General features: G+C 61.1%; 48 protein-coding genes and 9 pseudogenes (1 of these 57 running past the window's edge). 23 read left to right on the plus strand and 34 right to left on the minus strand.

Translation table 11 applies throughout. The features are described from left to right. Positions 1–367 precede the first annotated feature (367 nt). From P0D89_RS20170 to P0D89_RS20190, 5 genes are all read right to left on the minus strand, one after another. On the minus strand, positions 368–649 hold the full coding sequence (locus P0D89_RS20170; RefSeq protein ID WP_408367565.1) for a DUF4148 domain-containing protein: 282 nt from the start codon (positions 647–649) through the stop codon (positions 368–370). 209 nt (positions 650–858) lie between these two features. Beyond that, complete coding sequence (locus P0D89_RS20175; protein ID WP_408377006.1) at positions 859–1,086, minus strand: hypothetical protein; 228 nt, start codon at positions 1,084–1,086, stop codon at positions 859–861. Between the two features lie 63 nt (positions 1,087–1,149). Further along, on the minus strand, positions 1,150–1,485 hold the full coding sequence (locus P0D89_RS20180; protein WP_408377008.1) for a TolC family protein: 336 nt from the start codon (positions 1,483–1,485) through the stop codon (positions 1,150–1,152). Between the two features lie 5 nt (positions 1,486–1,490). Then, a complete protein-coding gene (locus tag P0D89_RS20185; RefSeq protein ID WP_408367563.1) occupies positions 1,491–2,165 on the minus strand; it encodes a response regulator transcription factor in 675 nt (224 codons plus the stop codon). 211 nt (positions 2,166–2,376) lie between these two features. Then, positions 2,377–2,694, minus strand: coding sequence for a DUF4148 domain-containing protein (locus P0D89_RS20190; protein ID WP_408367561.1), 318 nt, complete (start codon positions 2,692–2,694; stop codon positions 2,377–2,379). Between the two features lie 306 nt (positions 2,695–3,000). Between P0D89_RS20190 and P0D89_RS20195 the strand changes: the two genes are divergently transcribed. Further along, entirely contained in the window at positions 3,001–3,279 is a 279-nt protein-coding gene (locus tag P0D89_RS20195; protein ID WP_408367559.1) for a DUF4148 domain-containing protein, read from the plus strand. Between the two features lie 57 nt (positions 3,280–3,336). Here the strand turns inward: P0D89_RS20195 and P0D89_RS20200 are convergent, their stop codons facing one another. The 10 genes and pseudogenes from P0D89_RS20200 to P0D89_RS20245 all read right to left on the minus strand — a co-directional run bounded on the left by P0D89_RS20200 (position 3,337) and on the right by P0D89_RS20245 (position 13,674). Then, positions 3,337–4,263: a LysR family transcriptional regulator gene (locus tag P0D89_RS20200; RefSeq protein ID WP_408367557.1), complete on the minus strand. Its 927-nt coding sequence runs from the start codon at positions 4,261–4,263 to the stop codon at positions 3,337–3,339. Positions 4,264–4,626: 363 nt separating this feature from the next. Beyond that, positions 4,627–4,899 (minus strand): DUF4148 domain-containing protein, encoded by a 273-nt coding sequence (locus P0D89_RS20205; protein ID WP_408367555.1) that lies wholly within the window; start codon positions 4,897–4,899, stop codon positions 4,627–4,629. A gap of 71 nt (positions 4,900–4,970) precedes the next feature. Next, positions 4,971–5,264, minus strand: a complete 294-nt coding sequence (locus P0D89_RS20210) for a hypothetical protein (protein ID WP_408377010.1) — start codon at positions 5,262–5,264, stop codon at positions 4,971–4,973. A 155-nt stretch (positions 5,265–5,419) separates the two neighbouring features. Next, positions 5,420–5,563, minus strand: coding sequence for a helix-turn-helix domain-containing protein (locus P0D89_RS20215; protein WP_408367553.1), 144 nt, complete (start codon positions 5,561–5,563; stop codon positions 5,420–5,422). 155 nt (positions 5,564–5,718) lie between these two features. After that, the gene (locus tag P0D89_RS20220; protein WP_408367551.1) at positions 5,719–6,093 is read right to left on the minus strand and encodes a hypothetical protein; all 375 of its coding nucleotides are present in this window, start codon (positions 6,091–6,093) and stop codon (positions 5,719–5,721) included. 256 nt (positions 6,094–6,349) lie between these two features. Next, positions 6,350–7,105: pseudogene (locus P0D89_RS20225) on the minus strand (IS6 family transposase). A 39-nt stretch (positions 7,106–7,144) separates the two neighbouring features. Then, positions 7,145–7,570 (minus strand): annotated as a pseudogene (locus P0D89_RS20230) (cupin); the annotation flags it as partial. Between the two features lie 148 nt (positions 7,571–7,718). After that, positions 7,719–9,236: an efflux transporter outer membrane subunit gene (locus tag P0D89_RS20235; protein WP_408367549.1), complete on the minus strand. Its 1,518-nt coding sequence runs from the start codon at positions 9,234–9,236 to the stop codon at positions 7,719–7,721. Further along, entirely contained in the window at positions 9,233–10,510 is a 1,278-nt protein-coding gene (locus P0D89_RS20240) for an efflux RND transporter periplasmic adaptor subunit (RefSeq protein WP_408367547.1), read from the minus strand. The genes P0D89_RS20235 and P0D89_RS20240 overlap by 4 nt, the downstream gene beginning before the upstream one ends. Beyond that, a complete protein-coding gene (locus tag P0D89_RS20245; RefSeq protein WP_408367545.1) occupies positions 10,507–13,674 on the minus strand; it encodes an efflux RND transporter permease subunit in 3,168 nt (1,055 codons plus the stop codon). The genes P0D89_RS20240 and P0D89_RS20245 overlap by 4 nt, the downstream gene beginning before the upstream one ends. Positions 13,675–13,910: 236 nt before the next feature. On the opposite strand from P0D89_RS20245, the pseudogene P0D89_RS20250 reads away from it, so the two are divergent. From P0D89_RS20250 to P0D89_RS20255, 3 genes and pseudogenes are all read left to right on the plus strand, one after another. Then, positions 13,911–13,994, plus strand: a pseudogene (locus tag P0D89_RS20250) (transposase); the annotation flags it as partial. 1 nt (position 13,995) lies between these two features. After that, positions 13,996–14,169, plus strand: a pseudogene (locus tag P0D89_RS54665) (IS110 family transposase); the annotation flags it as partial. A gap of 915 nt (positions 14,170–15,084) precedes the next feature. After that, complete coding sequence (locus P0D89_RS20255) at positions 15,085–16,263, plus strand: porin (RefSeq protein ID WP_408367543.1); 1,179 nt, start codon at positions 15,085–15,087, stop codon at positions 16,261–16,263. A gap of 343 nt (positions 16,264–16,606) precedes the next feature. On the opposite strand, the pseudogene P0D89_RS20260 reads toward P0D89_RS20255, so the two are convergent. The 4 genes and pseudogenes from P0D89_RS20260 to P0D89_RS20275 form a co-directional block, all read right to left on the minus strand. Then, positions 16,607–17,152: pseudogene (locus P0D89_RS20260) on the minus strand (IS6 family transposase); the annotation flags it as partial. A gap of 71 nt (positions 17,153–17,223) precedes the next feature. Then, complete coding sequence (locus tag P0D89_RS20265; protein WP_408367541.1) at positions 17,224–19,464, minus strand: xanthine dehydrogenase family protein molybdopterin-binding subunit; 2,241 nt, start codon at positions 19,462–19,464, stop codon at positions 17,224–17,226. A 26-nt stretch (positions 19,465–19,490) separates the two neighbouring features. Next, a complete protein-coding gene (locus tag P0D89_RS20270; RefSeq protein WP_408367538.1) occupies positions 19,491–20,498 on the minus strand; it encodes an FAD binding domain-containing protein in 1,008 nt (335 codons plus the stop codon). A 13-nt stretch (positions 20,499–20,511) separates the two neighbouring features. Next, the gene (locus P0D89_RS20275; RefSeq protein WP_408367536.1) at positions 20,512–21,180 is read right to left on the minus strand and encodes a (2Fe-2S)-binding protein; all 669 of its coding nucleotides are present in this window, start codon (positions 21,178–21,180) and stop codon (positions 20,512–20,514) included. Positions 21,181–21,435: 255 nt separating this feature from the next. Here P0D89_RS20275 and P0D89_RS20280 point away from each other — a divergent pair, with 255 nt between their 5' ends. The 3 genes from P0D89_RS20280 to P0D89_RS20290 all read left to right on the plus strand — a co-directional run bounded on the left by P0D89_RS20280 (position 21,436) and on the right by P0D89_RS20290 (position 22,338). Continuing rightward, positions 21,436–21,705, plus strand: a complete 270-nt coding sequence (locus P0D89_RS20280; protein WP_408377012.1) for a FadR/GntR family transcriptional regulator — start codon at positions 21,436–21,438, stop codon at positions 21,703–21,705. A 118-nt stretch (positions 21,706–21,823) separates the two neighbouring features. Further along, positions 21,824–22,141 carry an FCD domain-containing protein gene (locus P0D89_RS20285; protein WP_408367532.1) on the plus strand — a complete coding sequence of 106 codons (318 nt, stop codon included), beginning with the start codon at positions 21,824–21,826 and terminating at the stop codon, positions 22,139–22,141. After that, positions 22,138–22,338 carry a hypothetical protein gene (locus P0D89_RS20290; RefSeq protein ID WP_408367531.1) on the plus strand — a complete coding sequence of 67 codons (201 nt, stop codon included), beginning with the start codon at positions 22,138–22,140 and terminating at the stop codon, positions 22,336–22,338. Before P0D89_RS20285 ends, P0D89_RS20290 begins: the two co-directional genes overlap by 4 nt. 269 nt (positions 22,339–22,607) lie before the next feature. On the opposite strand, the gene P0D89_RS20295 is transcribed toward P0D89_RS20290, so the two are convergent. The 4 genes and pseudogenes from P0D89_RS20295 to P0D89_RS20310 form a co-directional block, all read right to left on the minus strand. Then, entirely contained in the window at positions 22,608–23,786 is a 1,179-nt protein-coding gene (locus P0D89_RS20295) for a porin (protein WP_408377014.1), read from the minus strand. A gap of 406 nt (positions 23,787–24,192) precedes the next feature. Then, positions 24,193–25,335: a TQO small subunit DoxD gene (locus tag P0D89_RS20300; protein ID WP_408361708.1), complete on the minus strand. Its 1,143-nt coding sequence runs from the start codon at positions 25,333–25,335 to the stop codon at positions 24,193–24,195. A 121-nt stretch (positions 25,336–25,456) separates the two neighbouring features. Then, on the minus strand, positions 25,457–26,053 hold the full coding sequence (locus P0D89_RS20305; protein WP_408361707.1) for a DsrE family protein: 597 nt from the start codon (positions 26,051–26,053) through the stop codon (positions 25,457–25,459). Between the two features lie 509 nt (positions 26,054–26,562). Then, a pseudogene (locus P0D89_RS20310) lies at positions 26,563–27,602 on the minus strand (IS110 family RNA-guided transposase). Between the two features lie 224 nt (positions 27,603–27,826). Here P0D89_RS20310 and P0D89_RS20315 point away from each other — a divergent pair. Both P0D89_RS20315 and P0D89_RS20320 read left to right on the plus strand, forming a co-directional pair. Further along, positions 27,827–27,982, plus strand: a complete 156-nt coding sequence (locus P0D89_RS20315) for a hypothetical protein (RefSeq protein WP_408361706.1) — start codon at positions 27,827–27,829, stop codon at positions 27,980–27,982. Between the two features lie 39 nt (positions 27,983–28,021). After that, positions 28,022–28,417: a DUF4280 domain-containing protein gene (locus P0D89_RS20320; RefSeq protein WP_408361705.1), complete on the plus strand. Its 396-nt coding sequence runs from the start codon at positions 28,022–28,024 to the stop codon at positions 28,415–28,417. Between the two features lie 4 nt (positions 28,418–28,421). Here the strand turns inward: P0D89_RS20320 and P0D89_RS20325 are convergent, their stop codons facing one another. The 9 genes from P0D89_RS20325 to tssB form a co-directional block, all read right to left on the minus strand. Then, a complete protein-coding gene (locus P0D89_RS20325; protein WP_408361704.1) occupies positions 28,422–28,976 on the minus strand; it encodes a toxin-antitoxin system YwqK family antitoxin in 555 nt (184 codons plus the stop codon). Positions 28,977–28,983: 7 nt separating this feature from the next. Beyond that, positions 28,984–30,972 (minus strand): type VI secretion system Vgr family protein, encoded by a 1,989-nt coding sequence (locus P0D89_RS20330; RefSeq protein WP_408377015.1) that lies wholly within the window; start codon positions 30,970–30,972, stop codon positions 28,984–28,986. Positions 30,973–31,036: 64 nt separating this feature from the next. Next, on the minus strand, positions 31,037–33,625 hold the full coding sequence (gene tssH / locus P0D89_RS20335) for a type VI secretion system ATPase TssH (protein WP_408377017.1): 2,589 nt from the start codon (positions 33,623–33,625) through the stop codon (positions 31,037–31,039). Continuing rightward, positions 33,622–34,719, minus strand: a complete 1,098-nt coding sequence (tssG, locus tag P0D89_RS20340; protein ID WP_408361701.1) for a type VI secretion system baseplate subunit TssG — start codon at positions 34,717–34,719, stop codon at positions 33,622–33,624. The genes tssH and tssG overlap by 4 nt, the downstream gene beginning before the upstream one ends. Next, positions 34,683–36,470, minus strand: coding sequence for a type VI secretion system baseplate subunit TssF (gene tssF / locus P0D89_RS20345; protein WP_408361700.1), 1,788 nt, complete (start codon positions 36,468–36,470; stop codon positions 34,683–34,685). Before tssF ends, tssG begins: the two co-directional genes overlap by 37 nt. Continuing rightward, positions 36,454–36,897, minus strand: coding sequence for a type VI secretion system baseplate subunit TssE (gene tssE, locus P0D89_RS20350; protein ID WP_408361699.1), 444 nt, complete (start codon positions 36,895–36,897; stop codon positions 36,454–36,456). Before tssE ends, tssF begins: the two co-directional genes overlap by 17 nt. A 74-nt stretch (positions 36,898–36,971) precedes the next feature. After that, positions 36,972–37,478, minus strand: coding sequence for an Hcp family type VI secretion system effector (locus tag P0D89_RS20355; protein WP_408361698.1), 507 nt, complete (start codon positions 37,476–37,478; stop codon positions 36,972–36,974). 91 nt (positions 37,479–37,569) lie between these two features. Next, the gene (tssC, locus tag P0D89_RS20360; protein ID WP_408361697.1) at positions 37,570–39,048 is read right to left on the minus strand and encodes a type VI secretion system contractile sheath large subunit; all 1,479 of its coding nucleotides are present in this window, start codon (positions 39,046–39,048) and stop codon (positions 37,570–37,572) included. Between the two features lie 26 nt (positions 39,049–39,074). Further along, positions 39,075–39,641 carry a type VI secretion system contractile sheath small subunit gene (tssB, locus tag P0D89_RS20365; RefSeq protein ID WP_408361696.1) on the minus strand — a complete coding sequence of 189 codons (567 nt, stop codon included), beginning with the start codon at positions 39,639–39,641 and terminating at the stop codon, positions 39,075–39,077. Positions 39,642–40,249: 608 nt separating this feature from the next. Here tssB and P0D89_RS20370 point away from each other — a divergent pair. The 6 genes from P0D89_RS20370 (at position 40,250) to P0D89_RS20395 (ending at position 49,207) form a co-directional block, all read left to right on the plus strand. Beyond that, positions 40,250–40,756 carry a hypothetical protein gene (locus tag P0D89_RS20370; protein ID WP_408361695.1) on the plus strand — a complete coding sequence of 169 codons (507 nt, stop codon included), beginning with the start codon at positions 40,250–40,252 and terminating at the stop codon, positions 40,754–40,756. Positions 40,757–40,893: 137 nt separating this feature from the next. Continuing rightward, the gene (gene tssK, locus P0D89_RS20375) at positions 40,894–42,267 is read left to right on the plus strand and encodes a type VI secretion system baseplate subunit TssK (protein ID WP_408377020.1); all 1,374 of its coding nucleotides are present in this window, start codon (positions 40,894–40,896) and stop codon (positions 42,265–42,267) included. Continuing rightward, a complete protein-coding gene (locus tag P0D89_RS20380) occupies positions 42,260–43,246 on the plus strand; it encodes a DotU family type IV/VI secretion system protein (RefSeq protein WP_408361693.1) in 987 nt (328 codons plus the stop codon). Before tssK ends, P0D89_RS20380 begins: the two co-directional genes overlap by 8 nt. After that, positions 43,243–47,127: a type VI secretion protein IcmF/TssM N-terminal domain-containing protein gene (locus P0D89_RS20385; protein WP_408361692.1), complete on the plus strand. Its 3,885-nt coding sequence runs from the start codon at positions 43,243–43,245 to the stop codon at positions 47,125–47,127. Before P0D89_RS20380 ends, P0D89_RS20385 begins: the two co-directional genes overlap by 4 nt. Continuing rightward, a complete protein-coding gene (tssA, locus tag P0D89_RS20390) occupies positions 47,124–48,212 on the plus strand; it encodes a type VI secretion system protein TssA (protein WP_408377022.1) in 1,089 nt (362 codons plus the stop codon). The genes P0D89_RS20385 and tssA overlap by 4 nt, the downstream gene beginning before the upstream one ends. Before the next feature lie 83 nt (positions 48,213–48,295). Next, on the plus strand, positions 48,296–49,207 hold the full coding sequence (locus P0D89_RS20395; RefSeq protein ID WP_408361690.1) for a hypothetical protein: 912 nt from the start codon (positions 48,296–48,298) through the stop codon (positions 49,205–49,207). A 145-nt stretch (positions 49,208–49,352) separates the two neighbouring features. On the opposite strand, the pseudogene P0D89_RS20400 reads toward P0D89_RS20395, so the two are convergent. Then, positions 49,353–49,697, minus strand: a pseudogene (locus P0D89_RS20400) (Tn3 family transposase); the annotation flags it as partial. Positions 49,698–49,760: 63 nt separating this feature from the next. Between P0D89_RS20400 and P0D89_RS20405 the strand changes: the two are divergent. Next, positions 49,761–50,066 (plus strand): annotated as a pseudogene (locus P0D89_RS20405) (IS6 family transposase); the annotation flags it as partial. A gap of 49 nt (positions 50,067–50,115) precedes the next feature. On the opposite strand, the gene P0D89_RS20410 reads toward P0D89_RS20405, so the two are convergent. Continuing rightward, entirely contained in the window at positions 50,116–50,925 is an 810-nt protein-coding gene (locus tag P0D89_RS20410) for an IclR family transcriptional regulator (RefSeq protein WP_408361689.1), read from the minus strand. Between the two features lie 235 nt (positions 50,926–51,160). On the opposite strand from P0D89_RS20410, the gene P0D89_RS20415 reads away from it, so the two are divergent. From P0D89_RS20415 to P0D89_RS20445, 7 genes and pseudogenes are all read left to right on the plus strand, one after another. Further along, complete coding sequence (locus tag P0D89_RS20415; protein ID WP_408361688.1) at positions 51,161–52,222, plus strand: ABC transporter ATP-binding protein; 1,062 nt, start codon at positions 51,161–51,163, stop codon at positions 52,220–52,222. Between the two features lie 38 nt (positions 52,223–52,260). Next, positions 52,261–53,610 carry an ABC transporter substrate-binding protein gene (locus P0D89_RS20420; protein ID WP_408377025.1) on the plus strand — a complete coding sequence of 450 codons (1,350 nt, stop codon included), beginning with the start codon at positions 52,261–52,263 and terminating at the stop codon, positions 53,608–53,610. Positions 53,611–53,642: 32 nt separating this feature from the next. Further along, a complete protein-coding gene (locus tag P0D89_RS20425; protein ID WP_408361712.1) occupies positions 53,643–54,584 on the plus strand; it encodes a carbohydrate ABC transporter permease in 942 nt (313 codons plus the stop codon). A 100-nt stretch (positions 54,585–54,684) separates the two neighbouring features. Next, positions 54,685–55,476 carry a carbohydrate ABC transporter permease gene (locus P0D89_RS20430; RefSeq protein WP_408361711.1) on the plus strand — a complete coding sequence of 264 codons (792 nt, stop codon included), beginning with the start codon at positions 54,685–54,687 and terminating at the stop codon, positions 55,474–55,476. A 35-nt stretch (positions 55,477–55,511) separates the two neighbouring features. Continuing rightward, a complete protein-coding gene (locus P0D89_RS20435; RefSeq protein ID WP_408361686.1) occupies positions 55,512–56,630 on the plus strand; it encodes a mandelate racemase/muconate lactonizing enzyme family protein in 1,119 nt (372 codons plus the stop codon). Continuing rightward, entirely contained in the window at positions 56,627–57,007 is a 381-nt protein-coding gene (locus P0D89_RS20440) for an L-rhamnose mutarotase (protein WP_408361685.1), read from the plus strand. Before P0D89_RS20435 ends, P0D89_RS20440 begins: the two co-directional genes overlap by 4 nt. A 138-nt stretch (positions 57,008–57,145) precedes the next feature. Next, positions 57,146–57,671, plus strand: a pseudogene (locus tag P0D89_RS20445) (transposase) (its annotated part continues 134 nt past the right edge of the window); the annotation flags it as partial.

Below are 57,671 nucleotides of genomic sequence, written 5' to 3' on the forward strand. Positions count from 1 at the left end.
GCGCAACGATTTCCCCATGTTCAGATTGAAACGGTAAGCCGCTTCGGTTATCAGATCTCTGGCGCGCGCTAGCCTGTCTGACTGCGGTCGGGGCGCTCGTGCTGCAGGCGCGGGCTCGCGTTGTTTCATTGCCGGATAGCAGAATGCCCACGCAAGCGGGCATTCTGTCTTCAACGGCTCACGATCCGAAGTATACGTTGCAAAAGCTTGGAGGTCCGACGCAAGCGCCGGCGTCCTGTGTGTTTTGCGCCGCGCAGCCCGACAGCAGCACGGTGACGACGAGTGCGAGGCGCGCTGCATGCCGGTATAGCGCGCGAGGCTGACGAGGCTTGATCATCGCGTTCATAAAGGCTCCGTGCTGCGACGCTCAGCCGCCGGCGTAGATAGTCGAATTCAGGTAGGCGAGTTGTCCGTCCTTCTCGGCCTGAACGAGTTCCTGATAGACCTGGGCACGCGTCTTGGGTTGAACTGCTTCATCATACGGCGGCACCCACTGTCCCACCTGAGCAGGCACTGCAGCCTGCGCGACCTGTGGCGCAGGCGTGGCAGTGGCGCCCCCGCTACTGAGATTGCTGGGGCTGCTCTGTGCAAATGCCGGAGCGCAGAGGATCAGACCCAATGCGGCCACGGTAGAAGTGAGTTTATGCATATTAGTTCTCCATATTAAGCGACTAGGTGGCCGCTGCAGCGTTATTGCATCGGACAGACATCAGGATAGACAGGTGGGACTAGCGCTTTGGCGATACCAGCGTGAAAAGATATTCATGTGTCGATCATGTCGTGCGCGATGTAGTACGCCAGAGGCTGTGATGGAAGCCGCATTTTGATGTAGGGCGGTTCATCCTTGCTCGACGCGAATCACAAGGCATCAGGTGCTTCGAAGACTACTGTGTCGTTCGGTGACCATCGACTGCCCTGTGCCTGCGCGAGCCGCACGGCGGCCGTCAAACGGCCCGTGTAGACCGCGGACGTACGGATTTCAGTGTCAAGCTCCGTCGTCTGCGCGGTCACGACATTGAGATAGTTCACCACGCCGTCGCGATAGCGGGACAAGGCCAGCGCCAGCGTGCGCTGCGCAGAGGCCAATGCATACTGCTCCTGCGTCGATTCGTCGCCGAGATGGTGCAATAGCGCGAGGTTGTCTTCGACCTACTGGAATGCGCTCAGCACGATGGACCTGTACTTCGCGCCGTTTTCGGCAAGTTGTGCTTCGGCGGCGTGCGTGATGGGCGTGCGCCGGCCGCCGTCGAACAGAGTGAACAGCGGCGTTGGACCGATCCACCAGATTTCTTGGGAGCGATCAGCCACGGAGACAGCACGTCTGTCTGAACCGCCGTCCAGCCCGAGCGAAAGATCGGGAAAGAAAGCCGCTTTGGTGACGCCGGTCTTCGCATTGGCGGCGGCGACCGTGCGCTCTGCGGACGCAATGTCGGGACGCCGCTGAAGCAGTTCGGCCGGGATTCGATAGCGGCGCCCGGAGGACAAGTGCATCATCCGAGGACATAGCCCGAACCGCGAATCGTACGAATGACCGGACGCTCGTCGAACGCATTGAACTTGCGGCGCAGACGGCCCACATGCACGTCGATCAGATTCGTACCCGGGGCGAAGCGGCAATCCCACACAGCCTCGAAGATCATCGTGCGAGTGAGTACCTGGCCCGCGTGACGCATCATGAATTCGAGCAGACGCAGCTCGGTGGGCTGCAGCGAGACTTCTTGTCCGCGATACGCAACGTAGCGGCGCACCAGATCGAATTCCAGTGGTCCGACTCGCAACACGGTTTCTTCCTTGACGCCGCGCTGACGGCGTCGCATCAGTACTTCGACACGAGCAGACATCTCTTCGGGGGAGAAGGGCTTGGTCAGGTAGTCGTCGCCACCGGCACGCAGTCCTTCAATGCGCTGATCTACATTGGACAGCGCGCTCATGACCAGTACGGGCGTTTCGATCCCGAGGCCACGCATTGTGGAGAGGATCTTGAGTCCGTCGAGGTCAGGTAGCACACGATCAATCGTGATTACATCGTAATCGCCGGACATGGCCTTGGCCATGCCCTCGCGGCCCGTGCGGGCAACGTCGACATTGAAGCCACTCGCGATCAATGTTTGACACACGTCTTCGACGACTAGTTCGTCGTCTTCAATAGTGAGGATTTTCGGCATCTGCTTCGCCCGTGTCGGCGGCCCGTATGAAGACCCGTGTGTGAAAGATGCTGGTCATCATCGGGCAGCTCGACTAACAGGTTGCAGCTACGACGGTGAAGGATTCTTCATGTTGGTGCGATGTTCATGAAATAGCGGCGGTAATTCGTCGGCATCTGTCGCGGGCAGGCATTGCGGTTTCCTGCCGGCCTGACCCGCGTCGAGAGATCCGCTATTGCGTGACATTGGCTTGTGCCGACATGCTGGATTGCGCGGCGCCTGCGCAGTCGGCTTCGTACTTGAGATGCAGCCTCTGCTCGGCCTGTTCGAGGGGAGCCGGATAATCGGCATCGTCACCGGCCGACGGCTGATAGCCGACGGATTCCAATTCGCTCAGCTCGTTCATCAATTGCGCGTGTGTGACGGATCCTTTGAGCGGCGTGAAAGGATAGTCTTGACACTGTTGAGGCGTCAGTTTTCCGGCGGCGAATGCAGAAGTTGTGACGGCAAGCAGTGCGGTGCAGACGAGGGCCTTGAATGTGCGATCCATGATGATCATCTCCAGAAAGAAAGGGAAGGCACACGCGGCGATGGCGGTGTGCTTCGGCGCAGACCGTGTGGAACACGGACGGTCGCTATGCAGGGTAGAGGGGTGGAACTCGCAGAACGGCCTTAGAGAGATGAAGGTTCTTTTAGACGACGTCGTGCATGCGGACGGAAACCGCTAGACGGCCGGATGACTTTTTTTTCATGTTCGGTTGGCCGGGGTGTTAACACGGTGCTCGTATCGTTGGTTCAGGCGAGACGTACTCGCCGCCACCAATTCGCAATGCGGTCCATCGTCTGGAGAGGCTTTATGAAAAGACAACTAATCTTCTTTATCACCGCGTCCACGATCGTCCTGTCGTCCGGTACCGTGCTCGCACAGTCGCAACCGTCCACGCCTGAGCAACCATCATTGCCTACCAATACAGGCATGACACTGCAGTCGGGTGCGAGCGAGGCGCTACCATGGGTCTCGCCGGACGACAACCGGCAGGGAAAGACCCGCGCACAGGTCGAGCAGGAACTGATTCAGGCGCAGCAGGATGGCCAGCTCGCCAATCTGAACAAGACAATCTATGCACATCACTGATGCGTGACAGGCAACGGGTGTTCTGCCTGTTGCCCGCACTGCGTTGCGCAGCCTGGCTTAGGCCGCTGCGCGTAGTGGGACGGAGCGATTCCTGGCGCGGAAGAAGTCGACTGAGAAGTCGATGAAGGTGCGCACTTTTGCAGTCAATTGAGTGCGGCCGGAGTAGACGATCGACACGGTACGCAAGCCGTCATTGAGAGGATATTGCTCGAGAACGCGCACTAGTGTGCCTCGTTCGAGATCGTTGCGGATGAGTGGCATCGGCAACAAGGCAACGCCCAGATGGTTGACGGCGGCTGCATGCGCCACCGCATGACTGGGCGTGCGCAGTGCATTGCGCAGCGCCTGAACGCGGTAGATTTCCGTGCCGTCCGTCAATTCCCAAGTGCGGGGGACCCCGTCGGAAACGATGAGCAGGCTGTGTGAGCCGAGCGCGGCTGGTTCGGCCGGTGCGCCGCGCCGTACCAGATAGGTGTGCGACGCCACGAGAATTTCCTCGAATTTGACGAGTTCCCGGCTCACCATCGACGAGTTCGGTTGACGGCGCGTATCCGTGAACCCGACATCGAATCCGCCTTCGATCATATCGATGTGCGAGTCGAAAGTGGATATGTCGAAGTCGACGAGCGGCTGCGTCTGGTGATAGGCAGCGAGTAGCCCGCAAAGCTGCGATGCCGCGAACGTCGCGGAAGTGCCTATCCTTAACGTTCCGTGCGGGGAGCGTGTGGTTTTGATGAGACTCGATTCGACTTCGTCGAACGTGTCGATGACCCTCCGGCATCCCTGGAGATACTCGGCACCCGCTTCCGTCAATGAGAGGGAACGCGTCGAACGATTGATCAGACGCAAGTTCAGATGCGCTTCGAGCATGTTGATACTGCGGGTCACTGCAGCGGCGGACATACCCAACTGACGCGCGGCGAGCGCGAAGCTGTTCAGGTCAACCACGCGCATGAACACGCGCATTCCCTGAATCTGGTCCATTTGAAAGGCTCCAAGTCGGCGATGCTTTGCATCATCGGGTATACCGTCTAACTTTCACCCGGCATGTTCGTGAAGAAATGTTTAGACACGGAGCGTGATGTGAGCGGTGGGCGAGACGGGGCACGAGTACTGTCGCGTGCTTGCAACGAGGTGGTCACCGCGTCGATAAGGTCGCATGCGGTCGGCACCTTTGGGGGCCGTTCACTTCAATTTCCCGGAATACGCGTTGCGTCGGCAGCGCAGCCTGACACCATCGCACCGGCCGCGGCCAGCACAAGTTGCAGTCGAGCTGCGCCGATACGTCGCGCTTTTGGGCCGACCGGTCTTGATCGTGTGCATCTTTTCGTCGCGATCCGGATGCGGTTAGCCGTGCGAGTAGAGCTCCGCGTTCAGGTACTGCTCCTGGCCGTCTTGCTCTGCCTGAATCAGCTCCTGATAGACCTCTGCGCGCGTCTTGCCGGCCACCGGCTCACCATACGGCGCCGACCATTGGCCGGCTTGCGCTGCGGGGGAGGGCGGGTTGGCCGGCGCGGACAGGGTGCCGGCTGGGGTGTTCGCGGGCGCGGCGGTCTGCGCGAAGGCGGAGCCGCAGAACGCGGCGCAGGCAAGGGCGAGGGGGATCAGCGGGAGTTTCATTTGAGATTCCTTTAGCGTCAGAAGAGGTTGGCCACCGCGCGCCAATGTCAGGGCTTTGCAACGGCCAGAGTTCAGTGTAAGCAGAGGTCCATAGCGGTTCGGCCGCACGACTGTGAAATCTTTTTCATCCGGCGGTGTGCGCGTGGAGCGTTTTCGATGCCGGCCGGAATGATCGGGTCTTGTTGCGCCAGCGCGGTCGCCACGTCCTGTGGCGACAGGTGCTTCTGCTGCAGCGTGAGCGGATCGAGGTCGATATGCACTGCGCGGAGCTTGCCGCCGTGGGGCGTCGGAATCGCGACGCCCGGCATGCTCAGCAATTGCAGGCGGATGAAGTTGGTCGAGTAGCAGGCGAGCGCCGCCAGCATGATGACCGTGCAAGGGCGGGTCTACGCGAGGCGGACGATCTTCAGCATCGGGCAAGGGGGCCGTAGTCGAGGTTCGACAGGCAAGCGCAGCCAATGCGGCAGCATGTACCGCCGCACCTATCCGAGCACCTGGCCGGAGCCGCGAGTCGTGCGAATCAGCGGCGGCTCGCCGGCCGTTTTGAGCTTCTGCGCAGGCGGCTGACGCGCACGTCGATCAGGTTCGTGCCCGGGTCGAAGCCGCCGCCCCATACGCCTTCGAAAATCGTCGTGCGCGTCGGTACACGGCCCGCGTGGCTCATGACCGGTGCATGCGGTCGAGTTCGAACGGCCCGACTCGCAGCACGGTGGACTCCGGCGTGCCGTTGCGCGGGCGCCTGCGCAGCAGCACATCGACGCGTGCGGAAATCAGCGGATCGCTCCGAATGCGAAGGATTCCTTATAGTAGACGCATCGCTCAGTTCGGCATGCCGTTCGTTTCCAGCGATGCTTCCACCTGCGCCGTCAACGCATCAATCAGTCTGACGAGACTGTCCTTGGGCACGGCAAAGCCGGTCCAGTTGAAGCCCGTATGTCGGAAGAACACGACCGCGCCTTCAAACAGGGGATGCTTTTCCGTGTACCAGCACGGATCGACTTCGACCACGTAGCGATGCCGGTGCGAAACTTCCTTTGACACCTCGGGGCGCATCCGGGCGCGCAACAGCGCAAGGTGTTCGATCAATGCGTCGAGGTCGGGTACGTCGAGCAGCGCGGCGCTGCGGTCGATCGTTACGCGCAGCGCTTGATCGCCGAATTCGTTGACGAGTTCCACTTGCATCGGATGAGACATATCCACTCCTGCCACTGGCTAACCGGCAGAAGTATGCGCGTTGGGCGCTCACGATAAATGGAAGAGGGACTCGAAAATGATGAAACTTGTTTCATCGAATCTGCGCGACGCAGTCTAAAAAACGTTCATCCGTTTCACTTCGGTTCGATGCACAGCGCGGCGCATCCTGGCACCGTCGATTCAGCCCGCGAGGAGTGGATGGCATTGTCACGTTGACGTGTTGACGACGCAATAGCCAATAGAACAAACCGCTGGCTCAGAAATCGGACGGATGTTGGGTGAGCCCAGTGAAGCGATGCCACGTGGCCAAGCGTACGGCAAGCTGTTTGCGATAGAGTGATGCGCGCAGTACATGTCGCTTGAGCGCGAAGTGCTGGCGGACCAGTCCGAAGCTCGACAAGAGAGCTTGTGTGCGATCAGGATCAAGGAAGCCACGCACGCCCCGGAGGAAGTCCCCTTGGGGGATCCGGCGTTCGCGTTCAAACGTAGGCTGATGGCTAGTTTCGGCGGAGTTGTTCACCCCTCCACTGGCTTTGACGAGAACGTGTTTGACATTTATCAGTTCGGAGATCTCGGCTTTCGCAGCCGGGTAACTGCGCAACTGATCGGTGACTTCCGGCGCGGTGCGTCGGGACAGGCCGCGAGCACTCGTTTCAAGAAGCGCTTTGCTGCGGCCTTATCGCGAGGTTTCTGCAGCAGGAGGTCGAGTTCGGCGACATGCTGGTCGACTGCCATAGCAGGCAAGGTGCACCGCGCAACGTAACGAACACTTCGTCAAGATGCCATGTGCTGCCAGGTGTGCGACGAGCAGCCTTCATGCGATGAGCAGAACCCGCGCCGAATTTGTCGCACCAGCGGCGGATCGTCTCGTAACTGACGACGACACCGCGCTCGAACAGCAGTCTTCAATATCACGCAGGCCGAGCTGGAGCCGGAAGTACTCCCGAACCGCGTGGCTGATGACCGTCGCCGGGAACCGGTGGCCGTGATAAAGCGATTTTGTTTTCTCCATCGCGCAATCTTACGTATCACTTCGCGAACGTGACAGAGCCTTTCCGTCCACCATGATCGCCCACTTGGCCTGCTGGTGCCAGTGCATCTCGCGCACGCCGTTGGCCGCGAGACACATGCTGACGCCCGAGATGTCTTCGGAAATCGCAAAGTCGTCCTGCGTCACTTCACCCGCCCATCCGCCGTTCTGATAGCGTCTGTGCGCGTTGTTGAAGGAGGTCCAGCAGAGCGGCATGCCATTGACATTGGTGGCCGGCGGATTCTGGAATGATGGGAACTGGCTCGCGAGCGTCGCGCTTGGCGGGCCCGGGTCGTTCAGGCTGGTAGGGCTCTTCGTGTTGATCCGGTTTTTGGGCGGCCGCTCCAGGTTGCCGGACGATGCTACTTTGGCGCTGGCGGCCACGCCGAGGGAGGCCGCCGATGCGGCAGCGTCTGCCAGAACCTTGTGTCTAGACAGATCAGTCATCGTGATTCCTTTTTTACGTGTGATTAAAGGGCGTTCGATAAGTTGATTCGAGTCACTGCGTAGTGTCTATAGATAATCAAGATGCCTAATCTCCATTGTTTGGGCGCGCGGTTTTTACTGACCGGTCAAAGCCGGTCCGATCGCATCCTCAATTCGGTTCGCGAACGTCACCTGGCGCGTGGTGAAGCGCGACCGGATTGAAGGGAATCGTCTGTTTCGAGGTCGGCAGATCCGCCGTGCTCCAGCCGCCGCCGACCGCGCCAATCAGCCCTGCAGCTGCCTGTAGTTGGCGGGTCTGCACCTGAACCGTTGCCAGCTCCGCGCTCAGCGCGGCGACCTGCGCAACCGTCACACTGAGGTAGTTGTCCAGACCGTTGGTATAGAGGCGCAGCGCGAGGTCCTGCACCTTGAGCGCAGCCTTGAGCGCATCTTGCTGCTGGGTGTTCTCCGAGATGAGACTGTTCGTCAGCAAGAGCTGATCTTCGACCTCGCGAAACGCCTGCAGCACAGTCGCGCGGTAATTGTCTGCGGCCTGCGTGAACGCCGACTTACTCTGCTGTTCCTCCGCTCTGCGCAGCCCGCCCTCGAACAGGGGCAACGCGGCCGATGCGCCGATCGACCAGAGGCTGTTGGGCAGGGAAGCGAGCCCACCGAACGCGTCATCCTGGAATCCCGCATTGGCGCTCAACTGAATGTTCGGATAGAACGCCGCGCGCGCCACGCCGATCGCCGCGTTTTCTGCCGCCATTTGTCGCTCGGATTGTGCGATATCGGGGCGCCGTTGCAGCAGGGCGGAGGGCACGCCCACCGGAATCCTGGGAATCGCCAGGGATGCCAGTCCTTCGGCGGGCAGGCTGAAGGTCGACGGGTTTTCGCCTGCGAGCACGGCGATCGCGTGTTCGAGCACGCCGCGCTGCGCCTGGATGTCGGTATCGGCCGCCTGTGCCGAGGAGAGCTGGTTCTGAGCCCGCTCGACGTCGAGACCTGCGGCAATCTTTCCCGCAAAGCGCAGCTTCGTGATCTTGAGCGCTTCGCCGTAATAGGCGAGCGTTTTCGTATAGACCGCATGCTCCGAGTCGAGCCCTCGCAGCGCCATATAGTCATTGGCCAGTTCGATTTCGAGGCTCAACCGTGCTGATGCAACCATCGCGGCAGTGGCCTGGGCATTGGCCTTCGCATAGTTGGTCCGATTCCGAATCTCGCCCCAGAAATCGGGCTCCCACGACAGGGCCGCCCCGTAGCCGAGCGAACCTTCCTCACTCGGCCCGGCTCCGGCGGCGCGGAAAAGTCGGTGCTCGGATTGGCGGTTCTTCGATCCATACGCTTGGGCGCTCAGCTGCGGAAACAATTGCGAGCGGGCCTCGCCCACGATATCCCGCGCCTGGGTGTAGGTTTCCTCCGCTGCCTGAAGATTGGGGTTGGCGGCATTCAGGCTTGCTTCCAGATGATTGAGTTGTTCGTCGCCGAACATGGTCCACCAGTCACCCTGCGCGAGCTGCGCTTCCGGATTCGCGAGCGCGAAGGGCCCCGTTCCTTTGTAACTGGCGGGCAGCGCCATTTGCGGCGGCGTATAGGGCGGCGCAAGACTGCATCCGGCAAGCGGACCGAGCAGCATCAGGATCGTGGCGACGGCAAGACGGCAACGAGGATTGAAGTAACGCATCATTTCGGCTCGCTCGTGGCAGCTGCGACGTTGCCTTGCTGATTCCCGCTTGAATGCGCCGGCTCGGATGCCGCGGTTCGGACCTCCGCTTCCGGCGCGACGCCCGGTACCCCGCTTACGATTTGCACTTTCTCGCCTTCGAGGGTGCCCGCAGAAGGATTGGCGATGAAGCGGTCGGTGGGTTTCAGGCCTGAGAGCACTTGAACGTTCTGGCCAAGATTCAGCCCGAGCTTGACGTTCTGGAGGTGCACCCTGTCATCCGAATCGATGACCGCCAGCTGCATGCCCTGGTCGCGGAACAGCAGCGCCTGTTCGGGCACGACGAGCACGCTCCGGTTGGTGGGCACGACAAACCGAACCGTCGCATAAGTTCCCGGCCAGATCAGATGGTCCGGGTTTTGAGCCACCAATTCTGTGATGACGGTTCGCGTCTGCGGGTTGAACGCGTTCGCGGTCGTCAGGAGCGTCGCCTTGAACTGGCGGCCCGGATACTGAGGCAGGGTGAAGGTCGCCTCGAGGCCCGGCTTCAGCATGTCCGCGTAGTCCTGCGGCACGGAAACGAAAAGCCGCATCTTGTGTATATCCGCTACTGAGAACAGCTCATCCGCCGTTCCCCGGGAACTGACGTCACCGCCCGCGGCGTTCACATAGTTGCCTACGTCCGTGTCGCGCGAGGTGACTACGCCGTCGAAAGGCGCCACGATATTCTTGAACCCCTCCAGCGCGTGGTAGCGCGCGAGGTCATGCTGGGCTGCCAGCACTTGAGCCTGCTTCGCCGCGGCATCGGCGACTTTAACGTCCACCTCCTCCTGCGCGACGGCTTCCGTGCCCGCAAGTGCCTTCCAGCGCTGCGCCGTCACATTGGCAAGCGTGCCGTTGGTTTTCGCCACGTCGAGATTCGCTACCGCCGTCTGGTACTGCTCGTCGACGGTAGGCGCGTCAATCGTGGCGAGTAATGTACCGGCCTTGACGAACGCGCCGTAATCCACGTACCACTTGTGCACGTAGCCGGAAACCTGCGCATAGATCGGGGCGGTGTACCAGGCCTTGATGTTGCCGGGCAGCGTGACCGCTCGCGTTGCGGGTCCTGACATAGGCGACATAACCTGAACCTGCGGTACGGACTCCTCGTCGGCGACCGATTTAAGGTCGGTGACATTGTCGTGGCGGTCGACGATGCCGTAGACAACAAGGCCGGCAAGAACAAGCGCGGCGATCGCGGCGGACCATTTGGGTCGGAATCGGATCGGGGCCGCAACTTCGCGATTTACGTTCATACATGGGACTCCGTAGCATTTTTGTCGTTGCGATGCATCATCGCGAATACGCAGGGAACAAAGAGCAAAGTGGCGAACGTCGCGACGAGAAGTCCACCAATGACCGCGCGTCCGAGCGGTGCGTTTTGAGTATTGCTCATTGACATCGGCAGCATCCCGATGATCATCGCGAGGGCGGTCATCAGAACCGGGCGGATACGGGCGTATCCGGCTTCGATGGCCGCGGCGATCGCATCACCGTGTTCCGCGAGGCGCTCGCGGGCATACGACACGACAAGGATCGAGTTGGCCGTCGCCGTGCCCATGCACATGATTGCGCCCGTGAGCGCAGGCACTGAACCGTTCGTATGTGTGAGGAAGAGGCTCCAGACAATGCCGGCGAGCGCCCCTGGCAATGCCGTGATGATGATGAATGGGTCAAGCCATGACTGGAAATTGACGACGATCACCAGATAAACCAGCAGCACGGAAAGCGCCAGTCCCCCCAGAAGCTGCACGTACGCGCTGTTCATCGTCGTAGCCTGGCCGCGCAGATGCACGGTCGCGCCATGCGGCACCTGCGAATTCATCTCCTTCACGACCTGTTCGACTTGATCGTAGACAGCTCCGAGGTCGCGCCCCTGGTTACTGACGTAGATATCGATCGAGGGCAGGATGCTGTAGTGAGACACCAGCAAAGGCGTGCCCGTTTGCGTTACGGTGCCGAGTGCGCCCAGCAACTGCGACTGCTGTCCACCTGGATTGCCGTTGCCTTGATTGATCGGAATCGTCTCGAGGTCGTTCATCGACGCGAGCTGGTCTTGCGGCGTCTGCATGTTGACGAGGTGCGAGACACCGTTCGTCGTGTCGAGCCAATACGTTGGCGCCGTCTGCCCGCTGCCGGACAGCGTCGCAAGGGCGTTATTCGCGATGTTGGCTTCGGTCAGGTTCATACCGGAGGCAAGCGAGCGGTCCGCGGCAATCCTGAGCGTCGGTTCATTGAACGCCTGTTGAATGTGGACGTCGGCGCTGCCCGGAATCTTGCGGATGCGTGCAGCAAGCGCCTGCGCGAAGGCCATGTTCTGGGCTTGTCCGCGGCCCGAGATCTGCACATCGATTGGCGCGGGCAGGCCGAAATTCAGGATCTTGGCCGTGATGTCGCCGGGCAGGAAGGAAAACTCCGTGCCGGGAAACAGCTTTGGCAGTTCGCGGCGCAGCTTGAACCGGTAGTCGTCCACAGGCGACTGTCCATTCTTCAGACTGATCGTAATGTCGCAGTCCTGCGGACCGATCGTGCCGTCAGAGGTATAGGCCAAGTTGAGGCTGCTGGAGGGCAGGCCGCAGTTATCGACCAGATTGGTGACTTGGCCCGGCAGAATCTTCCGGATTTCGCCATTGACGAGCACCGCGATCTTCGATGCATCTTCAAGCCGCGTACCGATCGGTGCGCGCATGTGCAAATCAACTTCGCCCGACTTGATGTTTGGGAAAAAGTCACGGCCGAGGAAAGCGAGCAGACTCATCGACGCGACCGCAAAGGCAACGAAGCCTATGATGAAGCGCTTGCGATGAACCACGGCGGCGGTCAGCACGTCCCGGTATTGATCGCGAAAGTGCAGGAAACCCTGCTCGAAGCGTTGCTGAAACCGGGTGAAAAAGCCAGCATTGCCTTCGTGCTCGTGCTCGTGCCCGTGCGCTTTCACCTGGCCGCGCAGCAGCCATGCGGCCATCGTCGGCAGCAGCGTGCGCGAGAGGATGAACGAGGCGAGCATCGCAAAGATGATGGCTTCGGCAAGCGGACGGAACAGATACCCCGAGATGCCGCCCAACTGGAACAACGGCAGCCAGACAATACAGATGCACAGCGTCGCGACGAGCGTCGGCACAACGATCTGGTTTGCCGCCGCAATGATTCCCTCCTCCAGATCGGCGCCCCCTTCGAGGTGGGAATCGATGTTTTCGATCATGACGGTCGCGTCGTCGACCAGAATACCGACCGCGAGCGCCAATCCGCCAAGCGTCATGACATTGATCGTCTGCCCGGTGTAGTGCAGTACCAGCAGCGAAGACAGGATCGCGAGCGGAATCGATGTCGCAACGATCAACGTCGAACGCCAACTGCCGAGAAAGAGCAGCACGGTCAGCCCTGTCAAGATCGCTGCAGTGATCATCTCCTGAACCACCTCTGCCACCGAATCGCGCACGAACCCCGAGGCATCGTTGAGCGGCGTGATCTTCACGCCCGGTGGCAGCGTCCGGATAATACCTGGCAGCGCCTGCTTGATGCCTGCCACCACGGCGAGGGTCGAAGCGTTGCCGCTCTTGAAAATCTGGATCAGCACCGACTGCTTGCCTTTCACCAGGACCGCGTTCGTCTGCGGTGGCGCCCCGCGATGCACGTAGGCGACGTCGCGCAGATAGACCGTCGCGCCGTTTACCGTCTTGATCGGCATGTCGTTGAATGTCGGCACATTGAGCGGCGTCGAATTCGTTTCAACCATGAAGTCGAGGCCGCCGATCTTCTGGTCGCCCGCAGGAAGCACCACGTTCTGCGACCTGAGCGCCGCCGCTACATCTGCGGCCGAGAGGCCATGCGCTAGCAGCTTCGTCTGGTCCAGATCGATTTCGACGTTCAATGAAGCGCCCCCATACGGATTCGGAATCGAGACACCCGGCACGGCCACCAGTTGCGGGCGGACCAGGTTAGACGCCATGTCGTACACCTGCGCGGCGGTCATGTTCGGGGCAGAGACTTGAAGGTCCAGCACCGGGACCGAGGACGCGTTGTACACCAGCACTTGAGGCGGCGTGATGCCCGCCGGCATTTGCTTCAGCACGGTCTGCGAGATGGATGCAACCTGGGCCTGGGCTGCGGAGATGTCGGTGCCCGGTTGAAAGAAGATCTTCACGATGCCGGCACCGTACAGGGACTGGCTCTCGATATGCTCGATGTCGGCCACCGTCGCGGTTAAGGCGCGCTCGTAGTAGTAGACCACGCGGCCGGACATATCCTGCGGGGACAGTCCGTTGTAGTTCCACACGACCGCGATCACCGGGATACGGATGGCGGGAAAGATGTCCGTCGGCGTCTTCAATACAGCCATCGCGCCGAACAGGATAATGAGGATGCTCATCACCACGAAGGTGAGGGGGCGGCGCAAGGCAACCAGGACAATGGCGTTCATGTAAAGGTGTCTGTGTCGGATGAGCATTGCGTCGGCGCCCTGGTCCTGCGGGAACCGACGAGGTATATAAACAGAGGCCATGATCGGGGGCGCGGCATAAGCGAACATCGCCACTCAGATTAAGTTTTATTTAGTTAGCGTTTTGCGGAGTGCTGTTGCATTCGATCAGACGCCAAACTGGCGTCACGCGACGGAGCGGCTCCCTGAATCTCCAGGCACTAAAACAACGGGCAGGCATACCGGAGCGCCGGCGGCGGTGGTCAGCGCAAGAGAAGCAGGCGATAGTGCGAGAGAGTTTCGAGGCGGGCAAGTCGGTCTCGAGCACGCTCAGTGATGTGTCACGCGAAAATACCAACTGCATGGCAGAAAGGGCTGCAGGCGCGACGCCCTGCGAAAGTGGTGGCAGTCGTATTAGCGAACAAGACGGCGAGAATTGCGTGGGCAGTCCTGGCCCACGACAGTACTTGCGAAGTCGGCCATGTGAGTGGGAGGCCTGCATATCGGAAGGCCTGCATATCGGAAGGCGGCATCCTCAACACCGACGCCAATCCGCGTCAGATCTAGACGGCGTGATACCCGACGGCGCGCAGTTCAAGCCAGTCTGAGTCTGCAAGGGGTACCTCACTGAACTGGCGCATGGTAGCTATCGCTCGCAGCCGGTGCGGCGCGTCTACATACCAAAAGGCAAAGGACATCGCCCGCTCGGTATACCCGCCGTAAAAGACCCGAACGCCTTCTTCGCTAATCTTGGGCTGTTCACGAACTCCGAGGCCCTTCGATTGGCGTGCCGATCTCGACGTGGAAACAACTGACTCGAGAGCCCGTCGCGGGAAAACTGCACACCGGGCCCGGAGGGAGGGGAGGGCGATCGCTGTTTCCTACCCCTGTTCTCCGGCCATGAACGGTCCTTCGCAGTCGCATGGCGAACGTCTGCTGATGAGCGACGAGTCGCCATTTGGCGAAGCAACGGCCACCGACGACTCGTAGGACGGGAGCCAGCTTCAATCTCAAGCGCTGACAGAGGTGGCTCAGATTTCGATGGCCATTCTGGCCGATGACGCCTTCCGCTGGAACAAGCAAAATGTTACGAATAACTTGCTAATCATTTTCTGTTTTCAGGCGCATTTATCCCTTTGTAGTCGTAGATCTATTTGCAAATGTGGCGGACACGCGACAGCAGACGTGCGATGCAGCGCCGCACCTTCTGCGCCTCGTTGTGCCCACCTGCGTCCGCCCTCGCTTCTCAATCGTTTGCTAAATATTCATGACACTTTGTTCACGTTTCTGAAATCGTGTCTTTCACTACTTCCAGTCGCGACGCACCGACGAAAACTTATACTCCGCACGCTGTTGCATTGGCGATCAGGAGTCGCCTGTTAGGAAACGACATACGTTATCGGGGAACTTGAAATGAAGTTGAGGAATCTGGCGATTGCGTCAGCCATGCTTTTGACTGGGGCAGCACATGCACAAAGCAGCGTGACGCTCTACGGCACCATCGACACGAGCATGGTCTATGTGAACAACGCTAAAACTAGCACCGGCCAAGGTGCCAGCCAATTTCTGCTGACCTCTGGAAGCCTAAGTACCTCGCGCTGGGGCTTGCGCGGCAATGAGGATCTCGGCGGCGGTCTGCACGCCGTGTTCGACCTGGAGAGCGGCTTCGCGGTGAACAATGGCGCGCTCAAAAATTCAACAGCCGCGCAAACGGACCTGTTCGGCCGCCAGGCGTGGGTTGGTCTCAGTTCCGACCAGTACGGGGCGCTTACGCTGGGTCGTCAATACGATTTCATTGTCGACTATGTCGCACCGAATAGCGGGACGGGATCGGGTTTCGGCGGCAATCTTGCGTCCCACCCGTACGACAATGACAATTTGGACAACGACTTGCGTCTGAACAATTCGGTCAAGTTCAGCAGCGTCTCGTATGGCGGCTTCAAGGCCGGCGCGATGTATGCGTTCTCCAACATGGCCGGCGCAGGCGGGAACAACAACGCATACAGCTTGGGCGCCAGCTATTCCAACGGTCCGATCAATATTGGGGCCGCGTATCTTCAACTCAACCGTGACGCGGCATTGCCGAACGCGGCAGGCGCATCGAGCATCAACGACGGCGACCAGCTGGCGGGGGGCGGCGACCAACAAATCTGGGGCGCCAGTGCTCAGTACAGATTCGGCGAGAAGTCTGCCGTCGGCCTCGTATACACCCATTCTGTTACCTACAACATCAACTCGCTTTTCGGCGCCACCAACACCATCTCGGGCCAGTCGATGAAATTCGACAACTTCGAGATCAACGGTCGCTATTTCGTGCGGCCCGATTTTAGCCTCGGTGCGTCCTACACGTACACCATGGGTGCGTTTTCGGGCGGATCAACCGGACCGGCGGCCGACCCGCATTGGAACAATTTTGTAGTTCAGGCCGATTATCAGTTTTCGGCTCGCACGGAAGTGTACGCGCAAGCGGTCTATCAGCTCGTCGGCGGCGGCAATGGCAACTCTATATTTAACGCTGGCGTCTACGGCATGACGCAGTCTTCGACTAACAAGCAGCTTGTCACGGCGATCGGCTTGCGTCACCGGTTCTAAATGCTGATTTCGAGCTGTAACTCGTAGCACTCCAGACGACATGAAGGACGCCGCCAGGCGTCTTTCAAATTACGGTGATAAGCGCGAGTGGGCTTACTGTCCCGTATAGCCGATCGGTGCGGTGACGTTGACCCTGAACACGGACACACCAGAAACCACGCAATGGGTCCCGCATGGGCAGGCCGCGTAAATTCCCGGATCGAACAACCTCAAACGTTCGGGTCGCGGCGAGTACCGCACCGCTGCACTTGTCGCAGCTGGCGCGCACAAAAGCTTTTCGGTGATAGCCTTCAGGCAACAGTCCCAGACGCAGCAGCTGTGCCAGATAGGCGGCATCCCCGCTGATGTTGCGATGATCCTGCTCGATCAGGTTGTTCAAACACTTCGACGATCGCAATGTCGTGTCCGCGGGCAGAAACTGGTCCGCCTTCATTTCACGCACCGCGCGGTGAGACGCAGTGTAACCGTCCAGCGTGATTGTCTTCGGAGCGAGCCCTTGACTCCTGATCGCTTTCGCGAAGAAGGCCTTCGCCGCAGCGACATCGGGCCTGGCGCTGTGCCGGAAGTCGACCGCCTTTCCTGCGCGGTCAACTGCACGGTAAAGATAGACCCATTGGCCACGGACTTTCACATGCGTCTCGTCGACTCCCCATGAAAGACCCGCAGATTTTGCAAACCGATCCCAGCGCTTGACGAACTGCGGCGGGAAGCGTTTGACCCAGCGCATGATCGTAGTGTGCGCCAGCGACAGCCGGCTCTCGGCCACTATGTCAACGAGGTCTCGAAAGCTGAGCTTGTAGCGCAGATATCAACGCACACACGGGACGATGACGTCACGGTCGAAGTGGCGCCCGTTGAACAGCCTGTCGATGTCTACCAGCTTACTCACAGGCTGCTCGCGCTCGCCAAAACCCGACCTTAACCTTCCGGCTCCTCCGATTTGCACCGGAGCCATTCGGGTTACACGGGGGCCTGCGTAGCTAGCAGGTCCTCGATCCGAACTGGAAGATTTCGCACCCGCACACCCGTTGCGTGATACACGGCGTTTGTAATGGCGGGGGCAATGCCGGCCATGCCGATTTCGCCGACCCCACGCGCACCGAGCGGATTTAACGCAAGGTCCGGGTAGTCGAGGAAAGTCACGTCAATCTTCGGAGCATCAGCATGCGTCGTCATCACATAGTCGGCGAGGTTACGATTGATCGGCGCTCCGGTGCGCGCGTCGTAGTGCGTTTCTTCAAACAGCGCCATGCCGACGCCCATCACCACAGCCCCTTCGATCTGATTTAGGGCTGTGCGCGCGTTGATGATCTTACCGCCGTCAATCACGCTCACTACGCGGTTGACTCGCAGTCGTGCTGTCTGAGGCTGCCAGGTCACCTCGATGAAATGCGCGCAGTACGAATGGATCGACACTTTGGCTGCGTCGCGATCGTCCTGGCTCGCGCCAGACCTGCCTCTTCCGACCACCATATTGATCTGTGCCGGTGCGAGAATCCGCTCGAACGGTACGCCCGCGCCCGGTGCGGTCCCTTTTCGGTAGACCATGCCGCGGTCGAACGCAAGCTCAGTGGTCGGCTGCCCCTTAAACGGCGAATTGTCCGCCTCGGCCGCGGCGACCAGAAGTTGCTGGACCGCTGCTTGCGCCGCCTGCGTCGCTGCCGGAACCAGCGATGCGGTCGCCATTGAGCCTCCGGACATCGGTCCGGGTGGCAAGCGTGTGTCACCGAGCACCACGGAAATCCGTTCGAGCGGAATGCCGGTCACATTGGCTACCATTTGAGCTAGCACCGTGTAAGTTCCCGTGCCGATATCCTGGGTCGCTGTCGACACGCGCGCTGTCGCATCGGCGTGAAGCTCGACGATGATTTCAGCCGCTAGGCGCCTCGCGGCCCACGACCCCGCTGCGACGCCCCAGCCTACCACCATGCCGTCGCGACGCATCGACCCGACCGCCGCCGTGCGTTGTGCCCAGCCGAATTTCTCGGCGCCGAGGGTGAGGCACTCCTTGAGATGCCGGGAGGAAAACGGCACATTCAAACCTTCGTCAATCGCGGGCTCGTTGATCAGGCGTAAGCGGACCGGATCGATATTGAGCTTGATGGCCAGTTCGTCGACAGCCGATTCTATGGCGAACAGGCCGGGAACGGCACCCGGGCCCCGCATCGACGTACTCGGTGCGATATCCCGGCGCGCATAGGCCGCGGTCGCGCGCAGGTTAGGCGAGCTATACAGATATCCCGTTGTCTCGCCACAGTTTTCCTTACGCATTTCCTTGCGTGCGGTCTGGTAGACGTAGTCTTGCTGGAGCGATGTGAGACGTCCCTCGGGCGTCGCCGACAGGCGCATGCGCTGTTGCGTGTTGGTACGGTGTCCGACGTTGTGGAACATCATCTCGCGGGTCACCACCAGCTTGACGGGCCGCATCAGATTGCGGGCCGCGGCGCCGGCGAGTAACGAGTGCGACCACGGAAACAGCTTGCCGCCGAATCCGGACCCCAGGTATTTCATGATCACGCGCACCTGGTCCTGCGACACGCCGAGCATCTGCGCCGTGACGAGGCGCTGGTTGACGATCGACTGAGACGTTTCGTAGAAGGTGTAGCTCGTACCATCGAACACGGCCACCGTCGCATGCAGTTCGATAGGGTTGTGCGTTTCAATTGGTGTCGTGTAGGTCTGGTCCAGCTTCTGCCCATCGGGGGCAGCCGCGAACGCGGTATCCACGTCGCCTCGCTGCGTGTCGACGCTCGGTGTCTGCTCTGCCGACATTTCGATGCGGACATCGGGTCGGCTCGACGAATACGCCACCTTCACCGCTCGCGACGCCGCAGTTGCCTGTTCGAACGTATCGGCTACCACCAGGGCGATGTATTGGCCATAGTAGTAGATGTTGTCATCGTCGAACGGCGGGCGTTTCTCGTCGATTTTCGTGTCGGTCGCAAAGCCGACGCGATAGAACTTGCCGATGTTCTCGCGTGTGAAGACGGCCCGTACCCCCGCCATGCCTGCGGCCGCGGCGGTGTCCAGATGGGTGATGCGCCCCTTGGCGATCGTCGCGCAAACGGGAACGGCGTAGAGCGTTCCGGGCAAATTGACATCCGAGGTATAGGTTGCCGTGCCACTGACTTTAAGCGGCCCGTCGATTCGAGTAAAGTCGCCGCCAATTATCGGTTGCGTTTTGTTGCTAGCTAATTGCATATTCTCTCCGCGTCACGACCGTTGCATCAGGCAGTTTGCGTGGCAAGTGTGAGTGTGTGCTGGATGCAGCGCTTTGCGAGTTCAACCTTGAAGCCGTTTTGGCTTTGTACATGCGCCGACTGCAACGCTGCTTCGGCCGCCGCCCGGAAAGCCGTGGCGTCCGGGGTCCGTCCGAGCAGTTGGGCTTCTGCCTCTTTGGAGCGCCACGGCTTGACGCCGACGCCGCCTAGTGCGATCCGAATGTAATCGATCCTGCCCGATGAGACTCTCATGACGACCGCTGCGGAGGCCAATGCGAATTCATACGACGCGCGGTCGCGTAGCTTGAGATAGACGCTGCGATTGCCGGGCACCGGCGCGGGGAGCGTCACGTGGGTAATGAGCTCGCCGGAGTGCAGCGTGGTTTCACGTTCGGGGGTGCTCCCGGGCAACAGGAAGAAATCGTCAATGGCGATGGCCCGCTTGCCACGCGTGCTTTCGACGTGGATCGTGGCCTCGAGCGCGGCCATCGCGACGCTCATGTCCGACGGATTGGTCGCAATGCAGTGCTCGCTGGTGCCCAGGATGGCGAGGTTCCGGTTGTATCCATCAATCGCGGAACAGCCCGTGCCAGGTTCGCGTTTGTTACATGGCATGACGGTGTCGCGGAAGTAGACACAGCGCGTACGTTGCAAGAGATTGCCCCCGGTTGTCGCCATATTGCGTAATTGGGCCGACGCGCCGGACAGCAACGCTTGAGACAGAACCGGATAGTGCATCTTGATCAGCGGGTGATTCGCAAGGTCTGCATTGCGTGCCGTTGCGCCTATCGTCACGCCACCACCGTCGATTGCCTCAACCTGATTGAGCGGAAGGCGATGGATGTCGATCACCTGAGTCGGACGCTCGACGTCAAGCTTCATGAGATCGAGCAGCGTCGTCCCTCCCGCGAGGAAGCGGATCGACGCGCCATCTCGTTGGCTGTTAGCGGCAGTCTGCGCCAGTCCGATGGCCTGACCAACACTGGCGACGCGTTTTAGTTGAAAGGGTTGCATGCGTGCGCTCCGATTAAACTTTGCGGCGAATTTGCTGGATGGCGGAGACGATGTTCGAATAGGCACCGCAACGGCAGATATTCCCGCTCATGGCTTCCTTGACATCGTCGTCGCTGTGACCGTAGGGCTCGTTGAGAAGCGCGACAGCGGACATGATCTGCCCTGACGTGCAGTACCCGCACTGAAAGCCGTCATGTTCGACGAAGGCTGCCTGCATCGGATGGAGCGCGCCGGGCTTGCCGATACCTTCAATGGTTGTGATCGCTTCTCCCTCATGGGTGGCGGCAAGACTCAGGCACGAATTCACTCGCCTGCCATCGACATGAACCGTACATGCGCCGCACTGGCCGTGATCGCAGCCCTTCTTGGTTCCGGTCAGATGCAGATGCTCGCGCACGCAGTCGAGCAGGGTTGTTCGACTATCGATATTCAAGTTGTAGTTCGTACCGTTGACATTCAATCGGACATGCATATTGGCACTGTCCGCCGTCTCGTTCGCCGCTGCTGAGTGTTCGAGATGAGTGTCACCAGAATCTGCGAGTGCAACTGAGTGAAGTTGGCCGGCACCGATGGCTACCCCGGCCGCACCCACGCGAGTCAGGAAAGATCGACGCGTTGGGCGTTCAGGCACCGCCGCTGGGTCGTCTTCGCCGCCGTCCAGTTGTTGAAACTCTTTGCTCATGAATCTGTTTCTCCGCTGAACCATGGATCGATGGAATGCGGATGCCGTTTGCTGTTCGGCACTCGCTAGGCTGATCATACAAAGCTAGAGTGGCGCCAAGATGGCGGGGAGCTGACGGCTAGATGAAACATCGCGTTTGTGGGGTATTTATGCGCTCTTTTCGACCGCTCGCGTCGCTTTGACGCAGCCCGAATCGATCTCGGAGGGGTAGTCGGGTTCGGTTATAACTCATCGAATGATTCAATCAATCTATCTGTGAAATATTATTTCTGCGATTTGACCAGACCTGCCGCACGCGTCTCACTCGTCGATTCGGTCGCCGATATCTTGCGTGAGCGTATTCGTAGCGGTTTGTGGAGGGTACGCGACAAACTGCCAATTGAACCCGAATTGGCAGTCCTTCTCGGGGTCAGTCGTGGAACGGTGCGCGTGGCCGTGCGCAGCCTTGTCGTCGCGGGATTGCTGGACGTGCGACAGGGGGTGGTACCTTTTTGGCATCAGCCACGGAGCGTTCAGCAGAAGTAAAGCGGTTACGGCGTATGTGCCTGCGGAGTCAATTCGAGGTACACCGCGCACTTGAAGTGGAGGCCATGCGCCTTGCGGCTGTGCGGGCGACGCCCGCGACCTCAAGCAATTGCGCTCGTTGCTTCAGAAGCGCGATCACTGGCTTGGCGTCGAAAGTGGCAATGCGAGATTTGTTGCCGATGACTATCAGTTCCACCTGGCTATCTTGAAGGCGGCACACAATCCCGCACTTCTTGAAACTTATGAATTCCACTCGATTGCAGTGAATGAAACCATCGCATCGACGCTCGAAGTCGACATTCCTGAACCTGATTACGATGCGCATCGCTCCTTGATCGACGCCATCGAGTCCCGCTCTCCCGATATAGCGGAAAAGGCAATCCGCGACTTCATGAATTTCATCCTTGTCGCGGTGCCAGAGGTGTCCCGCTCATGAACCCGGAAATTTCCGATTCGTCATTGCTCTCCGATCAGAAGCACGCCGGCTCTGGAGAATTGCAGCCTGCCGTGGACATAACGCTTGCAGATGAGCGGCTGATCGATGCACAGGTTGATTTCGAGCCGCCGACCAAGGCGGAAGCACTCACCATGGATCTGTCAAGTTGGCCGGAGCAGAGTGCCTGTCTATCCTAAGTAGGTATCCTTATCAGGTAACATTTCCTATTGCGCCAGTAGTAGTCCAACCATGCGATGTGGCAAAGCGACCTTTGAGTACGGCGCGATGACATACCGCGTTCATCTGATGTCTTGCCGCGCGTTGGTAGGAGACGTCTCGACCGGCTTACCTATTCGCACCAGAGCCGTGCTCCGAATGCTGCGCGAGATTTCTTCTCGCTCAGCAAGCGTCAGCGCCCAGGACAAGCGCTTCCTTAAAGGCGACGACCGGGCGTCCGTCCGCAATGTCAGAAGTGATGCCGCATCCCCATGACGAATAACAACTGCCGATTGTTTGCAGAGGGCGGCACGTTGAACATCGATGCATTAAATAGCGCCATGCTGCCACCCCCAGTAACTACCTGGTAGAGGCTTTCCAGATAGACATCGGTGCGTCGGCTAAAGGAATAGTCGGCCTGAGCGATGGCCTCGTGCCATTTTGGGCTGAGATGCGTGGCCCCTGAATCGAAATGCCCATCGGTGAGCGTGTACGACGCTGCAAGACTCAACGCATGGGTCACAAAGTACCGGCCATTAATTTCGAAGTTGTCGAACCGAAGATTGTTGTCATCACCACTGGGAAAAGCACCACCCTCGCCGTACGCGCTGGTGACATTGTTGAAGGCCGAATGCGTCCATACGAATCCCACAGACGAGGCCCCAAAACTGTATTTTCCTCCGACACCCCAGATTTGTTCCCGACCGCCATTAATAACAGAATCGTCGCTGCTTTCGGCGCCGTTCGTGTTCAGGTCGGCAGAGCTGGCAGACCGATCGACTTGCTCGAAGGCAGCCGCCAGCGACACCGGGCCATTCGAGTATCGGGTACCCAAGCTATAGGCCCGATTGTTAGAGAATTGGCCTGCTTCGTTGGAGAAGCCGTACATCCCGCCCGCTTGAAAACCGTTGTAATTGACGCTGTCGAATCTTATCGAATTGTTGACGCTCTGATGCCGAATCATATCGTCGTTATCGAACGGGTGATCGGCCAGATTACCTCCCCATCCAATCCCCTCGGCGCTCAGCGGCGACACCCATTCGGACATGAATGCGTAGCGCCGCCCGAGGGTGACGGTCCCATATTGCGTCGAACTCAAGCCGACGTACACCTGCCGCCCGAAGAGGTCGCCCGTATTACTGAGCTTGCCATTGGCGCTGGAAAAGCCGTCCTCGAGATCGAAAATAGCAGCGAGTCCACCGCCAAGATCCTCCGTTCCGCGAAAGCCAAATCGCGACCCACTGATGCCACCGCTGTTCATCTCGATACCGCTGCGGCCCACGCCGTTCCCTGTATTCTCGTTGTTCCCATAAATCACCGCAGTATCGATGATGCCGTAAAGCGTCACGCTGCTTTGTGCATAACTTGCTCCTGCCCAGAGAAATAAAGCAGCCGCCGAAAAAAATGGCTTAATTACTTTCGCTTTCAAGATTCGAGTCCAATGCATATACAATTATCGTTATATATAAATATATATAGCGATAACAGAAAAAAAGGCGCTTGCCGCCTGCGCGCCCTCAATAATCTAACCGTCAAAATCGTAGCAGATATGTTGACTTGAGCGAGGTAACAGTTCGCCGTCAATACCGAGATCACAGTACAAACTTTTGCATCGACGATTGGAGGCGGTCAGCCTGTCTGAGACCTTTCGTTATCTACATCGCCGACATTACAATCTCCGGCCTTCATAAATTCGTGAGATCCTGCCTGGCGTGGCGATACAGTTGGTTGGCGGGCACTCGGACCATTGGGGCGTAACTCACGATGTATCGCGACGGGTTTCACCAAAGATATCGTAAGCGCGGGCTGGGCCTGAAAAATTCAGTGCCAAATGCTCAACGAAAACTTTCCAATTGGGTAGTGAACGATCGGCCATCGACGTCGGTCAGCCGCAAAGTGACGTGCGTCTCACCCGACACGTTGCTGTGAGGAGCAGGTGGCAGCGTGATCGTTGCGGCTGCCCCCATCGATGCGCGAATGCCGTATGGACCTGCGGCAAACTGGTTGTAGGCGAAATCATTGGAGAACGCGCCCTTAGGCAACTTCGACAGAGCGGGAGCATCCCAGCGCTCGATGACCGTCCGATCCGGGCCCAGCAATGCCGCTTCGACGACGTGAACCGGCGCTTCGGGCGTGCCCGCGTCCAGATACACGTGGAATCTGACCTGACCGTCCGCCAGCAATTTCCCATCTCGCATCGTCAGGTGGTGAACGGTCGGGCTAACCGGGCCGCCGTGAAAGGGCGTCACCACGGAACCGCGGAAGTAACTGTAGGTGCCAATGTTGTACGCCGCGACAAAGGCGAACAACGCCAACGCGAGGGTGCGAAACGCGCGATCGCTCTGCGGTAGCGGCAGACTGCCTCCCATCCATTGAAACCACGCCTTGCCCGAAAGCGCCGGCCTGATCCGAAGCAGTACGTTGTCTATCGAATACGCGCTGCCGCCAGCCAGCAACAAGGTCGTGCCCATTGCAAGATTGCAGGCGGCCATGGTCCACTCATCGATGCAGGTCGCTCCCTGCCAGCCGAACAGTGCCATCAGCACCACAGACAGCAACATGGAAACCAGTGCCCCCAGACGCGTGAGTAGCCCAACCATCAACATAAGGCCGAACACCAGCTCTACCGCGCTGAAAACTATTACGCCCACGTAAAGCACGTAGAAATGCCGGAGCATAAATGCGATCAGATGGTCGAGCCCGAACAGTGCACCTGGCATCGCCGTCTGAAACTTGTAGGCCATCCAGTGCGGTGCGTGCGGATCCAGTTTGCTTGGCCCATAGATGAAGCGTCGTGAGCCACCGCCCCAATAGATGAACCCTTGTATGAAGCGTGTGACAGCCAGAGCGACACCGGCCAGGCGCCAGCTCCGAAGTGCGTCGTTACGCTGGGCACCGACAGTCGTCGCGTCTAATGGGAGGGTTGCCATGTCAATGCATTTCCAGATACTTTGATGGAGACAGTTCACGGCGCGCATGCGCCGTCGGGCGTACGGTGCCGACTTTCCACACAGGATTGCGGGGTCCCCAGAGTATCGAATCGAGGAACAGCGACATCGGCCGGTGTGCTGCCCGCGGTGCATCCCGCGCGGTATGTGGTTAGAGTGGCATTAGCGCATAACCCGCCTGCTGCAGGGTTGTCACTGTAGTCAGTGCGGACAGTGACAGCGTCACTCTGGGGTCAATCCAGTCATATTCGAAGTGGTGTTCTGCCATCGCCTGGCCACACACCGCGATCGTGATGCCGTCCTTCCTGAGTTCCGCTATCAACGGCATATTGGGGTTGGGCACTCCGAACTGTGCACGGTAGTGCGCGTCGTCGAGCACCAGCGATGTGGCCGAACCAGAGGCGACCGCGACGAATTTAAGCCTGCTCAACGGCACGCCCGACGCCACGTAGAGATTCACCGCGCGCGCCACGTGATCAAGCGCCGGACTCACCTCATTGGGGTTCTTGGCCCCTTGCGTCAACGAGAAGACCACCTTGTAGGTGTGACCCGGCTGCGGCTTGAAAGCACCGTTCGGAAGAAAGTGCATCTTGCCGTAGTCGTGAACGGTTGGCGTCGTCCAGAAGTCGGGTGCATCCATCGTGCCTGCATGGACGGACAACGAAGCGGCAGCGAGCGCCGCCGTAGCTGCGAAAGTTTTAATTTTGTGCATGATTGAATTCGATTTCAACAAGGTCGTGCTTCGCATTGAACATACCAGTTGGTCGTTGCCGTCAAACTGACGAACACATGACAAATTTGTAATGGCCTCTTTTTCATACCCTGGCGCTTTTCGGTCGAGTGCGCGTGCATGGCAAGCTAGCCGACGTGCATCCACGCCGACAGACCTCCAAAGTCGACGAATGCATGCCGCGCTCATTCATATTTACGTCACGACAAACTCGTAGTTTCCGCACTCGGTGGCCATGTCGGACAATGGGTTGTGATGTGATGGACGACTCCCTGTTGTCAAGCGGTCCGGGTTCTCTGGCATCGGGTCGAGGTTGCAGCCATGTATCCGGGCTCGGTTCACAGCACTCGCTGCGGGCCCACGATGAATATCCGCGAATGGGTACCCCATCAGAACCGCGGGCTTGGTTGCCCTTGGTGCAAAGCGGGTTTGGCCCACCACGGTCCGACAGCTCTGTCATCGAATTGAAGTCTGCTCAAGCAACCTCTGGAAAGTGAACGCCGTTTCGATATCAAACGCTAGATCTGTCAATCCGTCACACCGGATCGCGCGGGAACGTGGCCAGCCTGATAGGTCTGGTTTCGTATCAGCATGGCCCACACTGTCCGTGCATTCTTTGCCGCGAGCGCCACGGCAGCGATGTTTTTGTACCGGCGCCGACACAGTTTCATCAGCCAGGAATCAGCCATCTCGGGCCTGGTGACTGCCATACGGATGACCGCGCGGGCGCCGTGAATCAGAAGTGTTCGTAGTGCCGTATCGCCGCGCTTGCTGATGCCGGGCAGGCGCGGGGTGCCGCCCGAGGAATGCTGACGCGGCACCAGACCCAGCCATGCAGCAAGTTCACGGCCGCTGCGAAAGGCGTGGGCGTTGCCGATGGAGGCCGCCAGGGCTGAAGCGGTAAGCGGTCCGATCCCGGGTATTGTTTCGAGAAGTTGACCGGGCGCATCCCGACGATGGATCGCGCGGATGCGACCTGCCAGCTCAGCCACCTTGTTGCCAGGTTAGTGCAGGTGCTCGACGAGCATCTGGATTAACGCCCGGAACGGCTCGCTATACTCACGGTCACGCGTGGAAAGCGCCTCTATGGCACGTTGCCCCAGCAGCCGGATGCCCTGTGGCAGCACGATACCGAATTCACCCAGAAGCCCACGGATCTGGTTGGCCCGTGCTGTGCGTGACTTGACCAGCCCGGCACGTGCCCGATGAAGTGAAAGTATTGTCTGTTGCGCCTGCGTCTTGAGCGGCACAAACCGCATATGCGGTCGCTGTACCGCCTCGCAGATTGCTTCGGCGTCAGCGGCATCGGTCTTGTTGCTCCTTACGTAAGGTCGTACGAACTGCGGGGCGATCAGGCGAACGGTGTGCCCGAGCTTTGCGAGCTCCCGGCCCCAGTAGTGCAACGACCCACACGCCTCCATACCGACCACGCACGGTTCAAGTTTCGCCAAATACCGGAGTACTTCTGTGCGTCTCAACTGCTTGCGCGCAACAAGGCGACCGTGTGAATCCACTGCGTGAAGCTGCCATTCCTGGCCAGATCCAGTCCAACAGTTGCTATCTTCAGGATGAACGCTCCTTTGCCGTGGACATCACGACCCATCCACTTTGGCATGAATCTCTCGCCGTTTAGCGGGAGTCGTCCATCACATCACAACCCGATAGGTCGGGGATGCCCATCAAGAGTGGTCCTGCTGCACGACCTGTTGCGCTTTCATAGCGACATCCTTTCAGGTGGCCGCCGTTGACCACTCCGCGCAGGATCACCACAATATAGAGAAGGGACCGAGAATGCTCAAAGACCTGCGCGGCGAGAAACTGCCCGAAGAGGAGCGCGACATGTCGTATAGCGCAGTCGGCGATAAGAAGAAGGTGGCGCACACTACGCTGCGCGAATATTCGAACGCAGGTGGCTTCAACAAGCGACTGTTTGATGCGAACGACTAGTGCAAGTTTACTACCAGAGAAATCCACGGCGCGGAAATTATGGCAAATCTACAGGTGTGCGCGGGCGCCACGCTGCAATGTTCGTTCGGCGCCGCCCCCGGTGTACTGAATGTGTTGCCGGCCAACCGCACGCTGGTCGGCGGCGTGCCGGCAGCCACGCTGCTTGATGCCATTCCGATCGTCAATATCACGCCGTTCGCGATGTGCCAGAGCGCGGCCAACCCCGCGGTGATCGCCGCCACCTCGGCGGCCCTCGGCGTGTTTACGCCGATGCCATGCGTGCCGGTCACCCCCGCGCCATGGATTCCGGGCGGCGGGCCGACCGTGCTGATCGGCCCCGCACCCGCGCTCGACGCGCAAGGCACGCTACTCTGTGCATGGGGTGGCGTCATCAAGGTGGCGCAGCCTGGGCAGGTCACCACCTTCGTGCCCTGAGTGCTCATTGCGGCGCGGGCGACGTACCGGGCAGCATGCGCCACCAGCGGCGCCACCGCGACAACGGTTTGCCGTCGGCATCGAGCGGGCGGCCATCCTGTGCATAGCGCTCGCCGGGTTCGACCGGCTTGCCCGCGCCATATAACTGACGCTCGGCGAGTTGGCCGTTGTCGTGAAAGCGCTCGAGGAGGCCGTGCAGCTTGCCCTGCCGGTATCTCGCGTGTTCGAGCAAGCTGCCATCGGGCAGATAGGTCCTGCTGTCGCCGCTCAGCGCACCGTGCACATAGTGCGCCTCACGTTGCACCGTACCGTCCTGCGTGTAGTACACCGCTTTGCCGTCGAGCTTGTCGTCGGCGTAGTTGAGTTGCGCGGACGGCGTGCCGTCCGGATAGAGCAGGGTCGCCGGACCGGCGAGGCGGCCATGCACATAGCGCAGGATGGCCAGCATCACGCCGTCCGCGTAGATGCGCGCGGCGCCGTGGAGCGCCCCGTCCACCAGCGTGCCTTCGACACCGGAGTCGCCGCGCGCTACGCTCACGTCCCGAGGTTTGTGTGTCATGTAAGGCTCAGTTGATCTTCACGATGCCGCCCTTGACGGTCAGGAGGCCGCCACCATCCACGGTCTGTTCGAGCGCGCCTTTGTTCGATACGCTTTGCGCCTCGTTCGATAGCGTGCCGTCCGACTTGTTGGTCAACGACGTGCCCGCATGATTGGTCAACGACAGACCCGCCTGATGGCTCATCGAGCCGTCGGTTTTCGCGCTGAGGTCGCCGGTGCTTTGCAGCGTGAGCGTGCCGCCGACCTTGATCGTCAGGTTGCCGTCCACGCTCAGCGTGAAATTCCCGCTCACGGTGTGCACAAGGTTGCCGCCAACGCTGCGCGTTTCGTCGCCGCCTGCCTTGACCGTGCGGGTGCCGGCGATATCGACGGTTTCGTTGCCGGTCTTCACCGTCGCACTGCGATTGCCGCTTTCCACGACGAGCGTGTCGTCGGCTTCTTTCACCGTATGCGTGCGCGCGTGCTGAATGGTGCGCGTTTCGTCGTGGCCGATGGTCCACGCCGCGTCGTTCAGCACGTTCACGTTCAAGTTCTTTTGCGCCTGCACGAAGATTTCTTCGTTATCCTGCTTGTCTTCGAAACGCAGTTCGTTGAATCCGGCGTTGCCCTTCGAGCTGCTCGTCTTGATGCCGGACTGCGTCTGGTTGTCGGGCAGCGTATAGGGCGGCTGGTTCGCGCCGTTATAGACGCTGCCAGTAATGAGCGGGCGATCCGGGTCGGCATCGACGAAGGTGATCACGACCTCGTCGCCGATGCGCGGCATGAACTGCGCGCCGAAGCGTTTGCTGGCCCACGGTTGCGCGACACGGACCCAGCACGAACTGTTCTCGTCATTCTTGCCGTCCCTGTCCCAATGGAACTGCACCTTGACGCGGCCGTATTGATCGGTCCAGAGTTCCTCGCCTGCCTTGCCGACGACGGTTGCCGTCTGGGTCGGCATCACGGGACGCGGCGTCGTGCGCGCCGGCCGGTAGTCGATGGTCGCGGGGAAGGCCTCGAAGCGGTTGCGATAAGTATCGTGGCTGGCATCATGGACCACGCTCGCCACCACCCACTCGGTGTTGGCGTCATTCGACTCGTGGCCGGACAACGTGAACTTGTATCCCGGCAGCAAGCCGCGGCAATCGCTTTCGCCCACCAGCTGGCGTGCGCCGCTGCGCAAATCGTCGATGCGGCGCTTGGTGATCGATGCTGCCGCCGCGCTCGTCTGATAGCGGCCGGGATATTCGTAGACCTTGGGCCCATCCGGGACGGCCTCGGCCTGCGAAAAAAGTTGCGACGTGGGCGTCAGATACGCGTAGTCGGAACTGGCAAACACGCCGGTCACGCCGTGTTCGACCAGTTCGCAATAGAGAATCTGCCCGGTCTCACGCTCACCAGTGTGGCCTGCTGTGTAGGCAAGCGTCGCGGCGCCCGGCAACGTCACAAAAGCATCGGTATGGTCGGCCACGAGCAGGGTGTGTTTGCCATTCTCGTGCTGGAAGAAATAGAACCAGCCTTCCTCTTCGCACAGCCGGCTGACGAAGGCGAAGTCGGTTTCGGCGTACTGTACGCAGTACTCGCGTGCCTCGTAATTGCCTGTCAACGAAAACGAGAAGTCAGTCGCGCCGTGACCGCTAAAGACGCTCTCGACGATCTGCTGCGTGGTCTTGCCCTGGAAGATCCGGTTGTTCGACGCGAGCGTCAGCAGCCATAGCCACGAGCGCAATTCGAGCGCGTAATGGCTACCGTCGACAGTCGAGGGCAATTGTGCGGCGCGCGTGCAGACGGCATCGACGAGGCGTGGGATGTCGCCCCACTTGAGCGAGAGCGTGGCGTGCTGGCCGATGAGCCCAGAGAGCGCGATGGCCGGCGTGGCGCCGATGGCGCGCACGCTCAGTTCGGCGACTGCTCCGATGGCTTCGCGGCCGGTGAACTGGGTGGGGAAGAGCGCATCGAACGGCGCGCCGGCGATCGCGAGGCGAGTAGTGTCGTCGGTCGGAATGGAACGGGGCATGTCATCACGGTTGAGTCAGACGGGTTCTTGTTTCAACGAGCAGGATGCGCGATGATCGCGTTCGTCATTCGAGCGCCCACTGCGCGAGCGTGCCGACCAGTTCGTTCATTAGCACGTTGTCGATTTCGCGCGCGCCGGCCGAGCGGCAGCGCCCGAGCACCGCGGCGACGATCCCCGCGTCAAAATCGAACTGCTTGCCGGTGAATTCGTGGTATCGCGTTCTCAGTTCCTCCAGTTTCTTTTCGATGATGCCGCGCAGCACTGTGTCATCGAGCGGGCGGTAAGGCACTTCGGTCATGCGTGCCAGAAATGCCGGGCGGAACGCTTCAAGCAGCACGTCGCGCAACCTGCGCGTGAAGGCGTCGGTGGCAAGCAGGTCGGCGGGCGTATGCAGCAGCAGTTCGGCGCCCACATTGCTGGTCGCCAGAATCACCGTGTTGCGAAAATCGACGCTCAATCCGGTGCCATCTTCCATGGTGCCCTTGTCGAAGACGTTATAGAACGCCTCAAGCACATCGGGATGCGCTTTCTCGATCTCATCGAGCAGCACCACGCTGTACGGCCGGCGACGCACGGCCTCGGTCAGCATGCCGCCCATCCCGTAGCCGACGTAACCGGGCGGCGCGCCCTTCAGCTGCGACACGGTGTGCGCTTCCTGGTATTCGGACAGGTTTATCGCAATCAGATTGCGCTCGCCGCCGTACAACGCGTCGGCGAGCGCGTAGGCCGTCTCGGTCTTGCCGACGCCGGTCGGCCCCACCAGCAGGAACACGCCGACCGGCTTTAACGGATCGGTGAGACCGGCGCGGTAGGCCTGGATGCGTTTGGCAATCCTGTCGAGCGCCGCGTCCTGGCCGATGATGCGCTGCGCGAGGCGCGCCTTGAGGGTGCGCACTGCATGCATTTCGTCGGCCAGCATCTTGCCGACCGGAATCCCGGTCCAACTGGCGATCACCGCGGCGACGGCTTTGGAGTCCACGCAGACCGGCACCATCGGGTCGTCGTCGCGGATCGCTTCAAGCCCGCTTTCGAGCCGGGCCAGTTCCGCGCTCAGGTCATCAAGCTCGTCGCTGAGTCCGAGCGGACCTTGCGGTTGCTCCCTCAGCGCCTGATCGAGTGTCGCGAGTCGTACCCGGGTGCTGAGGATTTCCCGTACCGCGGCAGACTCTTCCTGCCAGCGCGCCTCCAGTTCGCGCGCGAGGACAGCGTTGCGTTTATGTTCGGCGTCTAGTACGGCAAGCCGCGCCGCATGGTTCGCGCCGAGCACCAGTTCGCGCTTGAGCCGCGTCAGTTCGTCATGCAGCGCGCGTTCGCGATGCCGTGCGGCTTCCAGTTGCGGCGGCGTGTCGTGTTGCGCCAGCGCGACACGGGCACAGGCCGTGTCGAGCACCGCAATCGCCTTGTCGGGCAACTGGCGGCCGGAGATATAGCGATGCGACAGCTTCACCGCGTCGACGATCGCCGCTTCGAGCACGGCGACGCCATGATGTTCCTCGAGTTTGGTCGCGACGCCGCGCAGCATCGCGACCGCGGTCTGCTCGTCGGGCTCTTCGACCTGCACCAGTTGGAAGCGCCGCGCCAGCGCGGGGTCCTTTTCGAAATACTTCTTGTATTCGAGCCAGGTGGTGGCCGCTATCGTGCGCAGTTCGCCGCGCGCCAGTGCCGGCTTCAATATGTTTGCGACGTCGCTTTGGCCCTCGGCGCCGCCGGCGCCGATCATCGTATGGGCCTCGTCGATGAAGAGAACGACGGGCTGCGCCGAGCGTTTGACTTCGTCGATCACGCTCTTCAGGCGTTGCTCAAACTCGCCCTTGACGCCCGCGCCCGCCTGCAGCAACGCGAGATCGAGCACGCGCAGCGCGACGGCCGCGAGCGGCGGCGGCACTTCGCCGGCGGCAATCCGCAGCGCAAGCCCTTCGACGACCGCGGTCTTGCCCACGCCTGGCGCGCCGACCAGGATCGGGTTGTTTTGCCTGCGCCGCAGGAGGATATCGACGGTCTGGCGAATTTCCCCATTGCGTCCGACGATCGGATCGATGCGTCCGGCACGCGCTTCGGCGGTCAGGTCCAGTGTGTATTGATCGAGTGCCGACGCTGCGCCGTCAGCGCCGCTCGCGCGGCTTGAACTGAGTTGGCCGCTCAGGCCACTCGCATGCGAGCCCATGGCCGCCGCGCCGCGTTCGCTCGACGGCTCGAGCCATGCTTTCAGGTTCATCCGCAGCGAGGCGCGCGAGACGCGCAGGATCGACGGCACGCTGGCGGACAGCTGCGCGCACATCGCATCGCTCTCGAGCAGCGCCAACAGCAAGGTGCCCGAACTCACCAGCGGCTCCTGCAGCACTACCGTCGACAGGACAAGGGCATCCTGAAGCAGCATGACGAGATTGCGCGAGAACGACGGCGTGCGGGTATTGCCGCGCTTGAATTTTTCGAGCGCACGGTTGATCTCGGCGATCAGCGCATCGCGCTCCAGCGCGAAGTGAGGCAGCACGCAAGCGAGGTCGCCACCCTCGATATCGATCAGTTCAACCAGTAGATGCTCGATCTCCACCTCGAAATGGGTCAGCTGCAGGCAACGCTGCGCAGCCCGTTCGAGTGCGCCGCGCGCGGAGCGTTCGAGTGTGCCGACCAGTGTCTTCAGGTCGAGGCTCATCCGGCGGCTCCGCTACGCTCACCGGGGTGCCTGGCGCCGAGGCGGGTATGGGTCGTGCGCGCAGGCGGCGTGTCGCTCGCGCCGACCCAAGCGGTCCAGCCGAGCCGCAGTGGCGCTTGCCGCGAAAGCTGTGCCTTGGGCTGCTGTCCGGCGGCGAGATGCAGGTCGAGGTGCTGGTACAGATCAGTGCCGAAGTAAGCCGCGGCGAGCGCATGCAGGTCCGCATGACAGCGGCCGCCTGGAAGAAACGATTGGTAGCTCGCGAGCGGCAGGGGGCCGATCTCAATGCGAATGCCGCGATGCTCGTCCCAGATCCGCGTGCCGACCACCGTGCCTTGTCCGAGGAGGTGGTTGCAGCCGCGCCGGCCGATCCGGGTCTGGCTTTCTTCAGGCAGCGTGCGCCAGCCGCCGGCGAACGGCGACGAGCGCACCGGCAGGCCAAAATGGTGCTGCGCGATCACGTCGAAGCCAGCCAGCGAGCGGCGCCGGTTGGCCATCAGTCCCGCGCGCGCAAGAATTGCCGAGACATGGAGGCCGCCGGCTGGCGTTGCTGCGCCGCGTTTGGGCAGCGGCAGGCCGGTCAAGCCGCGCAGGATCGTCTGCGCGGGACTATGCAGCGGCGCGAGAAACGGATCGGCGATACGGTATTTGCGCTGCGCCCGGTAGAGCAACGCTAGCAGCCGGTGCTGAAACAGGTTGAGGAACGCGACCGCGGAGGTATCTTTCTGTCTCAAGCGGTCTTGCAACCATTCCTGATACGCGTCCGGCAAGGGGCCGTCAGGCCCGCCCAGGCCGAACGCGTTGACTTCCAGTTCGGGTTGCGGCGCTCGGTCGTCGGTGGTGTCTGTCGTGACGGCGAGCGCACGGGGCGCCGCGCGCCGCAACGCGCCCAGCGCGCTCGGCGCGAACACCGGCGCGAGCGCGCCGGATAGCGTAAGCGCTTCGGCGCGCGGATCGAGACCCGTGCCGAGCGGCACCGAACCGGGGCGCAACAGTTCGAGCAGCCGCACTGCCTGCGCAAATTCGAAGGCATACGGTTCGTCGAACAGCCGCTGCGCTACAGAACGAGCGGACTGCTCTGGGTTGGCCGCCATGCGTGAATCTCCCTGCCGTCGCGCATCAGAGTGGTATGCACGAAACGATTGACACTCGCGTACAGCGAGAAGAAGGTTGCCAACACCCCAGAAAACATCACCGGACTGGCGCCGACGAAATGCGTGTGGTCGAGTTCGATACGTACTTTCAGGCCGTTCTGCCAGCCGCGCCACAAGTCGGAGCCGACATGTCCGACGATCGCTTCGCTGCTCACGCTCATGAGCCCGGTGATCTGCCGGCGCGCGCTGGGGTTCGCCGCGAGGTTGTGCAGCTCCAGCATTTCACGCAAGGATTGCAGCGCCTGCGGTCCCGCGACCAGCGGCGTGTGATTGAGTACGAACTGGGAAGCGAGACGCCAGCGTGAACTGCCGTCGAGCGCGGCGAAGCTCTGCCGGGTTGGACGATGGGCGATCCGCACACTGGCCACCGGGCCTGGCTGCTCAAACGACAGCAGCGTGCCGGGTTCGAGCGTGTGCGCCAGGTGCCGGTTCGTGCAGAGCAGATCAGCGGTGAGCGTGCGCGTGGCGGGGCTCGCCGGATCGAAGCAGGCGTCGACGAAGGTCAGCATCATGTCACTGCCGGGTCGCGACCGATGCATGCCCGTCACACGCCGGGCATGCCAGTAGAGCGTCGAACCGCTGCCGTGCTGCACGCCGTAGTACGGTGGCACTTCGACGACTTCGCGGCCGCTCACCGAGCGCACCTTGCACACCGCATAGATTTCGGTGCTGGCTTCGCGGTGGGCATCGGGGCTCACGCGCAGTTCGCGCTGAGTACCGTCGGGGCGCAGCGGTTCCGAGGTGCGCGCGAAGAGATTCAGCGCCGGTGTGCAACCTAGCTCGAAGTCCTGCGCGTGGAGCGTGAGACGGCCGCCTGGCGCCGCGCTGAGTCCTATCAACAGATCAAGCCGGTCGCCGGCGTCCGGGGGCGTGACGAACGGCAGATCGAAGAAGGCAAATTTTTCGGGGAAGGCGAAATACTCGACAAGCAGGCGGCACGCCGGATGCACGCCATCCTCGAGCGGCAGCAACGCTTCGTGGTCGGCGAAGCCAATGGGTCCTGGCTTGCCGGCGATGGGTCGCACTGGGCCGCCGGGCGCCTGGACGTAGACGCTCGCGCCATGTGCGCACAGCAGATCGTAAAGGGTCGCGGCGCTGACTGGCGAGCCCGCGAGCCGGACCCGCAAGCGCTCGACAGGCAAGCCACCGAAGCGGTGCAGACCGGTTGTACGCAGCGACAGGCGCAGCGCCGCTTGCAGGCTCGGGTCGCCGGTGGCGGTCTGCGCCTCTTCGGCGTTGAGCATCTGGGCCTCTTCGAGCACGATCGGCCAGAGTGTCACGTCGGCCGAGGTGCGCCAGCGCACCGCTGTGCCGTCGACCATCACGTGGACCAGCGGCGTATTGCGCGGCACCACGTAGCCGGTGGCGACGCTGCCTTGCGTTGGGTCCGCTTCGAGCTGCACGATGGTCATGGACGGCAAGGGCCGCGCCGCATACGGGTAGAACTGCTCGAGCAGGCCGTCGGTCAGCTCCGAGTATTCGTCGTCGAGGGTGCGCTGGATGCGCGCAGTCAGGAGAGCGAAACTTTCGATCAGACGCTCGACATGCGGATCACCGCTTTCGCCCGGCCCCAGTTCCAGGCGGCTGGCGATCTTCGGATAGCGTTGCGCGAAGCTCTCGCTCGCGCGCCGCAAATAGATCAGTTCACGCTGATAGTAATCGAGCAGCAGATCGTCAAGCGATTCGTTCATCGACCACTCCGACCGGCTGGCCGTCGGCGAGTTGTGCGACGAAGACGACCGGCCAGGGGCCGGCGCCGACGTCAAGGGTTCCCATGATGCGCAGCCGCAGCCGCCAGGGCGCGTCCGGCTCCGGTTCGACCAGCGCGCGTGGCTGTTTGAGGCGCGGCTCGAACGCCATGATCGCCTCGACCACCGCGCGCTCGAGCCCGCTGCGGTCCTCGGCCCGCGCGGCGTCGCGCGCGCTCCAGTCCTGCAGGCCGTAATCGAGCACGTCGAGCGGCCGGCGTGCGCCCGTGCGCCCGCGCCGTGTGTTGAGCAGCCGCATCAATTCGCCGCGCACCGAGGCGCGCAGCCCGGCGGGCGTGAGCGTGCGTTGCGCCGGCATTTCGGCGAGCGCGAACGGGGCGTCGTCCTCAAGCCGCTCAAAGAGCGGCATCGGCGCGGCGGGAGCGTCAACGGGGGCATGATGCCTCACAAGCGAGGAACGCAGGAGGTAGGTGACTCGATGGATCAGGCGCCTTCCTTGACAACCAGGTTGGCCGCGAGATCCCAGGTCGAGGCGGCGGTGCCTTCCTTTGAGCCGTCGTCCTTCTGCGCCGTCAGTTCCCACTTGATCTTCGTGAAGTTCAGTGACAGCGTTTCGACCGGTTTGCTGCCGGCGCCGCCCGACACGCTGACGTTGCTCAACACCACGTTGTTGAGCGTGTAGGTGATGAAGGGCATGATCTTGCCATCGCCTTCAGCAGCATTGCGGCCGACGATCACCGTCGCACTCGCCAACGCCTTGCCGGCGCAGCAGTATTCGTTCAACGTCGGCGTGGAGACGTCGATGAACTTCGTGACGGTAAACTCGCCGACATGCGGCTTGCCCGAGGTGCGCTCTGAGTTGCTGACGTCGTTGGTAACCTGCATCGCCACGTTGTGGCTATATGACATCAATTCGATCTTGTCGGTATAGCCTTGAAGGGTGCATTCGCCTTTGATGTCGCTGCCGAGATCGAGAATGATCGAATCCATGACCGGGTGCTCCTGAAACGTGTAGAAGCGGCGCGTGCCGGGATGGCCGCGCCGCGCCGATGGCGGTGGAGTACTACAGGACCGGAGAAAATCAGGCCGCTGCAGACGGCGGCAGCGTTGCGACGAGCCTGATCGAAGCAGTGAGCTCCTCGAGCTGGAAGTGCGGCCGCAGGAACACCGTCGCCTTGTAGGCGCCGGGCTTGCCGGCAACCTCCGTCACGTCGACGCGCGCCTCGCGCAATGGATACTGCGCCTTGATTTCCTGCGGCGCATTGTCGTTGAGCAGCACGTAGTCGGCGATCCAGGTGTTCAGGTAGGAACGCACGTTGTCGCGCGTCATGAAGCTGCCCACCTTGTCGCGCATGATCACCTTCATGTAATGCGCGAAACGCGACGCGGCGAGCACATAAGGCAGCATGGCCGAAATGCGTGCATTAGCGGTGGCTTCATTGGTGTTGTAGACCGCGGGCTTGTTGGCGGTCTGGCCGCCGAAGAAGACTGCCTGCCCCTCGCTCTTCCTGTGGCACAGCGCGATGAAGCCGAGCGAATCGAGCTCCTTTTCGCGCCGGTCCGTAATCGCGATCTCGGTCGGACATTTCATTGCCTTGTCGCCCGAAGCGGTCTGGAAGATGTGATCCGGCAGTTTTTCGACTGCACCGCCGCCCTCCACACCGCGGATCGCGGCACACCAGCTGTATTGCGCGTAGGCGTTGGTGATGCGCTGACCGAGCGCATAGGCCGCGTTGCCCCACAGGTACTTTGAATGTTCAGTGCCGTCGACGTCTTCGACGAAACTCATGCCTTCCACCGGATTGCTGTCCGGATGATAAGGACGTCGCATCAGTATATGCGGCAAGACCAGCGCCACATAGCGCGAGTCTTCACTCTTGCGGAATTCGCGCCAGCGGGCCATGTCGATCGTCTCGAACACCTTCGACAGATCGCGCGGCACGCTGAGTTCGGTGAAGCTGCCCATGTCGAACAATTGCGGATGCGCCGCCGAGATGAAAGGCGCGTGAGCTGCTGCCGCAACCGAGGCGATCTTCTCGAGCAGGCTGACGTCAGGCGTCTGGCGGCTGAAATAGTAGTCGCCGATCAGCACGCTGAACGGATGGCCGCCAAAGGTGCCGTATTCTTCTTCGTAGACCTTCTTGAAAAGCGCACTGGTGTCGACGTCGATCGCCTTTTCCAGGTCGTTTTGCAGGTCCTTCTTCGACACATTCAGCAAGCGCAGCTTCAGGCGCGTGCCGGTCTCGCTGTTCTTCACGAGGTAATGGATGCCACGCCACGACGCTTCGAGCGCTTGCATATCGGCGTGGTGCAGCACTTCATTGAGCTGCTCGCTGATCAGTTCGTCGATCTTGCGGATGTGATCGTTGATCATCGCGACAGTATCGCGGCTGACGGTCATGTTCTTGTCGAGCACCTGCAGCGCGAATTCGGCCAGCAGTTCGCGGGCGTGCTGCTGCTGCTCGTCGTCGTGAGCCATGCGGCCGTCATGAACAATGCGATCGAGCAACGTCAGCGTTTCGGTCTGCGCGGGCGCAGCCGTGGCTTGTATGTCAGACATCAGTGTCTCCTTGGGGCGGACTGGGCTCAGGCGTTTGCGGGCGCGTCACCGGCGGGATCACTCGCATCGGCCGGCGCGGGCAGTTGCGCCACGACGCCGTCTTGCGGATGCGCAGACTTGATTTCGGCCAACCCCTGCGTGTTGTGCACCACGTCCTGCAGCAGCTTGTCGAGCTCGTCGTTTCCGTCGAGCTTGGTGAGCAGGTCGCGCAGGCGCAGTCGTGCATCGTAGAGCTGCTTGAGCGGCGCGATCTGCTGGACGATCTGCACTGGATCGAAGTCGTCGATATGCTGGAATTTGAGCGCGACGTTGATTTTGCTGCCGTCGCCAGCGAGCGTATTGTCGACCTGGAGGGTGACGCGCGGCCCGATCGAGCCCATTACGTCGTTGAAATTATCGCGATCGATGTCGACGAATCGGCGCTCCGACAGCTTGGCTAGCGGTGCCTCGGGCTGGCCCGACAGATCCGCAAGGATGCCGACCACCAGCGGCAGCTCTTTTTTCTCGATTGCATTGCCGGTTTCGACGTCGTAGGTAATCTGGACGCGCGGCGGGCGGTTCCTCTCGAACCAGTGTTGGGTACTGTCGGCCATGGGTCGCTCCTCGGTATTGCTTCTTATGACGCGTTAATAGCGCGGTGCATGCACCGCTTCTTTTCTTTCTCGCGCGACAAATCCCGCTTCCGATATCAAGCTGCGTGAAGGCCTGCGCGAAGACGAGCGCATACCCTCGGGCAATCGAATCGCGATCGCGCCGCACTGCGTGACTGCAACAGAAGATAGCGCGCGCAAGGCACCACCGAAAGGTTATTACCTTTCGATCGCAAGGCGCACCCAACCCCGGAAAACGACGTCGGCAGGAATCCGAAAAAAATTCCGACCGCCGCAAATAGCTCAGACAAAAATACTCTACGATAGTCTTCAGTGAAATTCAAACGATATTTAACGTTTGCGTCGAAGCGTCGTGCGGGAGTAGAACTCACCCGTAGTGACAGTTTCATGGCAGTGTCACGACCCAGTGAAACGGCCATTGCGGTCTGAGAGGCGGTGCTTGTAGACTACGCTCGCTGCGGAACGTGATGCGCGAAAGCGTCAGGGGAGACAGAGCGATGCCCGGCACACGACAAAACAGATGAGGACGGTTGCGTCTCGCGTGCGTTTTAAACATGGCGATGTTGCGCGCTGGCGCAACGGGAGACGACGTGAAAGGGGATATCGCCGTGATCGATGCTTTTCGACTTGCCGCTGGCCAGCGGCGCCGGTCGCCTGGGCTGTGGTCGATGCCGCTCGTGGCCATGCTGTGCGTCGCGGGTTGCTCGGCGTCGCTGCCGCGCGTCAAGGTCGACTCGCTATCCATCCAGGTGGCGGCGCAGGCAAACCTCGATACACCGATTGCAGTCGATGCCGTATTGGTGCGGAATCCTCAATTGCTCGAAACATTGCTTGGCTTACCGTCTGCAAAATGGTTCGCGCAGCGCGAGCAGTTGCGGCGCGACTATCCGAAAGATCTAAGCGTCATTTCGTACGAACTCGTGCCTGGTCAGCAGATTTCGGACTCTAGATTTTCATTCGATGGTCAACGCGCGGCCGGTGTGCTGGTGTTCGCCGACTACCAGACGACTGGCGCCCACCGGGTGCGGCTCGACGGTGGTCCGTCGAAGCCGCTGCTCGTCCTGGGCGACCAGGATCTTCAGTTGGTCGCACGCTAGAGCGGACCATGAACTTCGACGACCTCGATGGCCGCGACACGACGGCGCCCTGGCAGTGGGCGAACGACGGCGTCCGTCCGTATCCGCGCCGTTCCGCGTGGCAACAAGCGCGGCAACCAAAGGGCTAGTGGCCAACTATGATGCGCAATCTGTTTCCGGATGCGATTTGCTGGTTCGAGGGCATGCCGTTGCTTCCGCAGCATTTCCAGACCCAGGCCCTGCACGCGGCTGGACACGCGGCGCTACTGGCTGGCGCGGCCCGGCCGTACTACTGGGGCGTGCTGACGTTGGAGCAGGAAGAGGCGGGGCTTGCCGAAGGGCTAGTGCGCATCACCCAGCTTGATGCCATCCTGCCTGACGGTCTGCCTATCCGTCACACCGCGGACGATCCTGTGCTGCAGATCGACGTGCGCCAGGCATTCAGTTCGCCGGATCAGGTCGTCATCGTGTATCTGGCTGTGCCGCCACTCTACCGCGGCGGCCAGATCGATCAGCGCGGCGCCCGCTACCAGCAGCATCAAACGCAAGGTGTGCCCGATCTGACGACCGGCACCGAACCCACCACGATAACCACATGGCGACCGAGGTTGCACCTGATGACCGATCTTGGCAATCAGGAATACGAACGGTTGCCTTTGATGCAGTTGCGTCAGCAGGGCGGCGGCGTTGCGCTCACCGAGTACGTGCCGCCTTGTCCATTCATCGGGCCGGAATCGCCGCTTGGGCAGCGCATCGTGCGCATCGCGATGCGCGCCCGGGAAAAGTGCGTATTCCTGTCCGGCCGCCTCGATGCGGCACGTCGCGCTGGCGAGCGCGACGACGCCGGACAGATCGAGCGGCAACTGGCTGCGTTGTGGATGCGCTTGCCCGAAGTCGAGGCCGCGCTGCATTCGCGCGCGGTTCATCCACTCGATCTTTACCGCATCCTCGCCGGCATGGCGGGAGGCCTGGCGAGCCTGCGGCCGACCCGTGGCGTGCCGACGTTCGCGCCGTTCGACTATGCGGAGTTGCTGGCGTCGTTTGAACCGCTGCTCGAGTGGATCGACGCGGCACTTTCGACGGTGCGTCAGGGCTATCGGGTGCGCCAGTTCACCGCCGAAGCGGGCGGATTCTGGATCGATCTGCCGGCGGATGCAGGAGCAGCCGCTCCGAGCGAACTGGTGATCGGTCTGCGCATGCCGGGCGATGCCGCTGAGCATGACGCCAGTACCTGGTTGGAGCAAACGGCGATTGCTTCACGTGCGCATTTGCCGACCCTGTCGCGGCAACGCATGCGCGGGCTGGCGCGGCGGCGGCTGTCGCGCGATGAGCGGGCGACGTACAGCGCCGGCGACGATACCGCGATGTTCGTGGTCGCACTCGACACGACCTGGTTCGATCCGGCGCAACCGCTGCATATCGATGTCGGTGCGGGTGTGCGTGGCGCCGCGCCGTGGGCGGTGCAGCTCTTCACGCCGGCTGGCGAGGTGAACGATCCATCCGGCGAAGCGGGGCGCGGCGCCAATGAGTGACTACGCGGCCATCTCCGGCGACGAACGCGCACCGCTTACGCGCGCGTTCGTTGACGCGTTCGGGCGCGCGATGGAAACGCGCGACGCGCTGAGCCGCGCTACTGAAGCGCCACTCGAGGTGCTTGCGCAAGCCGACAACGTGGCCGATAAGGTGGCTGCGCAACTGGCTTCGGTGACTCGCCGGTTGGCGCGCGAAGCAATGGCATGGACGGGCGCCGCTGGCGAGGCTGATATTGCAGCGGCGCAGTATGCGTTCGTCGCGCTGCTCGACGAACTTCTGCTGTTCTCCGACTGGCCGGGCCATGCCGCCTGGGAAGCAAAACCGCTCGAGGTACGGGTGTTCGGCACACGCGCGGCAGGCGAACGCTTGCCCGATGCGATCGAAGCGCTCCTTACGCAGCGTGACGCGTCGCAACGCGATCTCGCTAATGTCTACCTGGCCTGTCTGATCCTGGGTTTCAGGGGCCGTCTGCGTGGCGCGGCGGGCGCGCTGCGCCACGATCAACTGCGTCATGCGCTGTTTGCGTTCGCCTTGCAACGCGATGCGGAGCCCGCCCATCTGTCCGCGCCGCTTGAGCGCGTGGCACTGGCACCCCATCGAACGGTTTCGCTTACCAAAATGTTTCCGGACAACGCACGTTTTCTCGTGCTGCTCGGCGTCGTCGTCTGTGTGCTGCTCGGTGTGTCGCACCTGCTATGGTCCGTCGCGACAGCGGGCGTACGGCCGGCGGTGGCGCAGTTTCAAGCCATCGCGCTGGCGGACGCGACGCCTGCGCCTGCGTCCGCCCCCGCGAGCAACTCGAGTGTTTCCGGCGCAGTCGTGCGAACGCCGATCACACCGCGCACGCAGCCTGCTGTGACCGATAGCCCGGCACCGCCGCGAAGCAATGTGCTGACCGCGGTACCGGTGGCGCCAGCGGTGAATACGACTGCGGTTGCCTGGCACACGACCGCGAATGCAGGGAAGGGCCGGCCGTGACCTTGATCACGATCCTGCTGATCCTCATCTCGCTGCTGCTGCTCGGGCTCGTGCTTGCCGTCGCGCTGCGCTTCTGGCATGCGCGTCAGGACGAGCGGTCGATGCGCAGTTTCGCAGCGACGGTGCGCGCGGCTCACGTGCGCATGAGCGTGAACGATCCCTATTCGGTCCCGCGTATTCTCGCCACCGGCGCGCCGGCCGCCCTCGATGCACTCTGCCGCGGCTGGCGCCTGAGCCCTGTGGGTGAGCCCGCGTGGTTTGGACGCGTCTGGAACGACGCGGAAGGGCTATTGATCGCCGAACCGCACGATGTGCTGGCGCTGCCTGCGACGGATCGCCGGTTGGCCGAGTCGCGCCGGCTGGTGCGCGCCTTGCTGCGCAACCGGGCTGGGCGTCCCCTTGATGCGATCGTGTGGGTGATCGCGGCCGAGACGCTCGTCACGGAGGACGGCGAGCCGCGCGAGATGAGTGCGATGGCGCTCGAGTCGTCGCGCAAGCTCATCGCCGTGCAACGACAGTTCGGCCTGATGCTGCCGCTGTATATCGTGATCAGCAATTGCAATGCACTGCCAGGTTTCGACGATCTTGCGGGCGGTCTGCAAGGCGCGGCGAGCGGTGCCACGCTGGGGTGGGCGTCGCCTTATGCGTTGCGGCGTCCCTATGAAGACGTGTGGCTCGACGAAGCGTTTGTTTCGATGCGAACGGCACTGGCGGAAACGATCGTCGAACTTGGCACGCTGAACGGTAGCGTTGGCGACGCACTGTTCCTGTTGCCCCAGCGCCTCGACCGGTTGCGCGTGCCGTTGCGCGAACGCGTGGATCTGGTCCTGCGCGGCGCGGCGGACGGTACGGCGCCGATGTTGCGCGGCGTTTACTGCATCGGCGAGGTGCCCGATCGGTTGGCTGCCGAAGAACCGGTCATCGGGCCGGCCTTGCGCGTCAACGCGCCGAGCTTCGCCGGGCGACTGTGGCACGATGTGCTGCTGAGCGGGCAGGGCCTCGCGCTGCCGATGCCGCGTGTGCTGGCTCTGCGTACGCGTTGGCACCGCGTGGCGACCGTCTGCGCCGCCGCGCTCGCGGTCTGCTGGTGCGCCGGGATGGCGATCTCGTGGTGGCATCTGCGCAGCGATGCGCGCGCACTGAGCGCCGCGTACGATTCGCTCACGGTCGCGCGAGCGACTTATCGGGAATCCGATCGCGGCCCGGCGGCCGTCACGAGTGCGCTGAAAAGCGTGCGGGAGGCGTTGTTCAAGGCGCCACGCTGGGAACTGAGCTCACCGTTCATGCCGCTTTCGTACCTGTTCCTGGAAGGCGAGCTCACCGACGCGCAGCGGCATGTTTTACGCGGACTCGTCTTCGAACCCCTGCATGACCGGCTGACGGCGCGGCTCGTAGACTCCTCGTGCGGTTTGAGCCAGGCCGCCCAACCGGACGCGGCCGAGCAGGCGGTCGCGAGGCCGCAGGACCTGCCGGCGTTCGTGACCGGAACGCGACTCGTCAACGACGCGGCGCAAACCGAACACTGGATTGGACGGTATAACGAACTGGTGCATGCCGGCAGCGGCAATCTCGCGATGTTGACGCAACTGATGCGCGAAGCTGCCGGCGTGCAGCTCGCGCCGGAGCATGTCGCGGATCGGACGCAGCTCGATGCGGCGCTGCGCGCCACCACCCTCGAAGGCGGCACGGTGTCGCTGGACGGCGCGCAGGCCGCGAGTGTACGACTAGGCGTGAGCGCGTGCTTTGAGCAGTCGTTCGATATGTGGTTCGACCAGGTCTATGCGGACTCAACGCTGACGACTAACGCAGCCCAGGTGCAGTCGCTGCTGGCGCAATTGCGCGCGCCGGGCGCCGCGCCTGCGGACGGGGCCTTGTCCACGCTCGCCAACAGCATTGATGCGTTGGCGGTGCAGGTCGACGCGGCCAATCATGGCTGGGCCAGCGCACGTGGCAAGGAATTGGTACCGGGCTTGACGGCCACTTTCGATACGGCACAGCATCTGCAACTGATCGGCGCAGCGCCGGTGCAGGCGGTGCTGGCGCACGAGCAGGAGGCGCGGACCGCATTCGCCTCCCGCTGGCTGGCAAACGGTAGTCTCCCAGGGGTGCTGAGCGCCACGTCGGCTAACGGGCTGCAACTGTCCGCCGACCTGCCGCCCCTGCGCGAGGCCTTGCACACGTTGCTGGCACAACCGTTCGCGGCGACAGGCGGCAATACCGACACAGCGATCCGCAGTGTCGATAGCAGCACCGTGCAACGCGCGCTCGCCGTCTTGCCCGCGTACCGGCAATACGTTGCAGGGCCGCTCGCGCAAGCGCCCGATGCCTATCGGCCCGCACTGCTGGCGGCAGCTGGTAACGAGGCGGTAAAAAGCATGCTGGCCGCGCTGTCGACGCCGGCGCAAATGATGGCACAGCAGGGCAGCGGCTCGGTCGCGGAGACCGCGGCGCAATTCGACGCGTTGCATAAGAGCGCGCTGGATCTGATCGCCGCCTTCGATTCGTTGGGCCGCGACGATCTCGCGACGACCGTTGCGCTGCGCGTGAGCGACGCAGCGCTGGTCGTGCTGCGGGTCGCTGATGCGCAGTTGCAGGAACTCGCGCCGTTCCGTCCGGTGCGCGGTGATTTTTCGGATTGGGACGGCCAGCCGGGTGGTTCGTTGCGGGCCTTTGGCGCCGCCTCGCCGCAAGCGCTGCAAGCCTATCTCGCGGCTCAGGCAGCAGCGATTGCCGATCTGGCGGACGGGCCCGCCGGCGCGCTCGACTGGCTGAATGCGCAGAAGCCGCCGCTCAATCCGGCCGATGCACACCTCGTGAGCCGCTGGAAAGCGCTATCAGGTGACCTCGTGCAGTACCGGGCGAAGAGTCCGGCGAGCGCGATGATCGCCGTGCAGACCATCATCGCCGGTCAGTTGGACAAGCTGGACCTCGGCAATTGCAGGGCGTCGCTCGAGCAGGTCAGCGTGCCGCCATCGGGCGATATTGTCGCGAGCGCCGGCACGCGTCTCGTGTCGTCGGCTCGTGAGCAGTGCTTCAGATTGCAGACGGGCACCGGCATGCAGGCCTACGAACAGATCCGCAGCTTTTTCGCGCGTTATCTGGCCGGACACTTCCCCTTTGCGTCCGATGCCACCGCGCCGGCTGCCGACCTGCGGCAGACCGCGGCGTTCGTCGCGCTGCTCGACACCCAGTTGCCCCAGGCGCAGGCGGGACTCGCAGCGGCGACCGCGGCCGGGCGAGGGCGCGCGGACGGCTCCGCGGCGTTCATCGCGCAACTGGCGAGCGCAAAGCCCTGGCTCGACGGCTTGCTCGCACGCGGCGCCGACGGTACGTTGCAAGGCGTGGAGCTGAACGTCGAATGGCGTGTCGATCGCGCCGACGAGGTAGGGGCCGATCAGGTCATCGAATGGAAGCTCGCGAGCGGTAGCGATACGCTCACTTATCCGGGCTCCGGTGAGCCCGCGTTGCGATGGAAGCCCGGGCAGCCGGTCTCGCTTAGCCTGCGCTGGGCTAAGGATGCGCCGTGGCAACCAATGTTCGACACGGCGCAGCCGACCCTCTCGGGCGAGAAGGGGTTGGCAACCTGGAGCACCTCGGACACATGGGCTTTGCTGCGGTTCGTGCGCCTGCACCTGATGCCGGAGGATGCCAGCCTCACGAGCGCGGGGCTGTCGCCACGACTGTTGTTGACGGTGCCCGTGCGCGATCGCAGCGGCATGGTTCAGATCGCGAGGATGTATATGCGCGTGGGCTTCGGGGGCGCGAAGGCGCCGCAGGCGATCCCGGATCTGCCATTCACGGCGCCCGGCTATGACGGCAGAGGCGTAACCACGACGGTGACTTATCCAACGGATGGCAATGCACAGGCGGATCACGGATGATGCCTGAACTCGACATCGACGCGCTGTTGCAGCCGCTGCCTGGTGATCAGCCGTGCGGTGTGTCGCTCATCCACGATCCCGAGTACGAAGCAATCCGGACGGCGCGCCGCGCCGACGATTCGAGCGTGCCGGCCGGCATCTGGCAGACCACCCTGAAGGTTGCCGAGTGGCCGGTAGTGGAAGCGGGATGCCGCCGCGTGCTGTCGAACCGCAGCAAGGATCTGACGATCGCCGCGTGGCTCGGCGAGGCGTGGCTGAACCGTTACGGCTTACCTGCGCTACCGCACTGTTTTCAGCTGATGGTGGGTTTGTGCGAGCGTTACTGGAACGATCTGCACCCGTTGCCACGCGACGGCGATCTTGGATTTCGGGCTGCTCCCATTGGCTGGCTCGCCGGTGCGTATGCAGATCTGTTGTCGGGGCAGATCGAGCTTTTCGAAGGCCCCGACGGTTTGCGCGGAACGCTCGCACAATGGCAAAGCGCGCAGCGTGCGACGGTCGCGGCGACTGCGCGGAAAGACGTGCCTGCTGCGAAGAAGGAGGCGGCGGCACGCACCTCGGCTGCGTTGCAGGAGGCCGCCCGCGTGGCCTCGCCGGCGTATCTGCGACTCGAGCGCGATGCGCTTGCGAAGGCGCGGCCGCTGATCGAGCAACTGGACGCGTGGTGTACGCCGCGACTCGGCAGCGAGGCGCCTAGCTTCGCATCGCTGACGGAAACGATGAACCAAGCAGGACTTGTGTTGACGGAGTGTCTGGCTATGCATCCGAATTCCGATCCGCCGCTTGCCGTCGTGGCGGGCGATGCTGCAGCAGTGGCCGGAGCGCCCGCGCAAGCACCGGTGCCGGCAGCCTCAGGCGTACCACACAGCAGGGAGGACGCGTACCGGCAATTGGGGGTGATCGCGGAATACCTGGCGCGCTACGAGCCGCACAGTCCAGTGCCGTACCTGATCCAGCGAGCATTGGAGTGGGGGAGCAAGCCGTTGCCGGTGCTGCTGCGTGAACTGACATCAGGCGACGTCGATGGAAAAAAGTTTTGGGCGTTTCTGGGGCTGCTGCCGGATGAAGCGGAGAAGACGAAATGAAACGGGGGTTTCAGGGACATATGTCGGCGGCGAAAAACCTGGCGCATTAACGCGATAACCTTTGAAATGAGGGAGCTGGCGCAATGAAGATAACTTACTCATATGATCGATACGACGGCCCGGCACCTGGTGGAAATAATTTCTGTTCCAATCATCACGTATTGCCCTATCACTTGATGTACCTTATTGGCATAATTTGTCTCGCTCTTGCGCGACAAAAAAATAATGACGACCCCTACGATTACTTGGAAAAGGTAAAAGCATTGGTGCCGACGCAGCTGGGAAATCTGGGTAACACCATGCAACAGATCGTTGTAGATGGGTCGAACTATGTTTTTCCGAAAGATGAGAATGTAGTTAACGCGACCGGGGGGCTTGTTAATGTAAACCTATCTCTTCCGACAGTGATCGGCGAAATCGCGTGGTTGCAATATAATATATTTAAAGGACCTCGCGGCCTATCAAGGGCGGACGACCCGTCGCAATTGGCAGAATCGGAAAAGCCGGCGAGCTTCCCTAAGGAACGATGGGAGAACCTGGCTTCGTTGCTCAATATGTATTCTGGAATCGGCAAGAAGAGTGCCGCAACGAGGGGGCAACGGATCAATTTCGAGGTGGACTATGTGAAGGCCAAGGCAATCGCTCAATTTTTTCTAAATAAAATTAATCCCAATACGCCTGCCCACCAGACGGTTGTCGGAGACTGGGTCGTTCGAGATACAGACGGGAATTACTATAAGTGTTCGATCAATTTAAAAAGTCAGGAAAAATATAATTCACTGGTATTGAGCACCAAATCAGAAGATGCGATGTACAAGGGTATGTTTTTTCATTGCGCCAGAAATAACATCACAACGCAAGCTGGAAAATACGTATCCGTGGTGAAAGTAACGAGAGGGGAATGCGCACTCCATGTGGTGAAGCGAACCGGTACTCCGCAGACGAGCGATTTGACCGCACAGTTTGAACCGTTATTCGCTGCTTACGTGGGGTAGCCGGCGGTGGCTCTGCTTAAGGCGTGTAATTGTGAGCACAGGAAAAGCGGGAAGGTGCGTTGTCCGGTGTGAGCAGGTACGAATAGGTTGATGTTTTCTGTTCACATTGGAATACGTGTTTGGGGGCGTCAATGCGTGGGCGATATCAGCCGACGGCGCTTGTTTTCGCTGCACGTTGTGACTGTAGGATTTGTTCGGCGTAGCGCTTAATCGGGAGGCGGAAGATGCCCCTCAGATTGATGCGTTCCAGCCGGGTGGGCGCGATGCGGCCGATCAGTTCTGCCGGGATGGCGTGCCACCGATTGACCCAGCGATCCAAGAGCGCCTGCATCTGCGCCGTGTTCCAGGCCATCACGTTGTTGGCCAGCAAGCTCAGCGCGTCGACTACTGCCTGCATCTGGTCGACGCGCTTGGCCTGGGCGGGGGCCACGCGCCCGGTGTAGATCGCACGCTTGAGCGCGTTGACCGCCTCGCCACGATTGAGCACCCGCAGCGGCATTGTCAAGTTGCGGGATCGGTCGCGAAGATGGCGCGATGAAGAAATCGAAATCGCTATCCGGCGGCAAAAGCCGAGATCCCGGAACTTGCGAACGTGAAGCACGTGTTCGTCAAAGCTGCAGCCCGACTGAACAAGCACGCAGAGAACAGCCACCAACCGACGCGCGAACGCGAGCGTCGCATCCCCCAAGGGGACTTCCTTCGGGGCGTGCGGGGCTTTCGCGACCCGAAACGCACACAGAATTCTCTCTCGTGCTTTGGGCCGAACCGGCAACATTTCGCGCTCAAGCGGCATCTGCTGCGCGCTTCACTCTATCGCAAACAACTCGCGGCGCGATTCGTTGCGTGGTGCGAAATCTGAGGGATACTCTTTCCTGCCGTCTTTCCGCCTCAGTCTCGGCAAGTTGACCCTATCGTTTTGCTGCGTCTCCCGTGCCGGGATGTGCGGCATCCCAGTAAACGTTGAGGCCCATCAACGTCGTCAGCGTATCGGCTGCGGCCTTCATGCGAGCACCGACCTCCGCAATGGACGGCACCGGCGCATCATCGATTCGCTCGATGTATGGGGTGGTGAGCGAGGCGATCGCGTGTCCGTTGCGCCCAAAAACCGGATACGCGAGGTTACGCACGCCCTTTACCTGCCGGCTGGGCATGCGCGCAAAACCGTGCTGGCGGATTTGCGCCATGTCGTGAGCCAGGGTCTCTGCATTGACCGGCCGCTCACCGTCGACCGGCACATGAAGCGCCAGCATCTGTTCGCGCTCCTGATCTTCCTGAAACGCCATCAACACCTGACCGGATGCAGTGTCGGTCATGCCAATCAACGTGCCCACCTTCAACGAGAAGCCCCAGCGCTCCGGACTCTCGACTCCCGCAACGATGATCACGCGTCCGGCCTGATAGACGCACAGGTGAAACGACTGCTTCACTTCATTTGCGAGCTGCGTCATGAGCGGCAGCGCGGTGGATACGAGCGAGCGCACCGGTTGATGGCTGTGAGCCAGTTGGAAGAGCAAAAGTGAAAGCGCATAGCGCTCGCCGATTTCCATCAGGTAGCCGCGCGTCTGCAGCGTCACGACCATGCGGAAGATTTCAGCCGTGGTACGCCCAAGCGCTTTGGCCAGTTCGCCGAGCGACAGCCCTTCCGGGTGTTGCGCTAGCAGTTCAATGATATCCAGACCTTTTTCGAGGGCCGGAGCCGAATAGCGCGTCGTGTCCAACGTTGCTCCTGGGTGGCGGGCGGTCAGATCCCGCAGCGATTCTTGCGGGCCAGTGCTGTAATTGTAAAGGCGACAGGCAGCCGAACGGCCTGTCGATGTGGGTCGGGAAAGTACTGACGAGCATTTTATGTATAAAAATAGATTTTATGAATAAAATGCTCTCGTGTGACTTCGAGCACGTGTCAAAGGCGACGTGTTCGCGGCGGCGCCGTCAGGACGGAGGGGAGAAAGAGGAATGGCCGAGGTTGCGTTCGAGCAGGTCCAGAAGTCGTTCGGTGCTGTGCAGGTGCTGAAACAGATTGACCTCAAGGTTCGTGACGGGGAGTTTCTCGTCCTGGTCGGGCCGAGTGGCTGCGGCAAATCTACGTTGCTGCGTGCGTTGGCGGGTCTGGAAGGCATCACACACGGCCGGATCCTGATTGACGGCCAGGTGGTGAACCGGTTGCCGCCGAAGGACCGCGACATTGCCATGGTGTTTCAGAACTACGCGCTCTATCCCCACATGAGCGTACTGGAGAATTTGACGTTCGCCTTGAAACTTCGGGAACTGACGCCTGCCGAGATCGACGCCCGAGCAAACGAGGCTGCTTCGATTCTCGGACTGAACGGCTTGCTTGACCGTTATCCGCGCCATTTGTCGGGCGGCCAACGTCAGCGGGTTGCAATGGGCCGTGCAATCGTGCGCGACCCGAAGGTCTTTCTCTTCGACGAACCCCTGTCCAATCTCGACGCCAAATTGCGCGTGCAGATGCGCGCAGAGATCCGCGCACTTCATCAACGTTTGAAAGCGACCACCGTCTACGTGACGCATGATCAGATCGAAGCGATGACGATGGCCGATCGCATCGTCGTGCTGAACGCAGGTGTGATCGAACAGATTGGCGCGCCGCTCGAACTGTATGACGACCCGGACAATCTGTTTGTGGCCAGTTTCATTGGCTCGCCTGCGATGAACGTTTTCTCGGGCCGATACGAGCAGAACGGCGAAAGCGCGCGAGTGCGAATCGGCGACTTTTCGTTGCCTGCTCCGACTGTTCACGCGGCCGACGGCCAGCCCGTTTCGATTGGCGTGCGCCCCGAACATCTGCAACTGGCAGAGGACGGGTTGCCGTTCGTGGTCGATGTGATAGAGCCGACAGGCGCCAGCACCGAACTCTTTGGCTCCATCGCAGCGCAACCGTGTTGTGTAATCGTCAATGGCAGAGCGGCCCCGCAACCCGAGGCAGCGGCGAAACTTCGCGCCGCTGTCGACCATATCTATCTGTTCGATCCAGATACCGGGCGCCGGATGCGTTAGCGCTCGCCCCTATAAGAAAGCGTTCAAGGAGACATGCGATGCAAGGCGGAAAGCAGAAACAAGCCGGGAAAGCGGCGCTCGTACGGATTGCGCTGTCGGCTGCAGCACTCGCGGCCGTGATCGCGTCCGGTGTGGCGCATGCGGACAACGAATACAAGGGCTACACGCTCAGAGTCAAGTTGATTGGTGGCGTGCAATACGAGGCGCTGTATACGCGAATCCCCAAATGGGAAAAACAGACTGGGGCGAAAGTTGAAATCGTCTCTCGCAAGAGTCACTTCGAGCTCGACCGCGAACTGAAGCAGGACATCGCCTCGAATCACATCGATTACTGCGTGTCGTCGAACCACACGAATTTTGCCGCGCAATACCCAATTTTCCGTGATCTGAAAGGCTTGTTCGCGCCCGACGTGCTTGCGCAATATGCGCCGAACCTGCTCAAGCAGTCCGAAGTAAACGGACATCTCGTACAGATACCACGCTCCACCGACATCGAGGCGTTGTACTATGACAAGGTCGCCTTCGACGACCCGGCCAATCAGGCGGCCTATCGCAAGGCGTATGGCAAGCCGCTCGAACCGCCGAAAGACTATGCTGAATTCACGCAGCAGGCGAAGTTCTTCACGAAGGCCCCCAATTTTTACGGAACGCAGTTTCCCGGCAAGGATGAAGCGCTGACCGGCACGTTCTATTCGCTTCTGGTCGCCAACGGTGGGCAGTTGCTCGACAGCAACATGAAGCCCGTTTTCAATTCGCCGATCGGAGTGAAGACACTCAACTGGTTTGTCGATTTGTACAGGCAGGGTGTGGTGCCTAAAGGCGCGCCGAGCTATGTCTGGGATGATCTCGGCAATAACTTTGCGTCCGGCAAGGTCGCGCTGGATATGGACTGGCCCGGATTTGCTTCTTTCTATAACGACCCGAAGACGTCGAAGATTGCGGGGCAGGTCGGCGTCGTGCGTGCGCCCCTCGGCGCCGGGAATCGGCGGCCGGGCTGGTCGGGCTCGCATAGCTTCTCGATCACCAAGACTTGCGACCGCCCGGAAGTTGCCGCGAGCTTTATCCAGTTTCTGACGAATCACGATTCACAGATGGTTGAAGCCCGGCTCGGCACGATTCCGTCTCGCCTCGATGCGCAGCGCGACGCCGCGAAAGAGTTCGAAGCAAAGCATGACCTGTATATGGCCAACGCGATCACGGTCTTTAGCGCGGCGGCCAAGGACGACTCATTTACGCCGCCCCGTATTGCGCAATGGAATGAAATATCGAACGCGCTGTGGCCTGAGCTTCAGAAAGCAATAATAGGCGACAAGACCTCGACGCAGGCGTTGAATGACGCCGCGAAGAAGGTCTCCGACATCATGCAAGACGCTGCGGACAATGAGTAACGATGAGCGCCGATTCTCGCAGCGGTAACGGCATGGCAACGGAGTCCCGACGCAAGACGGGCAAGACCCTGGAACTGCTCGAGGTTCGTGAGCGGCTCTCGCTTCCGGCAAAACTTCTTTTGCCTGCCTTCGTGTCGGTAGCGATTGTCGTCGTGTTGCCGTTGCTGTTTTCGCTTTATACGAGCTTCACCTCGTATCGGCTCACCGATCCGGACACGCTGACGCATTTCATCGGCTTGCATAACTACGTGCGGGCATTTTCGAACGGCGACTTCTGGGCGGCCTTCGCCCGGACGGTCCTGTTTCTGACCATCGCGCTGAACCTTGAAATGGTGCTGGGGCTGGGAATCGCTCTGCTATTGAACAGGGTCACGGTGGGACAGCGGGCGTTGCGTACCGTGATGATGTTCCCCATGATGTTTTCGCCGGTACTGGTTGGCTTCCAGTTCAAGTTCATGCTGAACGACAGCACCGGTGTCATCAACAGCATTCTGCAGTCGGTGTTTGGCGTCAAAACGGCGATTCCGTTTCTTGTGAATGAGAACTCGGCGCTTGCCTCGTTGATTGCGGCCGAGGTGTGGAACTCAACGCCGGTGTTTGCGGTGATTTTGCTGGCCGGCTTGATGGCGCTGCCCAAAGATCCGATTGAAGCATCGAAGGTAGATGGTTGCACACCGTGGCAAACCTTCAGGTATGTGACGCTACCTTACCTGATGCCGTTTATCTACATCGCGATGACGATCCGTTCGCTCGACGTGGGTCGAGCCTACGACATCGTTCGCATCATGACAAACGGCGGCCCCGGAGGCAGAACCGAGTTGCTATGGACGATGGTCGGGCGTATTGCATACGACGACTCGCACATGGGATACGCCAACGCCATTGCATACGTTTCGGTGCTGGTATCCATTTTGTTCACGCTGTATTTCTTCCGCAAACTGAATGCCGCGCGGCGGCACATGGGGCCAGCCTGACGTCATGAGCAATCTCACTTCAAGCCGCGCAGGCGACGTGCCGTTCGACTGGCGGCAACTCGCTCGCCAGTGCGCCCTGTGGTTTGGCGTATTTGTCGTGATGGCGATCATTTGCCTTCCCGGCCTGTGGGTCGTGCTGAATGCGTTTCGCTCGAATGTTTCCATTCTGTCGAATCAGTCACCCTTCACGGCGAGCAGCTACACGCTCGACAACTTCCGTAGCATGTTTGGCTTCGGGCAAATGGCTTCGTTGCCGGTCCGGCAGTACTTCGTGAATTCCCTGATCATCTCCTGTGTCAGCACCGCCGCGGCGCTCGCGGTCGGCATACTTGGTGGCTACGCGTTTGCCAGGTTCGACTTCCGTCACAAGAACCTGCTCTTCGTGGTGTTGATGCTGACGCGTGCCATTCCGGGCATCGCGCTTTCGTTACCGATCTTCATCCTGTGGGCGTGGACCGGTCTGCTCGATACGCGTCTCGGTGTGATCATCGTTTACCTGGCGATGAATGTGCCATTTACCGTGTGGCTGATTGACGGATTCTTCCGCGAAGTGCCGATCGAGCTGTCACAAGCGGCGATGATCGATGGATGCAACCGATGGCAGGCGTTCTGGCGTATCGAGCTTCCGCTGGCACGCTCCGGAATTGCATCGGCTGGAATCTTTGCGTTTCTGACGAGCTGGAACGAGTTCGCGCTGGCAAACCAGCTTTGCCGCAGTCCCGACACGAAGACCTTGCCAGTCGGTCTGATGGACTTTACGGCGCAATTTTCGGTCGATTGGGCGGGAATGTGCGCGATGGCCGTGGTCATCATTATCCCCGCCATCGTTCTGACGTTTATTGTGCAAAAGCATTTGATCTCGGGGCTGACGCTCGGTGGTGTAAAAGGCTAGGGCGTGCCTGAACGAACAAGAGAGGAGGCTATTCAATGACAATAATCGATGCAGTCGAGATCCGGCAGGTCGACCTGCAACCAAAAGTCAAACGGACCGACGCGATCCAGTCATTCGTCGTACAGGAAACCGTGCTCGTCACCATCCGATGTAGTGACGGCAGCACCGGCACCGGATACACGTACACGATCGGGACGGGCGGTTCGTCAGTCGTCGCGCTGCTGAAGGACCATCTTGGTCCGCGTCTGATTGGTCGTCATCCTGCGGAGTACGAAGCGATCTGGCGCGATCTGTTTTTTCACACTCACGCAACGGCCGTCGGCGCGATTACGAGTCTTGCATTGGCGGCCGTGGATACGGCGCTCTGGGACCGTAATACGCGTGTCGCGGGACTGCCCCTGGCGGTTGCAGCGGGTGGGGCGAAACAGCGCATCCGGACTTATACGACCGAAGGTGGCTGGTTGCATCTGTCGGATGCGGAACTGGTCGACCAGACGCAGCAGGCGCAGTCGCAAGGATTTCTGGGAGCCAAGCTGAAAGTGGGGCGTCCGCACATGTCAGAGGATGTGCGACGGCTCGATGCGGTGCGGACGGCGGTCGGTGACGGATTCGAACTCATGACCGACGCGAATCAGGGCTTCACGTATTCCGAGGCGCTGCGCCGCGCGAATGCGTTCGAACCATTCCGCCTTGCCTGGCTGGAAGAGCCGATGCCGGCGGAAAGCGTCGATGCGCATCGGCGTCTGAGTCTTGCGACGACGGTGCCGGTCGCCATTGGCGAATCGCTTTACCACCCCGGGCAGTTCGCGCAATACATGAAAGCAGACGCCTGCGCCATCGTGCAGGCAGATGTCGCGCGTGTCGGCGGTATCACGCCTTGGCTGAAAGTCGCGCACATCGCGGAAGCGCTGAACATGGATATCTGTCCGCATTTCCTGATGGAACTCCATGTCAGCCTTTGCGCTGCGGTTCCGAACGCCACATGGGTCGAGTACATTCCGCAACTCGACTCACTGACAGACAATCGCGTGCATATCGAAGCAGGGTTTGCAGTCGCGCCTCAGGAGCCTGGCATCGGAATCGATTGGGACTGGGGTGCCGTTAATGCGGCGCAGCGCGTTCATCTGTCCATTGACGCGAAGACATCGGCATGAACGCAAGAGAGGACACTGTGCGGCATTGCCTGACGCTCGACCTGAAGGACGACCCGGCGGCCATCAAGGCGTACGACCGATACCACGCTGACGTGTGGCCCGAAGTGCTCGCGCACCTTCGCGGCTCAGGCATCGAAGACATGACCATCTGGCGGCGCGGCAACCGTTTGATGATGCTCATCGAGACCGCACCCAATTTTCACTTGAGCCGCCTCATGGTGACAGCCGACAGTGCCCCACGGGTCAAGGAGTGGGAGCGATTGATGGCGACGTTTCAGCAAGCGTTGCCGGATTCGGTTGGAGAGGGATTGTGGCAACCCATGTCTGAAGTCTTCAATCTGCAAGTTCAGTCACGCGACGACGATAGCGTCGACTGACGTAACGAGAACCGAAGCAATTTCGCATACCTTGTCGCAGAGGTCGATTTGCCTGCCAGGGAGAGGCTCTGTTCGGGTGCGTATTCAACCGGTCGATGCAACACAATAGAAGCTGCGTGAGCGGCGGGAGTGTTGCAAATGAAGCAGAGACCTCGGATCTATTACAGCGAGAGCCAGAAGGCGCTGATGTGGGAACGTTGGCGGAAGGGAGAATCTCTCCAGAAGATCGCCCAGCTTTTTGACCGGAACCACTCGTCGGTACAAGGGATTCTGGCTGAGACGGGCGGGATCCAGCCACCACAAAGGCATCGATCGAGATTGGCGTTGACGCTGGCTGAACGCGAGGAGATATCGCGGGCGCTCGCGGCTGACGATTCGATTCAGTCGATCGCCATGCGGCTCTCACGGTCTCCCTCCACCATCTGCCGTGAAAAAATCAAGCGTAACAGCGCACCGGATGGCTACCGTGCAAGTCACGCCGATCAGCTTGCCTGGGATCGGGCGCAGCGTCCCAAAGTCTGTAAACTGGTCGAGCACCGAACGCTGGCGCAGATCGTGGCAGGCAAGCTGCAACTGCAGTGGTCACCGCAGCAGATTGCCGGATGGCTCAGGCGGACGTACCCAGCCAACGAGGACTACCACGTGTCCCACGAGACCATCTATC

Source organism: Paraburkholderia sp. RL18-085-BIA-A (assembly GCF_046027075.1).
Lineage (GTDB): Bacteria > Pseudomonadota > Gammaproteobacteria > Burkholderiales > Burkholderiaceae > Paraburkholderia.

Excerpts from the sequence above, each read along its gene's own strand:
- tssC (WP_408361697.1), bottom strand. The coding sequence starts at position 39,048 with ATGTCTGACATACAAGCCACGGCTGCGCCCGCGCAGACCGAAACGCTG.
- P0D89_RS20205 (WP_408367555.1), bottom strand. The coding sequence starts at position 4,899 with ATGAAACTCCCGCTGATCCCCCTCGCCCTTGCCTGCGCCGCGTTCTGC.
- P0D89_RS20315 (WP_408361706.1), top strand. The coding sequence starts at position 27,827 with ATGCTCAAAGACCTGCGCGGCGAGAAACTGCCCGAAGAGGAGCGCGAC.
- P0D89_RS20265 (WP_408367541.1), bottom strand. The coding sequence starts at position 19,464 with ATGCAATTAGCTAGCAACAAAACGCAACCGATAATTGGCGGCGACTTT.
- P0D89_RS20235 (WP_408367549.1), bottom strand. The coding sequence starts at position 9,236 with ATGATGCGTTACTTCAATCCTCGTTGCCGTCTTGCCGTCGCCACGATC.
- P0D89_RS20290 (WP_408367531.1), top strand. The coding sequence starts at position 22,138 with ATGAACCCGGAAATTTCCGATTCGTCATTGCTCTCCGATCAGAAGCAC.
- tssH (WP_408377017.1), bottom strand. The coding sequence starts at position 33,625 with ATGAGCCTCGACCTGAAGACACTGGTCGGCACACTCGAACGCTCCGCG.
- tssK (WP_408377020.1), top strand. The coding sequence starts at position 40,894 with ATGATGCGCAATCTGTTTCCGGATGCGATTTGCTGGTTCGAGGGCATG.
- tssA (WP_408377022.1), top strand. The coding sequence starts at position 47,124 with ATGATGCCTGAACTCGACATCGACGCGCTGTTGCAGCCGCTGCCTGGT.
- P0D89_RS20355 (WP_408361698.1), bottom strand. The coding sequence starts at position 37,478 with ATGGATTCGATCATTCTCGATCTCGGCAGCGACATCAAAGGCGAATGC.
- P0D89_RS20415 (WP_408361688.1), top strand. The coding sequence starts at position 51,161 with ATGGCCGAGGTTGCGTTCGAGCAGGTCCAGAAGTCGTTCGGTGCTGTG.
- P0D89_RS20430 (WP_408361711.1), top strand. The coding sequence starts at position 54,685 with ATGGCGATCATTTGCCTTCCCGGCCTGTGGGTCGTGCTGAATGCGTTT.
- P0D89_RS20215 (WP_408367553.1), bottom strand. The coding sequence starts at position 5,563 with ATGAGCCACGCGGGCCGTGTACCGACGCGCACGACGATTTTCGAAGGC.
- P0D89_RS20270 (WP_408367538.1), bottom strand. The coding sequence starts at position 20,498 with ATGCAACCCTTTCAACTAAAACGCGTCGCCAGTGTTGGTCAGGCCATC.
- tssG (WP_408361701.1), bottom strand. The coding sequence starts at position 34,719 with ATGGCGGCCAACCCAGAGCAGTCCGCTCGTTCTGTAGCGCAGCGGCTG.
- P0D89_RS20185 (WP_408367563.1), bottom strand. The coding sequence starts at position 2,165 with ATGCCGAAAATCCTCACTATTGAAGACGACGAACTAGTCGTCGAAGAC.
- P0D89_RS20210 (WP_408377010.1), bottom strand. The coding sequence starts at position 5,264 with ATGCTGGCGGCGCTCGCCTGCTACTCGACCAACTTCATCCGCCTGCAA.
- P0D89_RS20255 (WP_408367543.1), top strand. The coding sequence starts at position 15,085 with ATGAAGTTGAGGAATCTGGCGATTGCGTCAGCCATGCTTTTGACTGGG.
- P0D89_RS20170 (WP_408367565.1), bottom strand. The coding sequence starts at position 649 with ATGCATAAACTCACTTCTACCGTGGCCGCATTGGGTCTGATCCTCTGC.
- P0D89_RS20320 (WP_408361705.1), top strand. The coding sequence starts at position 28,022 with ATGGCAAATCTACAGGTGTGCGCGGGCGCCACGCTGCAATGTTCGTTC.
- P0D89_RS20200 (WP_408367557.1), bottom strand. The coding sequence starts at position 4,263 with ATGGACCAGATTCAGGGAATGCGCGTGTTCATGCGCGTGGTTGACCTG.
- P0D89_RS20380 (WP_408361693.1), top strand. The coding sequence starts at position 42,260 with ATGAGTGACTACGCGGCCATCTCCGGCGACGAACGCGCACCGCTTACG.
- P0D89_RS20395 (WP_408361690.1), top strand. The coding sequence starts at position 48,296 with ATGAAGATAACTTACTCATATGATCGATACGACGGCCCGGCACCTGGT.
- P0D89_RS20425 (WP_408361712.1), top strand. The coding sequence starts at position 53,643 with ATGGCAACGGAGTCCCGACGCAAGACGGGCAAGACCCTGGAACTGCTC.
- P0D89_RS20305 (WP_408361707.1), bottom strand. The coding sequence starts at position 26,053 with ATGCGAAGCACGACCTTGTTGAAATCGAATTCAATCATGCACAAAATT.
- P0D89_RS20440 (WP_408361685.1), top strand. The coding sequence starts at position 56,627 with ATGAACGCAAGAGAGGACACTGTGCGGCATTGCCTGACGCTCGACCTG.
- P0D89_RS20245 (WP_408367545.1), bottom strand. The coding sequence starts at position 13,674 with ATGAACGCCATTGTCCTGGTTGCCTTGCGCCGCCCCCTCACCTTCGTG.
- tssB (WP_408361696.1), bottom strand. The coding sequence starts at position 39,641 with ATGGCCGACAGTACCCAACACTGGTTCGAGAGGAACCGCCCGCCGCGC.
- P0D89_RS20300 (WP_408361708.1), bottom strand. The coding sequence starts at position 25,335 with ATGCGCGCCGTGAACTGTCTCCATCAAAGTATCTGGAAATGCATTGAC.
- P0D89_RS20420 (WP_408377025.1), top strand. The coding sequence starts at position 52,261 with ATGCAAGGCGGAAAGCAGAAACAAGCCGGGAAAGCGGCGCTCGTACGG.
- tssF (WP_408361700.1), bottom strand. The coding sequence starts at position 36,470 with ATGAACGAATCGCTTGACGATCTGCTGCTCGATTACTATCAGCGTGAA.
- P0D89_RS20275 (WP_408367536.1), bottom strand. The coding sequence starts at position 21,180 with ATGAGCAAAGAGTTTCAACAACTGGACGGCGGCGAAGACGACCCAGCG.
- tssE (WP_408361699.1), bottom strand. The coding sequence starts at position 36,897 with ATGCCGCTCTTTGAGCGGCTTGAGGACGACGCCCCGTTCGCGCTCGCC.
- P0D89_RS20220 (WP_408367551.1), bottom strand. The coding sequence starts at position 6,093 with ATGTCTCATCCGATGCAAGTGGAACTCGTCAACGAATTCGGCGATCAA.
- P0D89_RS20240 (WP_408367547.1), bottom strand. The coding sequence starts at position 10,510 with ATGAACGTAAATCGCGAAGTTGCGGCCCCGATCCGATTCCGACCCAAA.
- P0D89_RS20325 (WP_408361704.1), bottom strand. The coding sequence starts at position 28,976 with ATGACACACAAACCTCGGGACGTGAGCGTAGCGCGCGGCGACTCCGGT.
- P0D89_RS20190 (WP_408367561.1), bottom strand. The coding sequence starts at position 2,694 with ATGGATCGCACATTCAAGGCCCTCGTCTGCACCGCACTGCTTGCCGTC.
- P0D89_RS20195 (WP_408367559.1), top strand. The coding sequence starts at position 3,001 with ATGAAAAGACAACTAATCTTCTTTATCACCGCGTCCACGATCGTCCTG.
- P0D89_RS20435 (WP_408361686.1), top strand. The coding sequence starts at position 55,512 with ATGACAATAATCGATGCAGTCGAGATCCGGCAGGTCGACCTGCAACCA.
- P0D89_RS20330 (WP_408377015.1), bottom strand. The coding sequence starts at position 30,972 with ATGCCCCGTTCCATTCCGACCGACGACACTACTCGCCTCGCGATCGCC.